This is a genomic window from Rhizobacter sp. P2_D12, from assembly GCF_056404395.1.
Genome location: NZ_JBFUEB010000022.1, coordinates 1 through 55,722, shown reverse-complemented (window position 1 = coordinate 55,722; position 55,722 = coordinate 1). Strand labels below are relative to the sequence as shown.

Annotated in this window: 53 protein-coding genes (1 of these 53 only partly in view); 24 read left to right on the top strand and 29 right to left on the bottom strand. The window is 69.0% G+C overall.

Translation table 11 applies throughout. The features are described 5' to 3' along the window. Positions 1 to 190, bottom strand: the 5' portion of a protein-coding gene (locus tag AC1DYN_RS10135; RefSeq protein ID WP_477959006.1) for a hypothetical protein. 167 nt of this gene lie to the left of the window's left edge; the window shows 190 of its 357 coding nt (coding positions 1-190); its start codon is at positions 188 to 190; its stop codon lies beyond the left edge, outside the window. Between the two features lie 141 nt (positions 191 to 331). On the opposite strand from AC1DYN_RS10135, the gene AC1DYN_RS10130 reads away from it, so the two are divergent. Next, positions 332 to 538 (top strand): hypothetical protein, encoded by a 207-nt coding sequence (locus tag AC1DYN_RS10130; RefSeq protein WP_477959005.1) that lies wholly within the window; start codon positions 332 to 334, stop codon positions 536 to 538. Positions 539 to 559: 21 nt separating this feature from the next. Here AC1DYN_RS10130 and AC1DYN_RS10125 read toward each other — a convergent pair whose 3' ends face one another. The 7 genes from AC1DYN_RS10125 to urtA are packed head-to-tail and all read right to left on the bottom strand — an operon-like array spanning position 560 to position 6,930. Further along, a complete protein-coding gene (locus tag AC1DYN_RS10125; protein ID WP_477959004.1) occupies positions 560 to 877 on the bottom strand; it encodes an FmdB family zinc ribbon protein in 318 nt (105 codons plus the stop codon). A gap of 13 nt (positions 878 to 890) precedes the next feature. After that, positions 891 to 2,123: a formamidase gene (gene fmdA, locus AC1DYN_RS10120; protein WP_477959003.1), complete on the bottom strand. Its 1,233-nt coding sequence runs from the start codon at positions 2,121 to 2,123 to the stop codon at positions 891 to 893. A 17-nt stretch (positions 2,124 to 2,140) separates the two neighbouring features. After that, on the bottom strand, positions 2,141 to 2,830 hold the full coding sequence (urtE, locus tag AC1DYN_RS10115) for an urea ABC transporter ATP-binding subunit UrtE (RefSeq protein WP_477959002.1): 690 nt from the start codon (positions 2,828 to 2,830) through the stop codon (positions 2,141 to 2,143). A 9-nt stretch (positions 2,831 to 2,839) separates the two neighbouring features. Beyond that, positions 2,840 to 3,583: an urea ABC transporter ATP-binding protein UrtD gene (gene urtD, locus AC1DYN_RS10110; protein WP_477959001.1), complete on the bottom strand. Its 744-nt coding sequence runs from the start codon at positions 3,581 to 3,583 to the stop codon at positions 2,840 to 2,842. Then, positions 3,580 to 4,707, bottom strand: a complete 1,128-nt coding sequence (gene urtC / locus AC1DYN_RS10105; RefSeq protein WP_477959000.1) for an urea ABC transporter permease subunit UrtC — start codon at positions 4,705 to 4,707, stop codon at positions 3,580 to 3,582. Before urtC ends, urtD begins: the two co-directional genes overlap by 4 nt. Positions 4,708 to 4,735: 28 nt before the next feature. Further along, complete coding sequence (urtB, locus tag AC1DYN_RS10100) at positions 4,736 to 5,650, bottom strand: urea ABC transporter permease subunit UrtB (protein ID WP_477958999.1); 915 nt, start codon at positions 5,648 to 5,650, stop codon at positions 4,736 to 4,738. Between the two features lie 29 nt (positions 5,651 to 5,679). After that, positions 5,680 to 6,930 carry an urea ABC transporter substrate-binding protein gene (gene urtA / locus AC1DYN_RS10095; RefSeq protein WP_477958998.1) on the bottom strand — a complete coding sequence of 417 codons (1,251 nt, stop codon included), beginning with the start codon at positions 6,928 to 6,930 and terminating at the stop codon, positions 5,680 to 5,682. Between the two features lie 231 nt (positions 6,931 to 7,161). On the opposite strand from urtA, the gene AC1DYN_RS10090 reads away from it, so the two are divergent. From AC1DYN_RS10090 to AC1DYN_RS10080, 3 genes are read left to right on the top strand one after another with little or no spacing between them, the layout of a single operon-like run. Then, positions 7,162 to 10,551, top strand: a complete 3,390-nt coding sequence (locus AC1DYN_RS10090) for a hybrid sensor histidine kinase/response regulator (protein ID WP_477958997.1) — start codon at positions 7,162 to 7,164, stop codon at positions 10,549 to 10,551. Further along, entirely contained in the window at positions 10,548 to 11,423 is an 876-nt protein-coding gene (locus AC1DYN_RS10085) for a response regulator (protein WP_477958996.1), read from the top strand. Before AC1DYN_RS10090 ends, AC1DYN_RS10085 begins: the two co-directional genes overlap by 4 nt. A 16-nt stretch (positions 11,424 to 11,439) precedes the next feature. Then, on the top strand, positions 11,440 to 11,817 hold the full coding sequence (locus AC1DYN_RS10080) for a translation initiation factor Sui1 (protein ID WP_477958995.1): 378 nt from the start codon (positions 11,440 to 11,442) through the stop codon (positions 11,815 to 11,817). Positions 11,818 to 11,841: 24 nt separating this feature from the next. Here the strand turns inward: AC1DYN_RS10080 and AC1DYN_RS10075 are convergent, their stop codons facing one another. Then, on the bottom strand, positions 11,842 to 12,255 hold the full coding sequence (locus AC1DYN_RS10075) for a hypothetical protein (protein ID WP_477958994.1): 414 nt from the start codon (positions 12,253 to 12,255) through the stop codon (positions 11,842 to 11,844). A 160-nt stretch (positions 12,256 to 12,415) separates the two neighbouring features. Between AC1DYN_RS10075 and AC1DYN_RS10070 the strand changes: the two genes are divergently transcribed. From AC1DYN_RS10070 to AC1DYN_RS10060, 3 genes are read left to right on the top strand one after another with little or no spacing between them, the layout of a single operon-like run. Continuing rightward, a complete protein-coding gene (locus AC1DYN_RS10070) occupies positions 12,416 to 15,652 on the top strand; it encodes an efflux RND transporter permease subunit (RefSeq protein ID WP_477958993.1) in 3,237 nt (1,078 codons plus the stop codon). Between the two features lie 4 nt (positions 15,653 to 15,656). Then, positions 15,657 to 16,883, top strand: coding sequence for an efflux RND transporter periplasmic adaptor subunit (locus AC1DYN_RS10065; RefSeq protein WP_477958992.1), 1,227 nt, complete (start codon positions 15,657 to 15,659; stop codon positions 16,881 to 16,883). Further along, positions 16,880 to 18,319, top strand: a complete 1,440-nt coding sequence (locus AC1DYN_RS10060) for an efflux transporter outer membrane subunit (RefSeq protein WP_477958991.1) — start codon at positions 16,880 to 16,882, stop codon at positions 18,317 to 18,319. The genes AC1DYN_RS10065 and AC1DYN_RS10060 overlap by 4 nt, the downstream gene beginning before the upstream one ends. Before the next feature lie 12 nt (positions 18,320 to 18,331). Here AC1DYN_RS10060 and AC1DYN_RS10055 read toward each other — a convergent pair whose 3' ends face one another. Next, complete coding sequence (locus AC1DYN_RS10055; RefSeq protein WP_477958990.1) at positions 18,332 to 18,583, bottom strand: hypothetical protein; 252 nt, start codon at positions 18,581 to 18,583, stop codon at positions 18,332 to 18,334. Between the two features lie 92 nt (positions 18,584 to 18,675). Between AC1DYN_RS10055 and AC1DYN_RS10050 the strand changes: the two genes are divergently transcribed. Further along, on the top strand, positions 18,676 to 19,452 hold the full coding sequence (locus AC1DYN_RS10050; protein WP_477958989.1) for an AraC family transcriptional regulator: 777 nt from the start codon (positions 18,676 to 18,678) through the stop codon (positions 19,450 to 19,452). 13 nt (positions 19,453 to 19,465) lie between these two features. Here the strand turns inward: AC1DYN_RS10050 and AC1DYN_RS10045 are convergent, their stop codons facing one another. Beyond that, on the bottom strand, positions 19,466 to 21,508 hold the full coding sequence (locus AC1DYN_RS10045) for a LamG-like jellyroll fold domain-containing protein (protein WP_477958988.1): 2,043 nt from the start codon (positions 21,506 to 21,508) through the stop codon (positions 19,466 to 19,468). A 107-nt stretch (positions 21,509 to 21,615) separates the two neighbouring features. Between AC1DYN_RS10045 and AC1DYN_RS10040 the strand changes: the two genes are divergently transcribed. Continuing rightward, on the top strand, positions 21,616 to 23,283 hold the full coding sequence (locus AC1DYN_RS10040) for an S-layer protein (protein WP_477958987.1): 1,668 nt from the start codon (positions 21,616 to 21,618) through the stop codon (positions 23,281 to 23,283). Between the two features lie 19 nt (positions 23,284 to 23,302). Here the strand turns inward: AC1DYN_RS10040 and AC1DYN_RS10035 are convergent, their stop codons facing one another. Next, positions 23,303 to 24,184, bottom strand: a complete 882-nt coding sequence (locus tag AC1DYN_RS10035; RefSeq protein WP_477958986.1) for an Fpg/Nei family DNA glycosylase — start codon at positions 24,182 to 24,184, stop codon at positions 23,303 to 23,305. A 128-nt stretch (positions 24,185 to 24,312) separates the two neighbouring features. Between AC1DYN_RS10035 and AC1DYN_RS10030 the strand changes: the two genes are divergently transcribed. From AC1DYN_RS10030 to ubiA, 4 genes are all read left to right on the top strand, one after another. Beyond that, positions 24,313 to 25,941 (top strand): peptide chain release factor 3, encoded by a 1,629-nt coding sequence (locus AC1DYN_RS10030; RefSeq protein ID WP_477958985.1) that lies wholly within the window; start codon positions 24,313 to 24,315, stop codon positions 25,939 to 25,941. 122 nt (positions 25,942 to 26,063) lie between these two features. Then, positions 26,064 to 26,516, top strand: a complete 453-nt coding sequence (locus tag AC1DYN_RS10025; protein ID WP_477958984.1) for a DUF2214 family protein — start codon at positions 26,064 to 26,066, stop codon at positions 26,514 to 26,516. Positions 26,517 to 26,701: 185 nt separating this feature from the next. Next, entirely contained in the window at positions 26,702 to 28,054 is a 1,353-nt protein-coding gene (locus AC1DYN_RS10020; RefSeq protein WP_477958983.1) for a reverse transcriptase family protein, read from the top strand. After that, positions 28,051 to 28,905 (top strand): 4-hydroxybenzoate octaprenyltransferase, encoded by an 855-nt coding sequence (gene ubiA, locus AC1DYN_RS10015; protein WP_477958982.1) that lies wholly within the window; start codon positions 28,051 to 28,053, stop codon positions 28,903 to 28,905. The genes AC1DYN_RS10020 and ubiA overlap by 4 nt, the downstream gene beginning before the upstream one ends. Before the next feature lie 6 nt (positions 28,906 to 28,911). Here ubiA and AC1DYN_RS10010 read toward each other — a convergent pair whose 3' ends face one another. From AC1DYN_RS10010 to AC1DYN_RS10000, 3 genes are all read right to left on the bottom strand, one after another. After that, positions 28,912 to 30,183 carry a Glu/Leu/Phe/Val family dehydrogenase gene (locus tag AC1DYN_RS10010; protein ID WP_477958981.1) on the bottom strand — a complete coding sequence of 424 codons (1,272 nt, stop codon included), beginning with the start codon at positions 30,181 to 30,183 and terminating at the stop codon, positions 28,912 to 28,914. Positions 30,184 to 30,359: 176 nt separating this feature from the next. Then, on the bottom strand, positions 30,360 to 31,166 hold the full coding sequence (proC, locus tag AC1DYN_RS10005) for a pyrroline-5-carboxylate reductase (protein ID WP_477958980.1): 807 nt from the start codon (positions 31,164 to 31,166) through the stop codon (positions 30,360 to 30,362). Positions 31,167 to 31,175: 9 nt separating this feature from the next. Continuing rightward, positions 31,176 to 32,015 (bottom strand): LysR family transcriptional regulator, encoded by an 840-nt coding sequence (locus AC1DYN_RS10000; protein ID WP_477958979.1) that lies wholly within the window; start codon positions 32,013 to 32,015, stop codon positions 31,176 to 31,178. Positions 32,016 to 32,111: 96 nt separating this feature from the next. On the opposite strand from AC1DYN_RS10000, the gene AC1DYN_RS09995 reads away from it, so the two are divergent. Then, a complete protein-coding gene (locus tag AC1DYN_RS09995) occupies positions 32,112 to 32,507 on the top strand; it encodes a tautomerase family protein (protein WP_477958978.1) in 396 nt (131 codons plus the stop codon). Positions 32,508 to 32,573: 66 nt separating this feature from the next. On the opposite strand, the gene AC1DYN_RS09990 is transcribed toward AC1DYN_RS09995, so the two are convergent. Further along, on the bottom strand, positions 32,574 to 32,870 hold the full coding sequence (locus AC1DYN_RS09990) for a hypothetical protein (RefSeq protein ID WP_477958977.1): 297 nt from the start codon (positions 32,868 to 32,870) through the stop codon (positions 32,574 to 32,576). Here AC1DYN_RS09990 and AC1DYN_RS09985 point away from each other — a divergent pair. Further along, the gene (locus tag AC1DYN_RS09985) at positions 32,869 to 34,191 is read left to right on the top strand and encodes a hypothetical protein (protein ID WP_477958976.1); all 1,323 of its coding nucleotides are present in this window, start codon (positions 32,869 to 32,871) and stop codon (positions 34,189 to 34,191) included. The two genes, AC1DYN_RS09990 and AC1DYN_RS09985, sit on opposite strands and share 2 nt — an antisense overlap. Positions 34,192 to 34,195: 4 nt before the next feature. Here the strand turns inward: AC1DYN_RS09985 and AC1DYN_RS09980 are convergent, their stop codons facing one another. Then, on the bottom strand, positions 34,196 to 35,734 hold the full coding sequence (locus tag AC1DYN_RS09980) for a methyl-accepting chemotaxis protein (RefSeq protein ID WP_477958975.1): 1,539 nt from the start codon (positions 35,732 to 35,734) through the stop codon (positions 34,196 to 34,198). Positions 35,735 to 35,801: 67 nt separating this feature from the next. Continuing rightward, positions 35,802 to 38,792 carry an L-glutamate gamma-semialdehyde dehydrogenase gene (locus tag AC1DYN_RS09975; protein WP_477958974.1) on the bottom strand — a complete coding sequence of 997 codons (2,991 nt, stop codon included), beginning with the start codon at positions 38,790 to 38,792 and terminating at the stop codon, positions 35,802 to 35,804. 92 nt (positions 38,793 to 38,884) lie between these two features. On the opposite strand from AC1DYN_RS09975, the gene AC1DYN_RS09970 reads away from it, so the two are divergent. Further along, entirely contained in the window at positions 38,885 to 39,367 is a 483-nt protein-coding gene (locus AC1DYN_RS09970; RefSeq protein ID WP_047510853.1) for an Lrp/AsnC ligand binding domain-containing protein, read from the top strand. A gap of 28 nt (positions 39,368 to 39,395) precedes the next feature. On the opposite strand, the gene AC1DYN_RS09965 is transcribed toward AC1DYN_RS09970, so the two are convergent. Further along, positions 39,396 to 40,082, bottom strand: a complete 687-nt coding sequence (locus AC1DYN_RS09965; RefSeq protein ID WP_477958973.1) for a YggS family pyridoxal phosphate-dependent enzyme — start codon at positions 40,080 to 40,082, stop codon at positions 39,396 to 39,398. A gap of 102 nt (positions 40,083 to 40,184) precedes the next feature. Here AC1DYN_RS09965 and AC1DYN_RS09960 point away from each other — a divergent pair, with 102 nt between their 5' ends. The 4 genes from AC1DYN_RS09960 to AC1DYN_RS09945 are packed head-to-tail and all read left to right on the top strand — an operon-like array spanning position 40,185 to position 43,977. Continuing rightward, positions 40,185 to 41,228, top strand: coding sequence for a type IV pilus twitching motility protein PilT (locus AC1DYN_RS09960; protein ID WP_477958972.1), 1,044 nt, complete (start codon positions 40,185 to 40,187; stop codon positions 41,226 to 41,228). A 22-nt stretch (positions 41,229 to 41,250) separates the two neighbouring features. Then, positions 41,251 to 41,904 carry a cyclic nucleotide-binding domain-containing protein gene (locus AC1DYN_RS09955; RefSeq protein WP_477958971.1) on the top strand — a complete coding sequence of 218 codons (654 nt, stop codon included), beginning with the start codon at positions 41,251 to 41,253 and terminating at the stop codon, positions 41,902 to 41,904. 26 nt (positions 41,905 to 41,930) lie between these two features. Further along, a complete protein-coding gene (locus AC1DYN_RS09950) occupies positions 41,931 to 43,067 on the top strand; it encodes a PilT/PilU family type 4a pilus ATPase (protein ID WP_477958970.1) in 1,137 nt (378 codons plus the stop codon). 16 nt (positions 43,068 to 43,083) lie between these two features. Further along, on the top strand, positions 43,084 to 43,977 hold the full coding sequence (locus AC1DYN_RS09945; RefSeq protein WP_477958969.1) for an NAD(P)-dependent oxidoreductase: 894 nt from the start codon (positions 43,084 to 43,086) through the stop codon (positions 43,975 to 43,977). Positions 43,978 to 44,004: 27 nt separating this feature from the next. On the opposite strand, the gene AC1DYN_RS09940 is transcribed toward AC1DYN_RS09945, so the two are convergent. From AC1DYN_RS09940 to AC1DYN_RS09930, 3 genes are read right to left on the bottom strand one after another with little or no spacing between them, the layout of a single operon-like run. Continuing rightward, positions 44,005 to 44,673: a BON domain-containing protein gene (locus AC1DYN_RS09940; RefSeq protein ID WP_477958968.1), complete on the bottom strand. Its 669-nt coding sequence runs from the start codon at positions 44,671 to 44,673 to the stop codon at positions 44,005 to 44,007. Further along, a complete protein-coding gene (locus AC1DYN_RS09935) occupies positions 44,673 to 45,269 on the bottom strand; it encodes a phosphoheptose isomerase (protein WP_477959023.1) in 597 nt (198 codons plus the stop codon). The genes AC1DYN_RS09940 and AC1DYN_RS09935 overlap by 1 nt, the downstream gene beginning before the upstream one ends. 58 nt (positions 45,270 to 45,327) lie before the next feature. Continuing rightward, on the bottom strand, positions 45,328 to 45,699 hold the full coding sequence (locus AC1DYN_RS09930) for a YraN family protein (protein WP_477958967.1): 372 nt from the start codon (positions 45,697 to 45,699) through the stop codon (positions 45,328 to 45,330). A 1-nt stretch (position 45,700) separates the two neighbouring features. Between AC1DYN_RS09930 and rsmI the strand changes: the two genes are divergently transcribed. After that, the gene (gene rsmI / locus AC1DYN_RS09925; RefSeq protein WP_477958966.1) at positions 45,701 to 46,603 is read left to right on the top strand and encodes a 16S rRNA (cytidine(1402)-2'-O)-methyltransferase; all 903 of its coding nucleotides are present in this window, start codon (positions 45,701 to 45,703) and stop codon (positions 46,601 to 46,603) included. Between the two features lie 28 nt (positions 46,604 to 46,631). Here rsmI and AC1DYN_RS09920 read toward each other — a convergent pair whose 3' ends face one another. After that, positions 46,632 to 47,552 (bottom strand): hypothetical protein, encoded by a 921-nt coding sequence (locus AC1DYN_RS09920; protein ID WP_477958965.1) that lies wholly within the window; start codon positions 47,550 to 47,552, stop codon positions 46,632 to 46,634. Positions 47,553 to 47,730: 178 nt separating this feature from the next. Between AC1DYN_RS09920 and tldD the strand changes: the two genes are divergently transcribed. Next, positions 47,731 to 49,206: a metalloprotease TldD gene (tldD, locus tag AC1DYN_RS09915; RefSeq protein WP_477958964.1), complete on the top strand. Its 1,476-nt coding sequence runs from the start codon at positions 47,731 to 47,733 to the stop codon at positions 49,204 to 49,206. Positions 49,207 to 49,212: 6 nt separating this feature from the next. Here the strand turns inward: tldD and AC1DYN_RS09910 are convergent, their stop codons facing one another. Both AC1DYN_RS09910 and AC1DYN_RS09905 read right to left on the bottom strand, forming a co-directional pair. Next, a complete protein-coding gene (locus AC1DYN_RS09910; RefSeq protein WP_477958963.1) occupies positions 49,213 to 49,806 on the bottom strand; it encodes a hypothetical protein in 594 nt (197 codons plus the stop codon). Between the two features lie 382 nt (positions 49,807 to 50,188). Further along, the gene (locus AC1DYN_RS09905) at positions 50,189 to 50,974 is read right to left on the bottom strand and encodes a fumarylacetoacetate hydrolase family protein (RefSeq protein ID WP_477958962.1); all 786 of its coding nucleotides are present in this window, start codon (positions 50,972 to 50,974) and stop codon (positions 50,189 to 50,191) included. Between the two features lie 317 nt (positions 50,975 to 51,291). Here AC1DYN_RS09905 and AC1DYN_RS09900 point away from each other — a divergent pair, with 317 nt between their 5' ends. Both AC1DYN_RS09900 and AC1DYN_RS09895 read left to right on the top strand, forming a co-directional pair. Continuing rightward, the gene (locus AC1DYN_RS09900; RefSeq protein WP_477958961.1) at positions 51,292 to 52,410 is read left to right on the top strand and encodes a 3-deoxy-7-phosphoheptulonate synthase; all 1,119 of its coding nucleotides are present in this window, start codon (positions 51,292 to 51,294) and stop codon (positions 52,408 to 52,410) included. Positions 52,411 to 52,544: 134 nt separating this feature from the next. Next, positions 52,545 to 52,829: an EF-hand domain-containing protein gene (locus tag AC1DYN_RS09895; protein ID WP_477958960.1), complete on the top strand. Its 285-nt coding sequence runs from the start codon at positions 52,545 to 52,547 to the stop codon at positions 52,827 to 52,829. Here the strand turns inward: AC1DYN_RS09895 and AC1DYN_RS09890 are convergent, their stop codons facing one another. The 4 genes from AC1DYN_RS09890 to AC1DYN_RS09875 all read right to left on the bottom strand — a co-directional run. Beyond that, complete coding sequence (locus AC1DYN_RS09890) at positions 52,830 to 53,405, bottom strand: cob(I)yrinic acid a,c-diamide adenosyltransferase (protein ID WP_477958959.1); 576 nt, start codon at positions 53,403 to 53,405, stop codon at positions 52,830 to 52,832. It lies immediately after the preceding gene. A 17-nt stretch (positions 53,406 to 53,422) separates the two neighbouring features. Further along, positions 53,423 to 53,965, bottom strand: coding sequence for a DUF805 domain-containing protein (locus tag AC1DYN_RS09885; protein WP_477958958.1), 543 nt, complete (start codon positions 53,963 to 53,965; stop codon positions 53,423 to 53,425). Positions 53,966 to 54,074: 109 nt separating this feature from the next. Then, a complete protein-coding gene (locus AC1DYN_RS09880) occupies positions 54,075 to 55,427 on the bottom strand; it encodes a DUF58 domain-containing protein (protein ID WP_477958957.1) in 1,353 nt (450 codons plus the stop codon). Between the two features lie 26 nt (positions 55,428 to 55,453). Beyond that, positions 55,454 to 55,722 (bottom strand): AAA family ATPase (locus AC1DYN_RS09875; RefSeq protein WP_477958956.1); only part of this gene is annotated, 269 nt, incomplete at its 5' end.

Here is a 55,722-nt window from a genome sequence, read left to right as displayed (position 1 = left end):
GGGCGCCGTTGACCAGCACGCGCATGCCGTGGAAGGCCTCGCCGCCGCTGCGGTGCGCCACGCTGAAGCTGCAGAAGATCTCGAAGCGGCGCTCGCGGCTCGCATGCGGCGGGATGTCGAGCTGGGCAACGTCGCCGTCGCCGGCGTCTTCGGCCCAGTGTTCGGCGGCAGGGCGGGACGGATCTGACAAGAAAGGCTTCATCGGCGGCGAAATGCGCAAAAGTGGGGATGCTAGCCATCCAGCAAAGTCGCGCCAAATGCCTGAGAATCGGCCCCACGGTGTCGCGGGATGCGGCACCGTCCGATCGACCTCATCCACGGGAGCAGCGACATGGGCACCAGATTCGCACGCACCGCCTTCGCGCTCGTGAGCATCATGGCCATTGCGGGGGCGGCGTTCCGCATCTCGACGGCGCCGGAGCGCATCCGCGACAGGCACCAGACCGCGCGCGCGGTGTGCCTGCAGAACGGCGGCGAGTGGGTGCAGATCGACAACAACGACGTGTGTCGCAAGACCGAGGTCGCCAAACAGATGTAGCCCGGATGCCCATCCGGGAATTCAATGGCTGATCATCCAGGGCCGCTTGCCGGCGAATGACCGCGGCGCCTTCGGGGTGTCGCCGCGCGTGCCGCAACACCCGCAACCGGCCGGATGCCGGTAGCGCGCCGATTCCTTCGGTTCGTGCTGCGCCCGCTCGTTGGTCGCCAGCGCCAGCCGGCGTGCCTCGGGCATGTCCGCCAGCCGCGGCGCCGCCAGCCAGGCCCGGGGCGAAGGCGCCGCGCAACGCGGGCAGCCCGCCGGAACATCCCGCTCGGCCATGCGCCGCAGCGCATCGAACGGGCCGCACTGCGCGCAGTGGTAGTCGTAGGTCGGCATGGCGTCCCCGGGCTCAGGCGAGATCCGGCGACATCGGGATGTCCGGCCCGCCGTGGATGTATTTCAAGGGCCCGCTGGCGGTCGGCCGGATGTCGAAATCGAAGATCTGCGTCGGCAGCCACAGCGTCGCGCACGAGTTCGGGATGTCGACCACGCCGCTGATGTGCCCCTGCACCGGCGCCGTGCCCAGGATCGAGTACGCCTGCGCCTTGGTGTAGCCGAACTTCGTCAGGTACTCGATCGCGTTCAGGCAGGCCTGCCGGTACGCCACGTTGACGTCCAGGTAGTGCTGCCTGCCGGCCTCGTCGACCGAGATCCCTTCGAAGATCAGGTAGTCGTTGTAGTGGGGCGTGATCGGGCTGGGCCGGAAGATCGGGTTCCTGACGCCGTACATCGCCATCCCGCCCTTGATCACCTCGACCTTCATGTGCACCCAGCCGGCCATCTCGATCGCGCCGCAGAAGGTGATTTCGCCATCGCCCTGGCTGAAGTGCAGGTCGCCCACCGACAGGCCCGCCCCCTTCACGTACACGGGGAAGTAGATCTTCGAGCCGCGCGACAGGTCCTTGATGTCGCAGTTGCCGCCGTGCTCGCGCGGCGGCACCGTGCGGGCACCCTCGGCCGCCGCCTTGACGCGCGCGTCGCCGCCCAGCCGGCCCATGTGGGCGGTGGCGGCAAACGGCGGGTTGGCCAGCGGCGGCACGCGATCGGGTTCGGTCGCGATCAGGCCGACCTCGCGCTCGTTCCACTTCTCCAGCAGCGACGGGTCCGGCAGGCAGCCGATCAGCCCGGGGTGGATCAGGCCGGCGTAGTTAACGCCCGGCACGTGGCGCGATTTCGTGAACATCCCCTGGATGTCCCAGATCGACTTCTGCGCCAGCGGGAAGTGGTCGGTCAGGAAGCCGCCGCCGTTCTTCTTCGAGAAGAAGCCGTTGAAGCCCCACAGGCTGTCCGGCTTGGCGCCGATGTCCAGCAGGTCGACCACCAGCAGGTCGCCCGGCTCGGCGCCGTGCACGCCGACAGGGCCCGACAGGAAGTGCACGATCGACAGGTCGATGTCGCGCACGTCGTCGGCGCTGTCGTTGTTCTGGATGAAGCCGCCGGTCCAGTCGTAGGTCTCGAGCACGAAGTCGTCGCCCGGCTTGACCCAGCAGGCCATCGGGATGTCCGGGTGCCAGCGGTTGTGGATGTTCTCGTTCTCGTACGGGGATTGCTTCAGGTCGACCTTGATCAGGGTTTCGGGCATGGTGGGGCTCCAGGGGCTCAGACGGACAGGAACTGCTTGATGCGGGCCACGTCGGTGGCCTCGCGGGGGCTTTCGTGCACCAGGCGCCCGCCTTCGATGACGAACAGCCGGTCGGCCACGTCCATCGCGAAGCTCAGCACCTGCTCGGACACGACGATCGTGATCTCGCGCCGCTTGCGGATCTCGTTCAGCGCACGCGCGATGTCCTTGATGATCGACGGCTGGATGCCCTCGGTCGGCTCGTCCAGCAGCAGCACCTTGGGGTCGGTCACCAGTGCACGCGCGATCGCCAGCTGCTGCTGCTGGCCGCCCGACAGGTTGCCGCCCTTGCGCGAGCGCATGTCGAACAGCACCGGGAAGAGGGCATAGATCTCGTCGGGAATGCGCCGGCTGGCGGCGTTCTCGAGGCCGGTGCGGATGTTCTCCTCGACCGTCAGCGCCGGGAAGATCATGCGGCCCTGCGGCACGTAGGCCAGTCCCTTGCGCACGCGTCGGAAGCTCTCGTCCTTCGTGACGTCCTGCCCGTCGACCGAGATCGCGCCCGACCTGGCCGGCAGCACGCCCATCAGGCTCTTGAACAGCGTGGTCTTGCCCATGCCGTTGCGGCCCATGATGGCGACGGTCTCGTTCTTCTTCGCGCTGAAGTCGATGCCGTGCAGGGCCTCGCTCTGGCCGTAGGCGACGTGCAGGTGGGTGACGGTGAGCATCGTGGTTCCTCAGTGACCGAGGTAGACGTCGATCACGCGCGGGTCGGCCTGCACCTGCTCCATCGAGCCCTCGGCGAGGATCTTCCCCTGGTGCATCACCGTCACCTTGTGGGCGATCTGCTTGACGAAGTCCATGTCGTGCTCGATGACGATCATCGAGCGGCCCTTGCAGATGCGCTGCAGCAGCTCGGCCGTCAGCTCGCGCTCGCGCACGCTCATGCCGGCGATCGGTTCGTCCAGCATCAGCAGCTCCGGGTCCTGCATCAGCAGCATGCCGATCTCCAGCCACTGCTTCTGGCCGTGCGACAGCAGCCCGGCCTCGGTCTCCAGCTGGTCGGCCAGGCCGATCTCCACCGCCACCGACTCCACCGCATCGCGCACCCCGGCGTCGCGCTTGAAGGCCAGCGCGCCGAAGACGCCGCGCCCGCGCGGGAACGAGACCTCCAGGTTCTGGAACACGCTCAGGTTCTCGTAGATCGACGGCGTCTGGAACTTGCGGCCGATGCCCGAGCGCACGATCTGGTATTCGGGCAGCCGGCTCATCTCGACGTTCTTGAACTTGATGCTGCCGGCACTGGCCCGCGTCTTGCCGCAGACCAGGTCGAGCAGCGTGGTCTTGCCGGCGCCGTTCGGGCCGATGATCACGCGCAGCTCGTTCTTGTCGACGTAGAGCGTCAGCGCGTCGATCGCCTTGAAGCCGTCGAACGAGACGGTCAGGTCCTCGACCGCCAGCACGAAATCGGTGTTGCTCATGACGCCCTCCAGGCCGCTGCAGTCTGCGGACCCTGGCTGCGCCTGCCCCTGCGCGCCGCCCACCAGGGCTTCAGCCTGTTCGCATACAACCCGGCCAGCCCTTCGGGGAAGGCCAGCACGACGCCGAGGAACATCGCCGCCATCAGGAACAGCCACAGGTCCGGGAAGCTTTCCGAGAAGTAGGTCTTGCCGAAGTTGACGAGCAGCGCGCCATACACCGCGCCGACCAGCGACATGCGCCCCCCCACCGCCGCGAAGATCACCATCTCGATGCTCGGCACGATGCCCACCAGGGACGGCGACATGAAGCCCACCTGCAGCGTGAACAGCGCCCCGCCGATGGCCGACAGCAGCGCGGCCAGGCAGAACGCGAAGACGCGGAACATCGCGACGTCGTAGCCGGAGAAGCGCACCCGGTCCTCCTTGTCGCGCATCGCCAGCAGCAGCGTGCCCAGCTTGCTCTTCTGGATCCAGGTGCACAGCACGATCGCGCCCAGCAGCAGCGCCACCGTCAGGAAGTACAGGATGTACTTGGCGCTGTTGGTGCGCGTGTCCCAGCCGAGCAGCGTCTTCAGGTCGGTCATGCCGTTGACGCCGCCGGTGTAGCCCTGCTGGCCGATGATCAGCACGGTGAGGATCAGCGCCACCGCCTGCGTGATGATCGCGAAGTACACGCCGCCGACACGCCGCTTGAACATCGCGAAGCCGATCACGAAGGCGAGCAGCGTCGGCAGCACCAGGATCGCGAGCAGCGCCCACGGGAAATGCCGGAACGGCTCCCACCACAGCGGCAGCGCGGTGATCTGGTTCCAGTCCATGAAGTCGGGAATGCCGGGGGTCGACTGGATCTTCGTCGTGACCGGGTCGCTGGCCTCGAGCTTCAGGAACATCGCCATGCCGTAGCCACCGAGCCCGAAGAACACGCCCTGGCCGAGGCTCAGCACGCCGCCGTAGCCCCACAGCATGACCAGGCCCAGCGCGACGAAGGCGTAGCTCAGGTACTTGCCGACCAGGTTGAGCCGGAACAGGTCGAAGGCCAGCGGGAACACCACCGCCAGCACCACCGCCAGCAGCAGCACGCTGCCCATGCCGCTGCGGTCCAGCCACTGCTTGATGCCGTTCATCGGATTGCCCTGTTGGAGGAGGAAGACATCAACGCCGCACCTTGGCCGCGAACAGCCCCTGGGGCCGCAGCATCAGGATCAGCACGATCAGCGACAGCGTCAGCACCTTGGCCATCGAGCCGGTGATGAAGAACTCGGCGATCGACTGCGTCTGCGCGATGCCGAAGGCCGAGACCACGGTGCCGAGCAGGCTGGCCGCGCCGCCGAAGGTGACGACCAGGAACGCGTCGACGATGTACAGCGAACCGCTGGTCGGGCCGGTGGAGCCGATGGTGGTGAAGGCCGCGCCCGCGACGCCGGCGATGCCGCAGCCGATCGCGAAGGTGAGCCGGTCGGTCTGGCGCGTGTTGATGCCGGTGGCGTTCGCCATCACGCGGTTGGCCACCGTGGCGCGCACGCGCAGGCCCCATCGCGAGCGGTACAGCGCCAGCAGCACGCCGCCGGTGACCACCAGGGTCAGGGCCATCACGAACAGGCCGTTGATCGGGATGTCGAGCCCCGCGGACGGTGCCCACGAGCCCATCAGCCAGTCGGGCAGCGTCGGGCTCACTTCCTTGGCGCCGAAGGCCGAGCGGAAGATCTGCTGCATGCCCAGCGACAGGCCCCAGGTGGCGAGCAGCGTGTCGAGCGGGCGGCGGTACAGGTGGCGGATGAACAGCCACTCGACCGCCCAGCCCGCGGCGAACGCGAAACCGAAGGCCGCGACGATCGCGACCGGAAAGTAGACGGCCACGAACTTCGGCGCATAGCTCTCGGCCAGGTGCGAGAACAGGTAGATCGTGTAGGCGCCGATCGTCATGAACTCGCCGTGCGCCATGTTGATGACGCCCATCTGCCCGAAGATGATCGCCAGGCCCAGGCCCATCAGCAGCAGCACGGAGAACAGGCTCAGGCCGGCGAAGCCCTGCATCAGGCCGATGTTCAGCATTTCCGAAAGACTCATGGCGTGCTCCGTGCTGCCCGGGGTTCAGGTCACTGATAGCCCTTGGGGAACGGATTCGGCTCGATCAGCCCCGGCGACTCCGCGACCACCTTGAACTGCCCGTCCGCCTGCGCCATGCCGATGCGCGTCTTGCTCCACAGGTGGTGGTTGTCGTGCACCTTCACGTAGCCCTCGGGCGCGGTCTTCAGCTCGATGCCGGCCGATGCCGCGGCGATCCGGTCGACGTCGAAGCTGCCGGCCTTCTCGACCGCCGCCTTCCACAGCCACGGGCCGAGGTAGCCCGCCTGCGTCACGTCGCCGATCACCGAGGTGGGGCCGTACTTGGCGCGGAAGGCCGACACGAAGGCCTTGTTGTTGGCGTTGTCCAGCGACTGGAAATACTTCATCGACGCGTAGAAGCCGGCCATGTTCTCGCCGCCGATGCCCAGCACCTCGTCCTCGGTGACCGAGATCGTCAGCAGGAACTGCTTGTCGGCGGTGACGCCGGCCGCCTTCAGCTGCTTGTAGAACGCGACGTTCGAGCCGCCGACCACCGCGACGAAGATGCAGTCGGGCTTGGCGACCTTGATCTTGTTGATCAGCGAGTTGAAGTTGGTGTGGCCCAGCGGGTAGTACTCCTCGCCCACCACCTTGCTGCCGGGCAGGTGCCCCTCGATGTGCTTGCGCCCGATCTTCATCGAGGTGCGCGGCCAGATGTAGTCGGAGCCGACCAGGAAGTAGGTCTTCGCCTTCTTCTCCTTGGCGGCCCAGTCGAGGCCCCACAGGATCTGCTGCGTCGCCTCCTGCCCGGTGTAGATGACGTTCTTGCTCTGCTCCAGCCCTTCGTAGAAGGTCGGGTAATAGAGCATGCCGTTCTCCTTCTCGAAGATCGGCAGCACCGCCTTGCGCGAGGCCGAGGTCCAGCAGCCGAACACGCAGGCGACGCGGTCGTTCACCAGCAGCTTCTTCGACTTCTCGGCGAAGGTCGGCCAGTCGGACGCGCCGTCCTCCTTGATGACCTTGATCTTGCGGCCCAGCACGCCGCCCATCGCGTTGATCTGGTCGATCGCGAGCTGCTCGGCCTGGATCGAGCCGGTCTCCGAGATCGCCATCGTGCCGGTGCCCGAATGCAGCTGTCCGACCGTCACCTCGGTGTCGGTGACCGCCAGCTTCGTCGTGTTGACCTTGGCGGTCGGGAACGCCTGTGCCAGCGCCAGGGCAGGCAGGCCCGCCAGCGGCAGCGCGGCCGCACCTTGCAGCAGGCGGCGCCGTTGGATCGAATCGGGAAGATCGTGGGACATCGTGTTCTCCGAACGGGTTGAGGGCATCGTGATGCCGCACGGCACCAAGCCTGTGCAGTGCCGCGTGGTTCACGCTGGTGCCCACTGTCCGGCCACGAGCGCGCCGGGCGAATACGTCAATCGACGTAGCGCCGCGAGCGCGCCGCGCGGCGACACTCGCGCGGCACGAGCAGGAGCGGGAGCGCTTCTTGCAAGCAGGAGCCGGCACTGCCGTCGTTGTCGGAGAAGCCGGTGTCCGTGGCCACGCAAAAGATCTTCCGCATCCGCCGGGACTACAACACCTGGGTCGGCAACGAGACGCTCGAGGACTACGCGCTGCGCTACACGCCGCGCAGCTTCCGCAAGTGGAGCGAGTTCCGCGTCGCCAACACCGCATTCGGCGCCACCTCGTTCCTCGCCCTCGAGGCCATCGGCGGCTCGATCGCGATCGGCTACGGCTTCTCGAACGCGCTGTGGGCCATCCTCGTCGTCGGCCTGATCACCTTCCTGACCGGCCTGCCGATCAGCTACTACGCCGCCAAGTACGGCGTCGACATGGACCTGCTGACGCGCGGTGCCGGCTTCGGCTACCTGGGCTCGACGCTGACCTCGCTGGTCTACGCGAGCTTCACCTTCATCTTCCTCGCGCTCGAGGCCGCGATCCTGGCGCTCGCGCTGCAGATGTACTTCGACTGGCCGCTGTCGCTGTGCTACCTGCTGTCGTCGCTGGGCATCGTGCCGCTGGTGATGCACGGCATCACGCTGATCTCGCGGCTGCAGCTGTGGACGCAGCCGCTGTGGCTGGTGCTGCTGGTCTGCCCCTACGCCTTCGTGCTGGCGAAGAACCCGCAGGTGTTCGCCGACTTCACCGGGCTGGTCGGCCGCGCCTCGGGCAGCAACGGCTTCAGCTGGCTGATGTTCGGCACCGCGGCCACGGTGGCGTTCTCGCTGGTGGTGCAGATCGGCGAGCAGGTCGACTACCTGCGCTTCCTGCCGGAGAAAACGGCCGCCAACCGGCGCCGCTGGTGGACGGCGGTGCTGGTGGCCGGACCCGGCTGGATCGTGCCGGGGATGGTGAAGATGCTGGGCGGCGCCTTCCTCGCCTTCCTGGCGCTGCAGCACCAGATCCCGACCGAGAAGGCGGTCGAGCCCACGCAGATGTACCTGGCCGGCTTCGGCTACGTGTTCGACAACCCGGCCTGGGTGCTGGCAGCCACCACCTTGTTCGTGCTGGTGTCGCAGCTGAAGATCAACCTGACGAACGCCTATGCCGGCTCGCTGGCCTGGTCCAACTTCTTCGCACGGCTCACGCACAGCCACCCGGGCCGCGTGGTCTGGCTGGTGTTCAACGTGCTGATCGCGGTGCTGCTGATGACGCTGGGCGTGTTCGAGGCACTGGAGCGGGTGCTCGGGCTGTACAGCAACGTCGCGATCGCGTGGGTGGGCGCGCTCGTCGCCGACCTGGTGATCAACAAGCCGCTCGGCTGGAGCCCGCGCCACATCGAGTTCAAGCGCGCCCACCTGTACGACATCAACCCGGTCGGCCTGGGCGCGATGCTGAGCGCCGCGGTGCTGGCGATCGTCGCCTATGCCGGCGCGCTGGGGGCGGCGGCGCAGGCCTTCGCGCCCTTCATCGCGCTGGTGACGGCGATGCTGGTCTCGCCGCTGCTGGCGTGGGCGACACGCGGCCGCTACTACCTGGCGCGCCGCGACACGGCGGGTTGGCTGCCGGGCCAGAGCGTCGCCTGCGCGGTCTGCGACAACGCGTTCGAGTCCGAGGACATGGCGCACTGCCCGGCCTACGGCGCGCCGATCTGCTCGCTGTGCTGCACGCTGGAGTCGCGCTGCCACGACCGCTGCAAGACCGACTCGCGCGCGGCCGAGCAGGTGAGCGCGGTGCTGGCCGCGGTGCTGCCGGCGGCGCTGGCCTCGCGCGTGAACTTCCGCGTCGCGCACTACCTGGTGGTGGCGGCCTCGCTGGTCGGCCTGCTGGCGGTGATCCTGGGCGTCGTCTACGACCAGGAGGGCGTGCTGCACTCGGCCGACCAATGGGCGCTGAAGGCGCCGTTCCTGAAGGTGTTCGCGCTGCTGTCGCTGAGCGCCGCGGTGGGGGCCTGGTGGGTGGTGCTGGGCAGCGAGAGCCGGCACATGGCGCAGGACGAGTCGAACCGCCAGAACCAGCTGCTGACGCGCGAGATCGAGGCGCACCGCCGCACCGATGCCGCACTGCAGGCCGCGAAGGACCTGGCCGAGGCGGCCAACCAGGCCAAGACGCGCTACGTGGCCGGCATGACGCACGAGCTGCGCACGCCGCTCAACAGCATCCTCGGCTATGCGCAGATCCTGCTGAAGGACGAGCAGGTGCAGGGCGTGCGGCGCGCGTCGGTCGACACCATCCACCGCAGCGGCGAGCACCTGCACGGCCTGGTCGACGGGCTGCTCGACCTGGCGCGCATCGAGGCCGGGCGGCTGCGGCTGGACATGGCGCCGCTGCCGATGCACGAGTTCCTGGACGACCTGGTGCGCATGGTGGCGCCGCAGGCGGAAGCCAAAGGGCTCGTCTTCACCCTGCAGACCAGCGGACGCGTGCCGGACCACGTGAATGCCGACGCGAAGCGGCTGCGCCAGATCCTGATCAACCTGCTGAGCAACGCGGTGCGCTTCACCGAGCGCGGCAGCGTGACGCTGCGGCTGGACTACCGGCTGGAGCTGGCGCGCTTCGAGGTGGTCGACACCGGCATCGGCATCGCGGCGCAGGACCAGGAACGCATTTTCCTGCCGTTCGAGCGCGGCCCGGCCGGGCGCCGCACCGGCGAGCCGGGCACCGGGCTGGGCCTGACGATCACGCACTTGCTGACGCAGCTGATGGGCGGCGAGCTGACGGTGAAGAGCACGCCCGGCGAGGGCAGTTGCTTCACCGCGCGGCTGTACCTGCGCGAGATCAGCGCGCCGGTGGTGGCGCGGCGCACCCACCGGCCGGTGACCGGCTACCTGGGCCCGCGGCGCAGCCTGCTGGTGGTGGACGACCAGCCGACGCAGCGGCAGATGCTGGCCGGGCTGCTGATGCCGCTGGGGTTCCGCATCCGCGAGGCGGCCAGCGGGCGCGAGTGCCTGGAAAGCGTGATCGAGGATTGTCCCGACGCGGTGCTGCTGGATGTGTCGATGGACGACATGGACGGCTGGCAGACCGCGCGCCAGATCCGCGCCGCGGGCCTACCGCACGTGCCGATCCTGATGGTGTCGGCGAATGCCTTCGAGAACCAGGCCGACAAGCTGGCCGCGGCCGGCTGCCAGGGCTTCGTCGACAAGCCGGTGATCGAGTCGGAGCTGCTCGACATGCTGCAGCGGCACCTGCAGATCGAATGGCTGGCCGAGCTGGCGCTGCCGAACTGGGCGCTGGCGGGCGGCGGTGCGGGGAGCGCGACCGCGCTGCCGGGCGAGCTGGTGGGCCGCTTGATCCGGCTGGCGCGGCTGGGTCACCGGCAGGGGTTGCAGGCGGCGCTCGACGACGCGCTGCGCCGCCACCCGTCGGGGCGGGCCGAGCTGCAGGCGCTGCAGGGGCTGGTGGAGCGCTTCGAACTCGATGCGCTGCTGGACCGGCTGACGCAGGCGCTGCCGGACCCGTCGGCGGAGGCCGTGTGAGCACGGCCCCGGTGGTGCTGGTGGTGGACGACGCGCCGCAGTCGCTGGGGGTGCTGTGCACGTCGCTGGAGGCCGAGGGCTATACGGTGCTGGTGGCCCGCGACGGCGAATCGGCGCTGGCGCGGCTGGACCTGGCGACGCCGGACGCGATCCTGCTGGACGCGTTGATGCCGGGCCTGTCGGGCTTCGAGACCTGCCGCCGCATCAAGCAGGACCCGGCGCTGTCGCACATCCCGGTGATCTTCATGACCGGCCTGTCGGAGACGCCGCACATCGTGGAAGGCTTCGACAGCGGCGGCGTCGACTACGTGGTCAAGCCGGTGCGGGCGCAGGAGGTGCTGGCGCGGCTGGCCACGCACGTGCGCAATGCGCGCGCGGTGCGGCTGGCACGCCAGGCCATCGACGTCGGCGGGCATGGCGTGCTGCTGCTGGATGGGCAAGGCCGCGTGGCCTGGCAGTCGCCGCAGGCGGCGGCGTGGCTCCGGGAGTTCCTGGGGGGCGAGGCGGTGCCGGCCGCCTGGGGGGCGGACGAGGCCACGCCGCATCGCCGCGCCGGCCGCGACGGCCGCGTGCTGTCGGTGCGCCACGTCGGCGCGGTCGGGCTGGGCGAGCGGATGCTGCTGCTGCGCGTGGATGCGCCCGCAGCGGGCGGCGGCGAAGCGGCGCCGTCGCGCCTCGGCACCGCGTCGCTGACGCCGCGCGAGACCGAGGTGCTGTCGTGGATCGCGAAGGGCAAGACCAACCGCGATGTCGGCGACATCCTCGGCATGAGCCCGCGCACGGTGAACAAGCACCTGGAGCACGTGTTCGAGAAGCTGGGGGTCGAGACACGCGCCGCGGCGGCGGCGCTGGCCAGCCGGGAGCTGGGCTGAAGGGCACAATTCGCGCATGAAAAAACAGCTCGGCAACGGCCTGTCCAGCCTGTCATCCCTGGTGTATTCGACTGACGCGGGGCGCATGTGCCCGGATTGCCGGCAACCCGTCGCGCAGTGCGCGTGCAAGGCGCGCCAGGCCATGCCGACCGGCGACGGCATCGTGCGCGTGTCGCGCGAGACCAAGGGGCGCAAGGGCAAGGGCGTGACGCTGATCAAGGGGCTGGCACTGGACGAAGCGGGGCTCGCGCAGTTGGCGCGGGAGCTGAAAGCGGCTTGCGGCGTCGGCGGCACCGTGAAGGACGGGGTCATCGAGCTGCAGGGCGATCACGCGGACCTGGTCGTCGAGCGGCTCAAACGGGGCGGCCACAGCGTCAAGCGCGCCGGCGGGTGACGCCGACCCGGATTGGCATCCGGGCTACGGATCCGCGTCCAGCAGGTACTTGCGGCGCAGCGGCGCCGTCATGCTGAAACGTGCCGCCGACACGGTCGCGACGAAGCAGGCCTCGCCGGCCCGGCGCGGGTTGTCGATCGCCGCGACATACACCAGCGCCCCGCCGCGCTGGCGCCACAGCACCACCCGCGAGACCGGCAGGCCGTCGCGCTCGAGCACCGGGTAGAGGCTGCGCATCTCGGCGACCACCGCGCGCCGGTCGCCGTCGTCCAGCGTGGCACTCAGGTCGTCGCGCCCGAAGTGGATCCAGTCGGCACTGACGCAGCTCGGCAGGCCGTCGACATTGCCGGGCGGCACCGGCGGCTTCTCCGCTGCCTGCACGGCCACCATCGCCAATGCCCACGGCAACCCCGTCCATTTCCGATGCGTGCGCTCCATCGCCGCTCCCCGCGGCCGCCCAGGCCGCGCCGGCAGCTTACGCCCGGCTCGCCGCCACGCCGCCGAGAGGGTGTTCGCCCCACCCCGGACGTCGAACCAGCAACACGCCGGCAACGTTAATTTGCCTATCATCCAAATTCCGCAACGGAGGTCTCGATCGATGTCCATGGTCCAGCTGGCGCTCCGTCGCCCCTACACGTTCATCGTGATGGCCCTGCTGATCGTGCTGGCCACGCCGTTCGCGCTGCGCAACATGGCGACCGACATCTTCCCGGAGATCAACATCCCGGTGATCAGCATCATCTGGAACTACGGCGGGCTGTCGGCCCAGGAGATGGGTCAGCGCATCTCGGCACAAAGCGAGCGCGGGCTCACCACCACCGTCAGCGACATCGAGCACATCGAATCGCAGTCGCTCGCCGGCATCGCCGTCATCAAGGTCTTCTTCCAGCCCACCGCCAACATCCAGACCGCCATCGCCCAGGTGGTGGCGTCGATGCAGACCCAGGTGCGCCAGCTGCCGCCGGGCATCACGCCGCCGCTGGTCATCAAGTACTCGGCCTCCAGCATCCCGGTGGTGCAGCTCGCGCTGTCCAGCCCCACGCTGCCGGAGCAGGCGGTGTTCGATGCCGCCGTCAACCAGCTGCGCCCGCAGCTGATCACCATCCCCGGCGTCGCCGTGCCCTTCCCGTACGGCGGCAAGAACCGCGTGATCTCGGTCGACCTCGACACCGCCGCGCTGCAGGCACGCGGGCTGTCGCCGGCCGACGTGGTCAATGCGGTGAACCTGCAGAACCTGATCCTGCCGTCGGGCACCGCCAAGTTCGGCGGCACCGAATACACCATCAAGATGAACGGCTCGCCCGACGCCATCGACGGCCTCAATGACCTGCCGGTGCGCACCGCCGTCAGCGGCAACAGCAGCGCCACCACCTACCTGCGCGACGTCGCCTTCGTGCGCGACGGCTTCCAGCCGCAGACCAACATCGTGCGCCAGGACGGTGCGCGCGGTGTGCTGCTGTCGATCCTGAAGAACGGCGGCGCGTCGACGCTGGACATCGTCGACAACCTGCGCGCGCTGCTGCCGCGCGCATCGCAGACGCTGCCGGCCGACGTGAAGGTGACGCCGCTGTTCGACCAGTCGGTGTTCGTCAAGGCAGCCGTCAAGGGCGTGATCGCCGAGGCGGTGATCGCCGCGCTGCTGACGGCCGCGATGGTGCTGCTGTTCCTCGGCAACTGGCGCAGCACGCTGATCATCGCGGCCACCATCCCGCTGTCCATCCTGGCCTCCATCCTGGTGCTGCAGATGCTGGGCGAGACGCTGAACCTGATGACGCTGGGGGGCCTGGCGCTGTCGGTGGGCATCCTGGTCGACCAGGCCATCGTGACGATCGAGAACATCGAGCGCCACCTGCACCTGGGCACGCCGCTGCTCGAGGCGATCGAGGTCGGCGCCGGCGAGATCGGCGTGCCGGCCTTCGTCTCCACGCTGTGCATCTGCATCGTGTTCGTGCCGATGTTCTTCCTGTCGGGCGTCGCGCGCTTCCTGTTCGTGCCGATGGCCGAGGCGGTGGTGTTCGCGATGGTCGCTTCCTACCTGCTGTCGCGCACGCTGGTGCCGACGCTGGTGATGCTGCTGATGGCCAAGGCGCACGGCCCGGCCGCCGCCGGTGCACAGGCGAACACCAGGCCGAACGGCCTGCAGCGCGTCTACCTGGCTTTCGACCGCCAGTTCGAGCGCGTGCGCCGCGTCTACACGCTGACGCTGTCGGCGCTGCTGGCGCGGCGACTGCACTTCGTGCTGCTGTTCTCGGGCTTCTGCGTGCTGTCGTGCGCGCTGATCCCGTTCCTCGGGCGCGACTTCTTCCCGAGCGTCGACTCGGGCCAGATCCGGCTGCACCTGCGCGCACCCACCGGCACGCGCATCGAGGAGACCGCGCGCCTGGCCGACGAGGTCGAGGCGGCGATCCGCGAGCTGATCCCGGCCGACCAGCTGGAGACCATCCTCGACAACCTGGGCGTGCCCAACAGCGGCATCAACCTGTCGTACAGCAACGCCGGCACCATCGGCACGCTGGACGGCGAGCTGCAGCTGTCGCTGAAGGAGGGCCACCGGCCCACCGACGAGTTCGTCAGCCTGCTGCGGGCCGAGCTGCCCAGGCGCTTCCCCGGCATCGAGTTCTTCTTCCAGCCGGCCGACATCGTCACGCAGATCCTGAACTTCGGCCTGCCGGCCGCGATCGACGTGCAGTTCACCGGCAACAACCTGGCCGGCAACGCGGCACTGGCGGCCGAGCTGACGCGCAAGATCCGGCAGATCCCCGGCGCGGTCGACGCGCACGTGCACCAGCGCAACGACCTGCCGGCGCTGAACCTCACCATGGACCGCTCGCGGCTGCAGCAGATGGGGCTGACCGCGTCGAACGTCGGGCAGAACGTGCTGATCTCGCTGTCGGGCAGTTCGCAGACGGCGCCGGCCTTCTGGCTGAACCCGCAGAACGGCGTGGTCTACAACATCGCGGTGCAGACGCCGCAGTACAAGGTGGACTCGCTGGACGCGCTGCTGAACATGCCGGTCGGCGCCGCCGGCGCGACCAATGCCGGCGGCACGCAGCTGCTCGGCAACCTGGTCGAATCGGCGCCCGGGCGGCAGCTGGCGGTGGCCTCGCGCTACAACATCCTGCCGGCGATCGACGTCTACGTCAGCGTGCAGGGCACCGACCTGGCCAGTGTCGCCAACAAGGTGCAGGCGCTGGTCGACGAGGTGCGGCCCAGGCTGCCGCGCGGCAGCCAGGTGGTGCTGCGCGGCCAGGTGCAGACGATGCAGTCGTCGTTCATCGGGCTGGGCGTGGGCCTGGCGATGGCGATCGTGCTGGTGTACCTGCTGATCGTCGTCAACTTCCAGAGCTGGATCGATGCGCTGATCATCATCGCCGCGCTGCCGGCGGCGCTGGCCGGCATCGCGTGGATGCTGTTCATCACCGGCACCACGCTCAGCGTGCCGGCCCTCACCGGCGCCATCATGACGATGGGCGTGGCCACCGCGAACAGCATCCTGCTGGTGTCGTTCGCACGGCAGCGCCAGCAGGACGGCGTGCCGGCGCTGTCGGCCGCACTGGAGGCCGGCGCCACGCGCATCCGCCCGGTGCTGATGACGGCGCTCGCGATGATCATCGGCATGATCCCGATGGCGCTGGGCCTCGGCGAAGGCGCCGAGCAGAACGCGCCGCTGGGCCGCGCGGTGATCGGCGGCCTGCTGTTCGCCACCGTGTCCACCCTCTTCTTCGTGCCGGTGGTGTTTGCCGGCGTGCACCGCCGGCTCGCGCAACGGCACGAACGCCGGCAGGCCCGCGCCGCCGCCGCGCTGCCGTCCGCCGCGATCCCCCAGGAGACCTGACCCCATGACCGAGCAGCGCCACGCGGCACTGGGCATCCACGCCGCCGACCCGAACCACCCCGACGCCGACGCGCTCCACCTGGCCGACCCGCTGGAGCGCCACGCCATCGCGCGCCGCGCCCGCTGGCTGGTCATCGCCGTGCTGGTGCTGCTGGCGCTGGGTGCCGGGCGCACCGTGATCAGCCGCATCGGCAGCGCGAAGGCGCTCGAGGCAGGCACCACCGAGCGCGCGAAGCAGTACGTGAAGACGGCGCTGCCGAAGACCGGCGACGCCGGCCAGACGCTCGCGCTGCCGGGCACGCTGCAGGGCTTCGTGCAATCGCCGATCGCATCGCGCGCGGCCGGCTACCTGCGCCGCTGGACCAAGGACATCGGCAGCCGCGTCGAGAAGGGCGAGGTGCTGGCCGAGATCGAATCGCCCGAACTGGACCAGCAGCTGTCGCAGGCGGTGGCGGCACGCGAGCAAGCGGCGTCGAGCCTCGAACTCGCGAAGAGCACCGTCGAGCGCTGGGAGAGCCTGCGCAAGAAGGACGTGGTCTCGCAGCAGGACCTGGACGAGCGCCGCAGCAGCGCCGCGCAGTCGCGCGCCAACCTGGCGGCGGCCGAGGCCAACGTGCAGCGGCTGCGCCAGCTCGAGGGCTTCAAGCGCGTCGTCGCGCCGTTCGCCGGCGTGATCACGCGGCGCTACGTGGACGTCGGCGACCTGATCGACATGAGCGGCAAGCCGCTGTTCACGCTGTCGCAGACCGACCCGCTGCGCGTGTACGTCAACGTGCCGCAGTCGTATGCCCAGCTGGTGAAGCCGGGGCAGGCGGTGGTGGTGACGCAGGGCGAGCTGCGCGGCCAGAGCTTCAAGGGCACGGTGGCGCGCACCGCGGCGTCGATCGACACCGGCACGCGCACGATGCAGGTCGAGATCGCGCTGCCGAACCCGCAGGGCACGCTGCTGCCCGGCGCCTACGTGCAGGTGTCGCTGCCGCTGGCGGCCAGCCAGGCGATGCTGGTGCCGACCAATGCGCTGCTGTTCCGCGCCGAGGGCACGCGCGTCGCGCTGGTCGACGGCAACGGCCGCGTCACGCTGAAGACGGTGACGCTGGGCCGCAACTACGGCGAGACCGTCGAGGTGATCGATGGCCTGGGCGCAGCGCAGCGGCTGGTGCTGAACCCGTCGGATTCGCTGGCCGATGGCGACCAGGTGGCGGTGGCGCCGCCGGCCAAGGGGGCGCTGTGAGGCTGGCGCGTCTGGCGGGGGCCGCAGGCGCGGCCGCGCTGCTGCTGTCGGCCTGCGCGGCCGGGCCCGACTACCAGCCGCCGAAGCTCGACCTGCCGGTCAGCTGGACGCTGGACGCGCCGTGGCGCGAGGCAACGCCGGACGATGCCTCGGCCAAGGGCCCGTGGTGGCAGCGCTATGGCGACCCGCAGCTCGATGCGCTGCAGCAGCAGGTGCTGGCCGGCAGCCCGACGCTCGCCGCCGCCAGCGCGCGGCTGGCGCAGGCCCGCGCGGTGGTGGCCGCCGGCTCGTCGGCGCAGCTGCCGCAGCTGACGCTGGGCACCCGCGATGCGCGCCAGCGCATCTCGGCCAACCGGCCGCTCAGCAGCTACAACTCCAGCAACTTCTCGACCATCCAGAACGACTTCACGCTGTCGCTCGCCGCCAGCTACGAGGTCGACCTGGCGGGGCGGGTGCAGCGCAGCGTCGAAGGTGCGCGTGCCTCGGCCGAACAGTCGGCGGCCGACCTGGAGAACACGCGGCTGCTGCTGACGGCCGAGCTGGCGGTCGACTACTTCAGCCTGCGCGCACTGGACACCGAGCTGGACGTGCTGTCGCGCTCGATCGCGCTGCAGCGGCGCTCGCTCGAACTCGTCACCGCGCGCCATGACCTGGGCGCGGCGTCGGGGCTGGACGTGGCGCAGCAGCAGGCGCTGCTGGACACCACGCTGACGCAGGTGGACGTGCTGCGCCGCCAGCGTGCGCAGTTCGAGCATGCGATCGCGACGCTGACCGGCACGCCGGCACCGTTGTTCTCGCTGGCACCGCGGATGCAGGTGTTCGAGCCGCCGGCGATCCCGCTGGGCGTGCCGTCGGACGTGCTGCAGCGCCGGCCCGACGTGGCCGCGGCCGAGCGCGCGATGGCGGCGGCGAATGCGCAGATCGGCGTGGCCAGCGCCGCCTTCTACCCGAGCGTGATGCTCGGGCCGTCGGTGGGCTACGAGAGCCGCGACCTCGCCACGCTGTTCAACGCGCCGAGCCTGCTGTGGTCGATCGGCGTGTCGGCCGCGCAGTCGGTGTTCGACGGCGGGCGGGCGCGGGCGAATGTCGATTTCGCGAAGGCGGGCTACGACGTGACGGTGGCGAACTACCGGCGCGTGGTGCTGACGGCGATGCAGGAGGTGGAAGACGGCATCACCGGGCTGGCCGCGCTGGACCGCGCGACGACCCAGGCGCAGACGGCCGTGGCCTCGGCGCGGCGCGTGCTGGACATGGCGACCGGGCGCTACGAAGGCGGCGCGTCGACCTACTTCGACGTGATCACCGCGCAGCAGGCGCTGCTGGCCAGCGAGCGGCAGGCGGCGCAGCTGCTGGGGCAGCGGCAGCTGGGTTCGGTGTTCCTGGTGAAGGCGCTGGGTGGGGACTGGCAGCGCGGGGCGCGGGCGGCGGAGCGCTGACCGCCCGGCCGATCACCGCGCTGCGAGCCACGCCCGCAAGCCCGCATCGCGCACCTCGAGCACGTCGAACAGCCGCACCGCACGCAAGGACGGCAAGGCTTCGGCCATGTGCGCTTCGGCGGTCGCGCGGTCCGCCGCGATCGACGCCGGATCGCTCCACACGGTCGCATTGGCGAGGAAGGCTGCGATCGTTCCCTTGCGGATCGCGACACCATTGAAATCGCCTTGGTTGGCATCGTCAGGCAGTACGTCGTCGGCTCGCATGTCGATCTCCATGAAGTGGGGGTGAGGCGATTCTGGACAACCGGTTCTGGCCGCGCTACGGTGTCGAAGTCATTCAATACCGCATTGCAGCCATGGCCACGCCCTTGTTCGTCTCATCGCTGCTGGATTCGGCCGACGGCCCGTGGCTGCTCGCCACCGAGGTGGAAGGGGCCGACCCGCGCGTCACCACCAGCCACGCCCATGCGCGCGGCCAGTTGTTCGGCGCGACACGCGGCCTGCTGTCGGTGGGGACGCGGCACGGGCAGTGGGTCGTCCCTGCGATCCACGCGGTGTGGATCCCGCCGCACCACCCGCATTCATTGCGCTCGCACGGGCCCTTCGCCGGCTGGAGCGCCTACCTCGCCGAGCCGTTCTGCGCCGGCCTGCCCGACGAGCCCTGCACGATGCGCGGCTCGGGCCTGCTGCGCGAGGCGGTACACCGCGCCGCCGGGTGGCGCGGCACAACGCCGCTGGACGATGCCCAGCTGCGCATCGCCGGCGTGATCCGCGACGAGATCCTCGGCCTGCCGCGCGAGTCCTTCGGGTTGCCGCTGCCGCAGGACAAGCGCCTCAAACGCATCGCCCGCGCGCTCGGCGACCACCCGGCCGACACGCGCTCGCTCGACGCGTGGGCCGCCTGGGCCGGCATCGCGCCGCGCACGCTGACGCGTCGCTTCGTCGCCGAGACCGGCTTCGCGTTCAGCGCCTGGCGCCAGCGCGCGCGGCTGATGCGCGCGCTCGAGCTGCTCGCGGCCGGCACACCGGTGACCACCGTCGCGCTCGAGCTCGGCTACGACAACCTCAGCGCCTTCATCGCGATGTTCAAGCGCCAGTTCGGCGTGACGCCGGGCCGGTACTTCGGCGCCTGAACCAGCCGAACGTTCAGCCGCGCCGCGCCGTCAGCCACTTGCCGGAAGGCAGGGCTTCGGCCACCACGCGCACCTCACCGATGTTGCCGAAGAAGCCATCTGCACGGTCGCCGTCCCAGGAGCCGGCCCCGACCACCCACGGCGAGCTGGCGGACAGCGTGGCCAGGCCGGGCACGTTGCTGGTGTTGCGCAGCACCGGCGCGCCTTCGACGTACATCACGGTGTCGTGCGTCGTCGGGTCGTTGACGATCGCGATGTGCACCCAGGTGCCGGCGATGATCTCGCCCGACCAGCTGGCATCGCCTTCGCGCGCGCCGGCGACGTCGGGCACCACCTCCCACTGCACCTCCCGCAGGCTCGAGATGGCGAACAGCATCGGCGGCGATTCCGGGTCGCCGCCGTCGAAGCCGGCCAGGCCGCCGCGCTTGCCGTCGCGCGTCATGATGTTCATCCACGCGTGCTTGGCCTTGTCCCAGCCCTTGTCGATCTTGATGAAGGCCTCGATGGTGTAGCCGGTCGCGGCGAAGGTGAGCGCATTGATGGCCGCCGTGGCGTCGGTCATGAAGTAGCTCATGCGCGGCGTGTTCTTGTCGGTGTTCAGGAACGCCACCGAACCCGGCGCCGCCGACAGGCGGTGGTGGTCGCTGCTCCACACGATGTCGCTCGCCTGCGCACCGACGATCACGCTGGCATTCAGCGCGTCGCGCTTCAGCGGGTTGGCACCGGTGACGTCGGCGATCTGGGTGCCAGGCGCCACCGCCGCACCCTCGGTGCCGCCGAAGAAGCGCCAGTGCGCCACGGTGGAGGCCACCTTGGGATAGTCCTCGCTGTCCTTGGCCGGCTGCTGCACGGGCGCCGCGGGCTCGTTGTAGCCCTTCAGCACCAGCGCCTTGGCCTGCTCGACCAGCGACGACGCCACCGTGGCCGGGCCAGCGCCGAAAGCCGGGTTGAAACGGGCGAAGCGCTTCGCGAAATCCATGTTGATGCTGAACGTGTGGTTGCTCTCGGTYAGCACCGCCTGGTCGAAGGCATTCAAGGTGTCCGCCGGCTTCATCGGCACCCAGGGCGAGAACGACAGCACCTTGATCAGCTTGTTCGTCAGGTCGAACTCATACAGCCGCATCAGGCCGTTGCCGCCCTGGTAGGCCATCTGGTAATCCACCACCATCTCCTCGACCGCGTTGCCGAAGTCGTTGGTCTTGGTGAGGTGGGCGCCGCCATGGTGGTGGCCGTTGAGCGTCATGAAGATCTGGTCGTTGTCGCGGATCAGCTTCTCCCACAGCATCTTGCCGTAGCCGGTCTCCAGCGGGCTCACCGCGTCCGGCGCGATGTTCAGCAGCTGGTGGTTGACCAGGATGACGGGCAGCGTCGGGTGGCTGGCGATCACGCCGCGTGCCCAGGCGATGCCGGCGTCCGAGATGCGCCACGACAGCGACAGCACCAGGAACTGCTGTCCTTGCGCGGTGAAGACGTGGTACTCGTGGAAGCCGGTGCTGTCGCGCCCGCCGAAGGTGGACTGGCGCTGGGCGCGCTTGGCGCCGAACCATTGCAGGTAGGGCTCGTTGGCCAGAACGCGCTGCGTGTCGGTGCCGGTGGTGGGGCTGGCGTCGTAGTCGACGTCGTTCACCACGTCGTGGTTGCCCGCCAGGATCGAGTAGGGCAGCTTGGCCACTTCCAGCACCTGCATGGCGGTGTCGGCCACCTTCCACTGCTCGGGCTTGCCGACCTGGTCCACCACGTCGCCCAGGTGGATCAGGAACGGGATGTTGAGCCGTTGCGCGTTGTCGGCCACCCACTTGGTCTGCGCGAAATACGGTTCGCTGCCGTAGTGACGCTCGTACTGGCTGCTTTCGGTGGACGTGGCGTAGCGCGAATAGAACTGGGTGTCGGGCAACACCGCCAGCGCAAAGCTGGAGATCTGGCCGGACGCGGCCGCGTCGTCGCCTCCGCCGCCGCCGCCACAGGCACTCAGCAGGCCGCCCGCGGCCACCGTGGAAGCGGATGCGAGGCTCAGCTTGAGCAGGTTGCGGCGCTGGATCGATTGGAACTGCTTCATCAACTTCTCGTATCTGGAATTTGGATGAAACCCACTCTATTTATGCAATGTTGTGATGGCGTGACAGATCGCGATGGTCATCGCAACATCATGCGGCGCTCACGGACATGTCATCTGGCGTTCCTACGATCCATCTCTTTTTGCGAAGGAACTCCACCGTGCGCGTGTCTCACCGAGCCCTGCTTCTGTCCTTGCTGTCGGGAAGCATCTTCTTGATCCACGCCTGCGGCGGCGACAGCGATGGCAACAACGCCGCCGCCGGCGATTCGCCCGGCAAATGGACGGCCGGCGACCTGCACGTGCACACCGTGCAATCGGACGACTCGCGCACGACGCAGACGCTGGACTTCGTGCTCGGCAAGGCCTTCACCACCTACAAGCTCGACTGGATGGCGCTGACCAACCACCTGCGTTCGTCCAAGTACGACAACGACGGCAAACTGCTGGCCGCGCCGGTTCCGTACGCCTACGGCATGGCCTCGTACGAGATCCCGCGCGTCAAGGCGCTGCAGGCCGGCGGAACCCATGCCGACAAGCTGATCTTCTCGGGTTTCGAATGGGACATGCCCACCCACGACCACCTGGGCGTGGCGCTGTTCGAAGGCAGCCCGACGCTGGAACCGTCGACGCGCGGCGCGAAGGAGTTCCAGTACGCGTTCACGACGCTGGCCGAGTCGGCGTTCGACCCCGCCGACGTGGCCGTCTGGAAGACGAAGTACCCGCAGCGCTTCAACACCACGGCGTCCGATGCACTGCAGGCCCTCTCGTGGCTGAAGGCCAACTACCCGTCGACGAGCTTCGCGACCCTCAACCACCCGTCGCGCAACCCCGGCAAGTACACGATCACCGACCTGCGCCAGATGAACGACCTGGCGCCGGACATCCTGTTCATGATCGAAGGCATGGTCGGCAACCAGATGGAGCCCGACCGCGGCGGGTACACCTCGGCCTACGTGCCCGAGAACGCGGCGAACCGCACCTACGGCGGCACCGATGCCATCGTGGCCCAGGTCGGCGGCATGTGGGATGCCTTGCTCGGCGAAGGCCGGCGCATCTGGAACATCGCCGACTCCGACTCGCACTTCGAGATCGACGCCGCCAGCAACAGCAGCGGCTACTACCCGGGCGAGTACGCGAAGAACCGTGTCTGGATCGCCGAGGGCCAGGCGGGTGTCGGCGGGCTGAAGAAGAGCCTGCGCGACGGCCGCATGTTCGGCGTGTTCGGCGACCTGATCGATGCGCTGGACTTCCGCGTGAGCGGGTCGTCGGGCAACGGGTTCATGGGGCAGGAGATCCGCGTGCCCGCCGGCGAGCGCGTCACCGTCACGATCCGCTTCAAGAGCCCGGCGCTGAACAACTACCAGAAGCCGGTGGACAGCGGCACGCCCGGCAACATGAAGCCCGTCGTCGATCACGTCGACCTGATCGTCGGCGACGTGACCGGCAAGGCGCTGCCGGACACGCCCGCCTACGGTGTCGCGACCAATGCCTCGACCCGCGTGCTGCGGCGCCTGACCGCGGCCGACTGGAAGGTCGATGCCGACGGCTACTACGCGGTCAGCGTTCCGGTCGAGGTGAAGAAGAACCAGTACCTGCGCCTGCGCGGCACCAACCTGGGCACGGACGTGGCGGGGCTGACCGCCAATGGCGAGCCGCTGGCCGACCAGAAGACCACCGGCGCGGACAACACGGCCCGCGTCAACGCCATCAACGACCGCAACTACGGCAGCCTGTGGTTCTATTCGAACCCGGTGTTCGTGTCGGTCGCGCAGTAAGACCCGGCAGCAGCAGGGCTCAGGGCAGCTCGTCGACGTTCTTCGGCCAGCTCGCCTTCAGCAGCCGCGACAGCGCGCGGTCGGCCAGCAGCTTGCCGCCGGTCTGGCAGCGCGCGCAGTAGTTGGTCTCGTTGTCGGCATGCACGATGCGTTGCACCGGCGTGCCGCACACCGGGCAGGGCATGTTGTAGCGGCCGTGCACCGCCATCTGCGGATGGAAGGCGGTGACCTTGTCCGGCCAGTCGCCGGCCTCGCCACGCAGCCGCTCGGTCCACTCGGCCAGCACCTCGCGCGTCGCGTCGAACAGGCGCGCCACCTGCTCCGGCTGCATCGCCTTCGACAGCAGGATCGGCGACAGTCGCGCGCGGTGCAGGATCTCGTCGGAGTACGCGTTGCCGATGCCGCTGAACAGCCTCGGATCGGTCAGCTGGCGCTTCAGCGTGTGGTTCTCGCGCAGCAATCGCTCGCTGAACGCGGCCAGGTCGGCCTGCATCACGTCGATGCCGCCCGGGTCCATCGCCTGCAGCGCCTCGCGGTCGGCCAGCAGGTGCAGCGAGGCGCGCCGCTTGCTGCCGGCTTCGGTCAGCACCAGCGTGCCGCTGTCGAACTCGAACACCGCGAGCGCGATCTTGCCGGGCGGCTTGGCGCTGGGCAGCAGCCAGCGCAGGCGGCCGGCGATCATCAGGTGGATCACGAGGAAGAAGCCGTTGTCGAGTGCCAGCACCACGCGCTTGCCCAGGCGCTCGACGCCGGTCACGCGGCGGCCTTCGGCCTCGGCCAGCGGCGGCAGCGCGGTGCGCAGCAGGAACGGGTTCAGCACCTTCACGCGCTGCAGCACGTGGCCCTGCACCTTGTCGGCAAGGCGCTCGATGTAGACGGCGATGTCGGGCAACTCCGGCATGGGGCGCAGTGTGCCAGCCTCGGTGGACCGCGGCGGGACGCCATCTCGAAAGCCACTGTTTCAGCCAGCCGCGATAATCACGGTTTTCCACGCGACGGCGCGTTCTTCTGCGCCGCTCCCCCGACCCCATGTCCTCCGAGCTGACCCCGCAGGTGCGCCGCCGTCGCACCTTCGCCATCATTTCCCACCCCGACGCCGGCAAGACCACGCTGACGGAAAAGCTGCTGCTGTTTTCCGGCGCGATCCAGATCGCCGGCTCGGTGAAGGCGCGCAAGGCCTCGCGCCATGCCACGTCCGACTGGATGGAGATCGAGAAGCAGCGCGGCATCTCGGTCGCCAGCTCGGTGATGCAGATGGAATACCGCGACTGCGTGATCAACCTGCTCGACACGCCGGGCCACCAGGACTTCTCCGAAGACACCTACCGCGTGCTGACCGCGGTCGACGCGGCGCTGATGGTGATCGACGCGGCCAACGGCGTCGAGCCGCAGACGCGCCGGCTGCTGCAGGTCTGCCGCGCGCGCAACACGCCCATCCTCACCTTCGTCAACAAGATGGACCGCGAGGTACAGGAGCCGCTGGTGCTGATGGACGAGATCGAGCGCGAGCTCGGCATGGGCGTCGTGCCGTTCACGTGGCCGGTCGGCATGGGCAAGCAGTTCCACGGCGTGATGGACCTGCGCGAGGAGCAGATGCGGGTCTTCAGCCCGGGCGAAGACCGCCACCACAACGACGACGAGATCCTCGCCGGGCTCGAGAACCCGGCCTACGCCGAACGCTTCGGCATGCAGTACGAGCAGGCGCACGGCGAGATCGAGCTGGTGCGCGAAGCCGCACCGGCCTTCGACAAGGCCGCCTTCCTGGCCGGCCACCAGACGCCGATGTTCTTCGGCTCGGCGGTCAACAACTTCGGCGTGCGCGAGGTGCTCGATGCGCTGGTCGACCTGGCGCCCGCGCCCGGCCCGCGCCAGGCCACGCAGCGCCTGGTCGAGCCGGACGAGAAGAAGTTCACCGGCGTGGTCTTCAAGATCCAGGCCAACATGGACCCGGCGCACCGCGACCGCATCGCCTTCGTGCGCGTGGCCAGCGGCCACTTCGAGCGCGGCATGCGGTTGAAGGTCGGCCGCTCGGGCAAGGAGCTGCGACCCAACACCGTCGTCAGCTTCCTGTCGCAGCGGCGCGAGCTGCTGGACGAGGCCTTCGCCGGCGACATCATCGGCATCCCCAACCACGGCGTGCTGCAGCTGGGCGACACGCTGACCGAAGGCGAGAACCTGCTGTACACCGGCCTGCCGTTCTTCGCACCCGAGATGTTCCGCAGCGTCGAGGTGGCCGACCCGTTGCGCACCAAGCAGCTGAAGGCCGGCCTGCAGCAGTTGGGCGAAGAGGGCGCGATCCAGGTGTTCCGCCCGGTCGCCGGCTCGGTTCTGCTGCTGGGCGCGGTCGGCCAGCTGCAGTTCGAGGTCGTCGCGCACCGGCTCGAACACGAGTACGGCGTGAAGGCACGCATCCAGCCGAGCCGCTTCCAGGTGGCGCGCTGGGTCACCTGCGACGAGGCCGACGGCGGCGAGCGCGAACTCAAGCGCTTCATCGACGCCAACGACCACCGCGTCGCCTACGACGCGGTCGATGCGCCGACGGTGCTGGTCGAGTACGCACCGGAGCTGCGCGCGATCGAGGCCAACTGGCCGAAGATCAAGTTCCACGCGCTGCGCGAGCATGCCGGGCTGGTGTTCCAGAAGAAGCTCGAAGGCTGAACATTTCGCGGCGCGGGGCCGGCATCCCGCGCCGGCCCGCTGCCGTTCGTCGCCCGACCCCTTGCGCGATGCCGGCCGGCCCGGCACATTGCGGGCCATTCCAACGGATGCCGGAGACCCGCATGCTCGCCAAGTCGCTGATCGCCTCCCTGCACTTCATCGCCGCGTTCGGCATCGCCGCCACGCTGTTCTTCGAGTGGTTCACCTTCAGCCGCATGCCGACGCACGCCGAGGCCCGGCGGCTGGCGCTGGCCGACCGCTGGTACGGCATCTTCGCGGCCGTGCTGCTGGTGGTCGGGTTCACGCGCGCGGCGCACTTCGAGAAGGGCTGGTCGTTCTATGCGCACAGCCCGTTCTTCCACGTCAAGCTGACGCTGTTCGTGCTGGTCGGCCTGCTGTCGATCTACCCGACGATCCGCTTCATCCGCTGGAGTCCCGAGTTGAAGGCCGGCCGCGCACCGGTGGTCAGCGAGCTGGAATTCACGCGCATCTCGCGGCTGCTGTCGGTGCAGATGGTGCTGCTGGTGCTGATCCTGCTGGCGGCCTCGCTGATGGCCAACGGCGTCGGCCTCTAGCCTCTAGAATCCGCGCGCGGCCACACACGCCGAGCAAGCACGGGTCGCAGTCCCGGACCCGGCTGTGGGGCACCCCCACGGCAACGATTCGACTTTGGCACTCGCGGTGCAAGCGGGCGTGCGCTGACGCGCACGACTGCTTACCACGAGACCGGCAGGTCGGCGTCCCTGTGCCGCACCTCGACATGCACAGCTCGCGCTCACGTCACCTCGATGCCCTCGCCCTGGCGCGGGCGCTCTGGGCCGGCCCGCAGGCGGCCAGTTCAATGCAGGCACGCGCCGCGCAGGCGCTGGGTTGCTCGCCGCAATGGCTGGCACGACTGATCGGCGAACTGCCCCGCGTGTCCGAGACGACCTGGCAGCACCAGGAGGTCGACGACCTGGCGGCACGGATCGAAAAGACGCGCGCCTTCTCCATTGCATTGCGCACGTCCGAAGTGCCTTTCGTGCGCCGCTGGATCCTGCGCGCGTCGCGCATGCACCCGCCGCCGCTCGGCCTCGATGACCTGGCACTGCCGCCGTTGCCACACAGCGCCGCCATCGCCGATTGGCTGGGCATCACGCCGGACGACCTCGACTGGTTCACCCACGATCGCCGCCACCAGGTGCCGCTGCACGCCCAGCACTACGGCTTCACGCTGCAGCCCAAGCGCAGCGGCGGCGGCCGGCTGATCGAATCGCCGCGCAGCCGGCTCAAGGCCTTGCAGGGCCGCGTGCTGCACGGGCTGCTCGACCGGGTGCCGGTGCACGAGGCCTGCCACGGCTTCGTCGGCGGCCGCTCGGTGCTGACGCATGCCCGCCTGCATGCCGGCCAGCCGGTGCTGCTGCATTTCGACCTGAAGAACTTCTTCGGCAGCATCCTCGCGTCGCAGGTGGCCGCCGTGTTCCACACGCTCGGCTACCCGGGCGGCGTCGCGCGCCAGCTTGCCGCGCTGTGCACCGTCCGCACACCCGGGCCGGTGATCGAACGCCTGCGCGACGACGGCTGGGTCGACTGGCAGGATGCTCGCGCGCTGCGCCGCGCCCACCTGCCGCAGGGAGCGCCCAGCTCGCCGATGCTGGCCAACCTGTGCGCCTTCCAGCTCGACCTGCGGCTCGACGGCCTGGCGCATGTGCTCGGCGCCACCTACTCGCGCTACGCCGACGACCTGGTGCTGTCGGGCCCGCAATCCCTGCGCGGCTCGTTCGAACGCATCGCCGCCTGGGTCGGCCGCATCGCGCTGGAAGAGGGCTATGCGCTGAACCACCGCAAGACGCGGCTCGCGACGCAGGCCGCGGCGCAGCGCGTCTGCGGTGTCGTCGTCAACCGGCACCCCAACCTGCAGCGCCGCGAGTTCGATCGCCTGCGCGCCGTGCTGCACCAGTGCGCGCTGCACGGCCCGGCCTCGCAGAACCGCGACGGCCATGCCGACTTCCGTGCCCACCTGTGGGGGCGCGTGCAATGGGCCGCGCAGCTGAATGCCGCCAAGGCCGAACGCCTGCACGCGTTGTGGGCCCGCATCGGGTGGGACGCGGCCCCGCCTAGACTCGTGGGATGAATTCGCGCCTGTCGCTCTACCTGAACCTGATCCGCTGGGATCGCCCCGCCGGCAGCTACCTGCTGCTGTGGCCTTCGCTGTCGGCCCTGTGGATGGCGGCCGGCGGCTTTCCCGGCTGGCACCTGCTGGCCGTCTTCACGCTCGGCACCTTCCTGATGCGCAGCGCCGGCTGCGCGGTCAACGACGTCGCCGACCGCGATTTCGACAAGCACGTCAAGCGCACCGCGCAGCGCCCGGTCACCAGCGGCGCGGTCAGCGTGAAGGAGGCCTTGCTGCTCGGCGCGGCGCTGGCGCTGGCCGCGTTCGGGCTGGTGCTGACGACCAATGCCGCGACCATCGCGTGGAGCTTCGCGGCGCTCGCGGTGAGCATCTTCTACCCGTTCACCAAGCGCTTCTTCTCGATGCCGCAGGCGGTGCTGGGCGTGGCCTTCAGCTTCGGCATCCCGATGGCCTTCGCCGCGGTGCGCGGCGAGGTGCCGGCGCTGGCCTGGTGGCTGCTGCTGGGCAACCTGTGCTGGGTGATCGCCTACGACACCGAGTACGCGATGGTCGACCGCGACGACGACCTGAAGATCGGCATCCAGACGTCGGCCATCACGCTCGGGCGCTTCGACGTCATCGGCGTGATGGCGTTCTATGCGTTGTTCATCGCGACCTGGGCCGCGCTGGGTGTGCAGCAGGGGCTGCGCTGGCCGTTCTACGCCGGCCTGGCGGTGGCCGCCGGCATCGCCGGCTGGCACTGGACGCTGATCCGCACGCGCAGCCGCGACGGCTGCTTCCGCGCATTTCGGCTCAACCACTGGCTGGGCTTCGCGGTCTTCGCCGGCGTGGTGCTCAACCAGTGGCTGTAGCCACGATCAGGGATACAAGCCGCGCTCTTCGCGCGCGATCAGGATGCGTTCACAAGCCACCGCAAAGGTCGCCGTGCGCAGCGTGATCTTGTGCTTCTCCGACGTGTCCCAGATGTGGCGCAGCGCGTCGACCATGATCTTGTCGAGCCGCACGTTGATCTCGTCCTCGCTCCAGAAGAAGCTGCTGAAGTCCTGCACCCACTCGAAGTAGCTGACCGTCACGCCGCCGGCGTTGCAGATCACGTCGGGCACGACCAGGATGCCGCGGTCGTGCATCACGTCGTCAGCATCCGGCAGCGTCGGGCCGTTCGCCCCTTCGAGCACCAGCTTGGCCTTCAACCGGTTGGCACGCGCCGCGGTGATCTGCCCTTCGAGGGCGGCCGGGATCAGGATGTCGCAGTCGACGTCCCAGAAGGCCTCGTTGTCGACGCGCTCGGCGTCCTTGTAGTTGGCGATGCCGCCATCGCGCTTCAACACCGCCATCGTGTCGGCCATGTCGAAGCCGTTCGGGTTGACGAGGGTGCCGGTGTGGTCCTGCACCGCCACCAGCTTGGCCCCGGCCTGCACGAACAGCTCGGCGGCCGAGCTGCCGACGTTGCCCATGCCCTGCACCGCGATGCGTGCGCCGTCCAGGTTCATGCCGATGCGGCGTGCTGCCTCGCGCCCGGTCACGAACACGCCGCGGCCGGTGGCCTTCACGCGGCCCAGCGAGCCGCCCAGGTGGATCGGCTTGCCGGTCACGACGCCGGTGGCGGTGGAGCCGGTGTTCATCGAGTACGTGTCCATCATCCAGGCCATGATCTGGCCGTTGGTGTTCACGTCGGGCGCCGGGATGTCGCGCTGCGGGCCGATGATGATGCCGATCTCGCTGGTGTAGCGGCGCGTCATGCGCTCGAGCTCCTTGTGCGACAGCAGCTTCGGGTCGACCCGGATGCCGCCCTTGGCGCCGCCGTACGGCAGGCCGACGCCGGCGCACTTGATCGTCATCCACGCGCTCAGCGCCATCACCTCTTCGAGCGTGACATCGGGGTGGTAGCGCACGCCGCCCTTGCCCGGCCCGCGCGACAGGTTGTGCTGCACGCGGTAGCCCTCGAAGTGCCGCACCGTGCCGTTGTCGAGTTCGATCGGCACGTCGACGATCAGCGCGCGCTTCGGGCGCTTCAGCGTCTCGCCCCACTTCGCCAGCGAGCCGAGGTACGGCAGCACGCGGTCGACTTGGGACAGGTAGGTTTGCCAGGGGCTGTCAGCACTCTGGGTGACATAGGACAGGTTGCTCATGCGGTTCTCCGTGGGGAAGGTCTCATGCCCGGGCGTCGCGCGAACTCGTGGCCCACGCCGCCGGCATGGAGCGCGACTGTAGGCCCGCCACGACTGAATTTCTCACCGAAGCTCATGCCTCCTTTGCATGATGTCTTTCCGGCATCACATATCCCACCTGCATCCAGCCGATTTCCTCAGCCGAACTCATCGCCCAGTTCGCGCGCGCGGCGGTGCGCGGCCTTCACCGCCGAGACGATCGCATCGTGCACGCCGCTGCGTTCCAGCGAGGTCAGCCCGGCATGCGTGGTACCGCCCTTGGACGTGACGCGCTCGCGCAGCAGCGACGGCGGCTCGGCCGATTGCAGCGCCAGCGCCGCGGCGCCGGAGAAGGTGGCCAGTGCGAGCTCGCGGCCCTGCGCGGCGCTCAGGCCCAGGTCTTGCGCCGCCTTCATCATCGCCTCGACGAAATAGAAGACATAGGCCGGGCCGGAGCCGGACAGCGCGGTCACCGTGTCCAGGTCTTCCTCGCGTTCGACCCACAGCGTGCGGCCGGTGGGGGCGAGCAGCTGTTCGACCTGCTGGCATTCGGCGGCGGTGACCGCGGGCCGCGCAAACAGGCCGGCAATGCCTTCGCCGATCAGCGCCGGCGTGTTCGGCATCGAGCGCACGACCCGTTCGGTGCCCAGCGCGCGCGCCATGTCGCCGCTGCGGATGCCGGCCATCACGCTGAACTGCAGCGCCGCCGCGACGTGCGGCGCGCAGGCCGCGGCCGCTTCCTTGAAGTTCTGCGGCTTGATCGCCCAGGCGACGATCGCGGCGCGCTGCATCACCGAGCCGGGGGCTTCGAGCGTGATCACGCCCAGGTCGCGCTGCAGTCGCGAGCGCTGCTCGGCGTTCGGCTCGAGGACCAGGATGTCGGCCGGTGCGCGCCCGCTTTTCAGCAGGCCGCCGATGACGGCGCTGGCCATGTTGCCGCCGCCGATGAATGCAATGGTGCTCATGCGGCGAGTTTAGGCCGCCCAGCGCCGCAGCAAGCGTTCGGTGTCCTGTAACGCAGGCCGCGCGAGCACGTGGAACGACAAGCGCCCCGGCGACGGCCAGCCGCGCGGGTCGCGCCGGGTCAGCACGTCCAGGTCGGCCGGGATGGCCGACTGGTTCAGGCAGCCGATGCCCCAGCCGGCGCGCATCGCCGCCACCGCGCCATGGCTGCCGGTGCAGCTGAGCTGCAGGTGGTGCGGCCGCGCCGACCGCGCGAGCGAAGCCAGCGCCATCGCGCGCACCGGGCAGTCGGGGCCCAGCAGCACCAGCGGCGCCGGCGCATTCGCCGGCGGCTGCCAGCCGGGCGCCGCCACCCACGACAGCGGCTCGCGGCGCAGCAGCCGCGCGCCCGGCAGCGCCTTGTCGCTGGTGACCACCGCCAGGTCCATCGCGTCGTCGGCCCACAGTTGCTGCAGTGCAGCGGAACTGGCCCACAGCAGCTCGAAGCGCGCCTGCGGCTGGGCGTCGCGCAGCAGCGCCAGCAGCTCGGCCAGGCGCGCCGGCAGGAAGTATTCGCTCAGCCCGATGCGCCACACCGCCGCCTGCACCGCCGGCTGCACCGCGGCGCGCGCCTCGTCCTGCAGCTCGAGCAGGCGGCGCGCATGCGGCAGGAAGCGCTCGCCCTCGGCCGTCAGCATCAGCGCCCGCGTGCTGCGCTGCACCAGCCGCGCGCCGACGCTCGCCTCCAGCTGCTGCAGGTGGGTGCTGACGGCCGACTGCGTGCGGTTGACGCGGCCGGCGGCACGCGTCACCGAGCCGGCCTGCACGATCGCGATGAAGCTGCGCAGCCACAGCGGGTCGATGTCATTCATCAGAGTTTTCGGTCAATGGAATCGGATCAAACTGTTTCACAGATGGATGCTGCGTGCCTACAGTGGACTTGTCAACCAACCACCGAGGAATCCACCATGCCCTACCTGCACATCCAGATCTCCGGCGACGCCGATGCCGCCCTCGCCTCGAACGTCGCGCGCAGCGCCACCGAGCTGACCGCCCGGCTGCTCGGCAAGGACCCGTCGCTGACGGCCGTCGTGGTCGACTTCATCGCGCCTGCGCACTGGTTCATCGGCGGCAAGGCGCTGGCGGCCGGCGGCCCGCGCAGCTACCACTGGATGGTCAGCATCACCGACGAGACCAACACCAAGCGCGAGAAGGCCGCCTACCTGGAGGCCGTCCACCAGGCGATGGGCGAGCTGCTGGGCGGCGTGGCGGAGCACTCCTACGTGCACGTCGCCGACCTGCGCGCCGCCGCCTACGGCTATGCGGGGCGCACGCAGGAAGACCGTTACCAGCATGCGACTTGAGGGCGCATGGATTCGGCAGCGCGGCCAAGCCTTCGCGCTGCCATCCATGCCGGCCGGCGCTTGACTTCAGCCTGACATGCCACGGTCACATCCGACGACCGCCCAACGATTCAGGAGGATTTCCATGCCCGCCGTCACAGCGACGACCCCCAACCGGCCCAGCAGCGCCCAGAGCGTGCGGAACGAAACCGTCCGACCGCCCACCCCGACGACATCCACGCCGACGCCCGCGCTGCTGTCCGAGAACCCGAGCTTCCCGCCGGTCCGTCGCAGCAGCACGAGTTCGTCCTCCTCCAGCTCGCGGCCTCGCAGCAACGCACCGTCGATCCGCTCCCAGCATGGCGAGACCTCGCCGGGGGTCATGCCGATGAACGATCTGTCGCAAACCCCGCCGCTGTTCAACGCGCCGCAGCACCACGCACCGCAGGACCTGACCCCGAACGTCCCCGACGACCACCTGTCCACGGCCTCGTCGGAGAGCGATCACGCCCAGCCGGGTCCGCTGGAGGGGCCGCTGGCCGGGAAGCCAAGCTTCCGCGCCGTCAATCCGTTCTTCTTCAGCAAGATCAACAAGGGCAAGCTGACCGCCCGGTTGCCGCCCGACATCGAGGGCTGCGTCGCGCACATGCTGAACTCGATGCGCACCACCGAGAACGGCGCCGACGTCGCCCAGCTGAAGGCGCTGGCGCAGACCCAGGCGCAGGTGCTGCGCGACCACCACATCACGACGCGCGAGCAGTTCGTCGACCTGCTGGCCAGCGTGCAATGGCGCGACCAGGGCACGGCCGTGCTGCACGGCATGGCCAGCGCGAACGGCTTCAACGTCGGCTCAGCCATCGTCGACTTCAAGGTCGGCGACCAGGTGCTCGAAGGCATGCTGGCCGCGCTCGGCAAGGACACGCCGGCCGCGTGGTCCGGGCTGGCCACGGGCGCGGCGCTGGGCCTGATGCTGTCGATCCTGGACGCCGGCTCGGGCGCCGCCGCGGCCAAGACTTTCGAGAACGCCTACTTCACCCGCCCGCCGGAAGACAAGCTGCCGGCACCGCTGCAGGGCGCCAACCCGCACAGCAAGAAAAGCTTCGCCACGGACCTGACCATCGCCGCCGGCGCCAGCTACGGCGGGCTGCGCAACACCGCTCGCGTGATCAACGCCGCGGCGGCCGGCACCCACGGCACGCCCGACCAGCGCATCCTGGGCGACAACATGCTCGACGTGGTGGGCGGCTCGACGCTGGGCGGCGGCGGCATGCGCGCGATCCGCAACAGCCTGGAGATCGGCGACGGGCGCGCCGGCTTCCAGCACTTCCTGGCGCGCTCCGACCTGGCCGAGTGCCTGGATCACCTGAACAAGCCGGCCCACCAGCAGATCGCCAGCGCGCTGACCAATGTCCCGCTGTATGCCAAGAACGTGGCCACGACGCTGCCGCAGGCCCTGCAGGACGTGCTGGCCAGCAAGCTCGGCTGGACTTCGCACGCCATCCTGACCCCCGGCTTCGGCGCCTTGTTCTCGATGCTGGTCGGCATGCCGGAGGCTCTCGTGAATCACGGCCATTCGAAGCAGAACGCCGCGCTGTACACGCAGCTCGCCAAGTTCGCCGGCCTGCAGGCGCTGTACCACCTGTGGGGCGGCGCGCTCGGCGCGGTCGCCATGCCGTCGGCCCAGGCCGACCCGTCGCAGGCCTGAGTCCTCAGGCGGCGAGGCGGAACACCGCGACCGCCCCGGCCAGGTGCTGTGCCTGCAGCTTCAGGCTTTCGGCCGCCGCCGCCGATTCCTCGACCAGGGCCGCGTTCTGCTGCGTCATGCCGTCGATGCGGTCGACCGCCACGTTGACCTCGCCGATGCCCTGCGCCTGCTGGTGCGCCGCACCGCTGATCCGGCCGATCAGCGCGGTGACGCCGCCCACCTGGGCCACGATGTCGGCCATCGTCGTGCCGGCCTCGCGCGCCAGGCGGCTGCCGGCATCGATGCGCTCGCTGCTCGCCGCGATCAGGCCCTTGATCTCGCGCGCCGCCTCGGCACTGCGGTGGGCGAGAGCGCGCACCTCGCCGGCCACCACCGAGAAGCCGCGGCCGTGCTCGCCCGAACGCGCGGCCTCGACGGCGGCGTTCAGCGCCAGGATGTTGGTCTGGAATGCGATGCCGTCGATGACGCCGACGATGGCGGCGATGCGCTGGCTGGCATCGGCGATGCCGTCCATGGTCTGCACCACCTGCGCGACCACCTCGCCGCCGCGGCCGGCGGCCGACACCGTCAGCGCGGCGGCCCGGTCGGCCTGCTGCGCGTGGTCGGCGCTGCTGCGCACGTGGGCGTCGATCTCGTGCATCGCCGACGCCGTCTGCTGCAGGCTGCCGGCCTGCTGCTCGGTGCGCTCCGACAGGTCAGCATTGCCCTGCGCGATCTGCGCGCTGGCGATGGCGATGCCGTCGACGCCGTCGCGCACCTCGTCGACCACGCGGCGCAGCCCCTGCTGCATCGCGTCCAGCGCCTGCAGCACCTGCACCGCCTCGTCGCGCCCCTGCACCACGATGCGGCCGGCGAGGTCGCCGGTGGCGATTCGCCCGGCCGCCTCGCAGGCCTGTTGCAGCGGCCGCGCGACATCGCGCTGCAGCCGGCGCCACACCAGCAGGAAGAGCCCGGTGCCGGCGAGCACCGAGCCGGCCAGCACCGCGAGGTTGCCGTGCAGGCCGGCGGCCTCGACCGTGTCGAACGCCGCGATGTTCTCCTCGGCGACGGCGGCCGAACGCTGCACCGTGACGTCGACCGCGCGCCGATGGGCTTCGTAGATCAAGTGCACCGCGGCCAGCGCCTCGCGCGCCGCGTCGGCCTGCCCGTCAACCAGCGGCTGCAGCACCTTCGTGCGGCCGGCCTCGAAGAAGCGCTGCGCCGTCGCATGCTGCTCGCCCAGCAGTTCGCGCTCCAGCCCGAACGGCGGGTGCGCGGTCCAGTAGCCGACGCGGTCCCGGTACTCGGCCGCCAGCTTGTCGAAGGCGCGCATCGCGTCGGGCGGTGCCAGCGTGCCTTCCAGCGCGCGCGACAGCGTCAGCCGCGCCTCGATCAGGTACATCGGCGGCGGCAGGATGTCGGCCGTCACGTCCTTCGCGACGAACACCTTGCGCGCCTGCTGCTGCATCTGCTGCCCGCTCCACCACGCGGACGCCGCCAGCGCCCCCATCGCGCACAGGCACACGGCCAACAGGCACAACAGGACGGACTTGATCGACTTCATCGGGACACCTCATGGGCTGGTCTCCCTGATTTCGACGACCGCACCCGGACGCTTGACCCGAGGTTTGTCAACCATTGACAACGCCGGCCAGCAGCGCGGCATTGCCGCCGGCGGCCGCCGTGTTGATGGTCAGCGTCTGTTCGGCGCAGAAGCGGTACAGGTAGTGCGGGCCACCGGCCTTGGGCCCGGTGCCGCTGAGGCCTTCACCGCCGAAGGGCTGCACGCCCACCACCGCGCCGATCATGTTGCGGTTGACGTAGACGTTGCCGATGCGCGCCGCATACGCCAGGCGCAGCGCACGGCTGTCGATGCGCGTCTGGATGCCCAGCGTCAGGCCGAAGCCGAGCGCATTGACCTGCGCGATCACGTCGCCCGGATCGCCGCCCCAGCGCACCACGTGCAGCACCGGGCCGAAGATCTCCTGCTGCACGTCGGCCACGCGCGGCAGCTCGAAGGCCACCGGCGCCACCAGTCGGGGGAAGGCGGCCGCGAGCGGCGCCTCGCCGATCAGCGTGGCGCTGCCGCGCAACCGCTCGACGTGGCCGCGGATGCCGGCGAAGGCCTCGTCGTCGATCACCGGGCCGACGTCGGTGGCCAGCAGCGCCGGGTCGTCGACGCGCAGCTCGGCGAGTGCGCCGCGGATCATCTCGATCACGCCGTCGGCCACGCTCTCGTGCACGCACAGCAGGCGCAGCGCCGAGCAGCGCTGGCCGGCGGAGCGGAACGCGCTCTGCACCACCGCGTCGACCACCTGCTCGGGCAGCGCGGTGCTGTCGACCAGCATCGCGTTGATGCCGCCGGTCTCGGCGATCAGCGGCACGATGGGTCCATCCTTGGCGGCCAGCGTGCGGTTGATGATCTTCGCGACCGCGGTCGAGCCGGTGAAGCAGACGCCGGCGCTGCGCGCATCGGCCACCAGCGCGGCGCCGACGGTCTCGCCCGGGCCGTGCAGCATCGCGAGCGCATCGCGCGGCACGCCGGCCTCGTGCAGCAAGGCCACCATGCGCTGCGCGACCGCCGGCGTCTGCTCGGCCGGCTTGGCCGCCACCGCGTTGCCCGCCACCAGTGCCGCGACCACCTGGCCGGCGAAGATCGCGAGCGGGAAGTTCCACGGGCTGATGCAGACGAAGACGCCGCGGCCGTGCAGCTGCAGCTCGTTGTGCTCGCCGGTCGGGCCGGGCAGGGTCTGTGTCGCCAGGCGCAGCTCGGCCTGGTCGGCGTAGTAGCGGCAGAAGTCGACCGCCTCGCGCACCTCGGCCACGCAGTCGCCGAGCGTCTTGTGGGCTTCCTTCACCAGCAGGCCGCAGAACTCGGGCAGCCGCGCCTCCAGTGCATCGCCGGCCCGGCGCAGGATCGCGGCACGCTCGGCCAGCGGCGTCGCGTTCCAGCGGTTGAAGCCGGCCTGCAGGCGCGCCATCGCCTCGCCCACGTCGGCCACCGTGGCCTCGCGCACCGACTCGACCGTGGTGGCCGCGACGGCCGCGTCCAGCGGCGCCCGCTCGGCCAGGCAGGCCAGGTCGACGCCGCGCGAGTTGATGCGGCTGCCTTCGCCGTACAGCGCCCGCGGCATCGGCTGGCCGGGGGCCGCGGCCGGCACGAGCGGCGAGGCCAGCAGCGTGTCGACCGGCACGTCGTCGTCGGACAGCTGGTGCACGAAGGACGAGTTGGCGCCGTTCTCCAGCAGGCGTCGCACCAGGTAGGCCAGCAGGTCGCGGTGTTCGCCGACCGGCGCGTAGACGCGCACCGGGATGGCGGCGTCGCGCATCACCTCGCGGTAGACGCCCTCGCCCATGCCGTGCAGGCGCTGCATCTCGAACGCCGCGCCGGCACGCCGCGCCATCTGCACGATGGCCGCGATGGTGCCGGCGTTGTGCGTCGCGAACTGCGGGTAGATGACCTCGGCATGGCCGATCAGCGCGCGCGCGCAGGCCAGGTACGAGATGTCGGTGTGGTGCTTGTGGGTGAACACCGGGTAGCCGGCGAGGCCCAGCTCCTGCGCACGCTTGATCTCGCCATCCCAGTAGGCGCCCTTGACCAGCCGCACCATGAACTTCAGCCCGTGCCGGCGGGCGATGCGCGCGACCTCGTCGACCACCTGCGGCGCGCGCGTCTGGTAGGCCTGCACCGCGAGGCCGAAGCCGCGCCATTGCGGGTACGCGCCGGCGATGCGGGCGGCCAGCGCGTCCAGCACGTCGAGCGACAGCTCCAGCCGGTCGCTTTCTTCGGCGTCGATCGTCAGGTTGATGTTGGCCGGCGCGGCCAGCTCGATCAGTTGCCACACCCGCGGCAGCAGCTCGGCACCGACGCGCTCGCGCTGCGCGTCTTCATAGCGCGAGAACAGTGCGCTCAGCTTGATCGAGATGCCGTCGGCCGACTCGGGGCCGGCCGCCACCCGGCCGCCGGCGATCGCCTCGATGGCCCGGGCGTAAGACGCCAGGTAGCGGCGCGCATCGGCCTCGGTGCGCGCGCCTTCGCCCAGCATGTCGTAGCTGAAGCGCAGGCCGGCCAGTTGCTTGCGCGCCGACGCGGCCTCGTCCATCGCCTCGCCGATGTCGCGGCCCAGCACGAACTGCCGGCCGAGCAACTGGATCGCCCGCACGGTGGCGGCCACCACGGTCTGCGCGCCCAGCCGCTTGAACAGGCCGGCCTCGGCATCGGCGTCGGGCAGGAATTTCTTGGACAGCGAGATCGCGCTGGCCGACAGGCTGGCCAGCATCTTGTGCGGCCCACCCGACGAGGCGTCGAACTCGGCCTTGCCGAGCTGGTCGGCGGTCAGCGCGATCGCGGTCTCGGCGTCGGGCACGCGCAACAGCGCCTCGGCCAGCCGCATCAGCGCCAGGCCCTCGGCGCTGGAGATCGGGTACTCGCGCAGCAGCGATTCCATCGCCCAGAACGGCGCCGGCTTGTCGCGCACCGCCTGCACCCAGGGACGCGCCGCCTGCACCACGGCCGGCCAATCCAGCGCCTGCGCGAGGGGTGGCGTCAGGCTTGCTAACAGCTCCAGTTCAGGGCGGTACGGGTAGGGCAGGCGGGCCGAGGCCGGCGGCAGAAACATCATGCGGTGTCACCATTGGTGTTAGTTCTACTAGCGTATCTGCCAGTTACATGAATTAATCGCCAACAAAAAGCCGGTTCTCCAATTCATTCACCATGAAAAGCAACCACAGCCTGCCCGCCACGCTGGACAAGATCGACGCCCGCATCCTGGGCGCGCTGCAGCAGGACGGGCGCATCTCGAACCTGAAGCTCGCCGAGACGGTGCACTTGTCGCCGACGGCGGTGCTCGAGCGCGTGAAGCGGCTGACGCGCGACGGCTTCATCCTCGGCTACGAAGCGCGATTGAACCCCGACAAGCTCGGCGCGGGAATGATGGTCTTCATCGAGGTGGTGCTCGACCGGACCACGCCGGACGTGATGAAGGCCTTCAAGGCGGCGGTGCAGGTGCGCCCGGAGATCCTGGAATGCCACCTGGTGGCGGGCGGCTTCGACTACCTGATCAAGACGCGGGTGGCGGACATGGGCTCGTACCGCGAGCTGATCGGCTCGGTGATCTGGAGCCTGCCGGGGGTGCGGGAGACGCACACGTACGCAGTGATGGAAGAGGTGAAGAACACGACGGCCTTGCCGATCTGACGGCGGACAACCCGGATTGGCATCCGTGCTACCGGGCGCCGAAGATCGCGCTGCCGACGCGCACCATCGTCGAGCCTTCGGCGATCGCCGCATCCAGGTCGGCAGACATGCCCATCGACAGCGTGTCGAGCGCCAGGCCCCCGGCGTTCAAGGCGTCCAGCAGCTGCCGCAACGCCCGGTGCGGCGCCCGTTGCGCCTCGAAGTCGCCCGCCGGCTCCGGGATCGCCATCAGCCCGCGCAGCCTGACCCGCGGCAGTCGGGTCACCGCCCCGGCAACCGCCGCCACCTCGTCCGGCGCCAACCCGCTCTTGCTCGCCTCGCCGCTGATGTTGACCTGCAGGCACAGCTGCAACGGCGCCAGGTGGGCCGGCCGCTGCTCCGACAGCCGCTGCGCGATCTTCAGCCGGTCGACCGAGTGCACCCAGTCGAACTCCTCGGCGACGATGCGCGTCTTGTTGCTCTGCAGCGGCCCGATCAGGTGCCACTCGACCTGCGCGCGCAGGTCTGCCAGCGCGGCGATCTTGTCGACGCCCTCTTGCACGTAGTTCTCGCCGAAGCGCCGTTCGCCGGCCGCGAAAGCCTCGCGCACCGCCTCCGGCCCGAAAGTTTTGGTAACACTCAGCAGCGTGACGCTTTGCACGGGCCGTTGTGCGCTCGCACAGGCCCGCGCGATGCGCTGGTGCACTTGTTGTATGTTCGCAGCAATCATCGCCATAATTCCCGGAGCCTATCCCAACGGACAGCCGGGAACCCCAAGGGACAGGCCGCGCCGCGAACTGCCGACAAGCGGCCACTCACAACTCCTTACCAGCACCCCATGGACATCACCCAACTGCTTGCGTTCTCGGTCAAGAACAAGGCCTCCGACCTTCACCTGTCGGCCGGCCTGCCGCCGATGATCCGCGTGCACGGCGATGTGCGCCGCATCAATGTCGACCCGCTCGAGCACAAGCAGGTACACGACATGGTGTACGACATCATGAACGACTCGCAGCGCAAGAACTACGAAGAGACGCTGGAGTGCGACTTCTCGTTCGAGATCCAGGGCCTGGCGCGCTTTCGCGTCAACGCCTTCAACCAGAACCGCGGCGCGGGCGCGGTGTTCCGGACCATTCCGTCGAAGATCCTGACGCTGGAGCAGCTGAACACGCCCAAGGTGTTCGCCGAACTCGCGCTGAAGCCGCGCGGCCTGGTGCTCGTCACCGGCCCGACCGGCTCGGGCAAGTCCACCACGCTGGCGGCGATGGTGAACCACCTGAACGAAAACGAGTACGGCCACGTGCTGACGGTCGAAGACCCGATCGAGTTCGTGCACGAGTCGAAGAAGTGCCTGGTCAACCAGCGCGAGGTCGGCCCGCACACGCTGAGCTTCGCGAATGCGCTGCGCTCGGCGCTGCGCGAAGACCCGGACTGCATCCTGGTGGGCGAAATGCGCGACCTGGAAACCATCCGCCTGGCGCTGACCGCCGCCGAAACCGGCCACCTGGTCTTCGGCACGCTGCACACCAGCTCGGCCGCCAAGACCATCGACCGCGTGGTCGACGTGTTCCCGGCCGCCGAGAAGGAAATGGTGCGTTCGATGCTGTCCGAATCGCTGATCGGCGTGATCTCGCAGACGCTGTGCAAGCTGAAGGACGGCAGCGGCCGCGTCGCGGCGCACGAGATCATGCTGGGCACCGCCGCCATCCGCAACCTGATCCGCGAGAACAAGATCGCGCAGATGTATTCGTCGATCCAGACCGGCAACACCGTCGGCATGCAGACGCTGGACCAGAACCTGTCCGACCTGGTGCGCCGCAACATCGTTTCGCCCGCCGAAGCGCGCGCCAAGGCGAAGTTCCCCGAGAACTTCCCCGGCTGATCCGGCCCCGCGAAAGCGTCGCTTGAAGAAGCTCTTTGATCGCCTGAAGCGCGGCGGCGATGCGACCCCGCCGGTCGCCGCCGAGGACGCGAGCGTCACCGATTCGGGTTTCTTCTCCACCCAGTTCCTCGACCGCGGCGACGATCCGCAGCCGCTGGCCACCTGGGCGGCGCGGGCCGTCACCGTGGGCGCGACGACGGTGGAGCGCAAGCAGGCCGAGCCGCTGTTCGCCAAGCTGTGGGGTGCCGACCGCTACGTGGCGGCGCTGAGCCCCGACGAGCTGCTGCGCATGAGCCAATACCTGCATTTCGTGCAGGTGGCGGCCAACAAGGAAGTGATCGGCCAAGACGAGCAGGGCGACTACATGCTGATCGTGCTGGACGGCACGCTGGCGGTCGACCGCGTGCAACCCTGGGGCGGCCGCGCCCGGCTGGCCGAGGCCCGCGCGGGCGACATGCTGGGCGAGATGTCGCTGCTGGACGCGGGCGCCCGCTTCTCCGCCTGCACCACGCTGACGCCGTGTACCCTGGCGGTGGTGGATGCACAGCGATTGGATGAGATGATCATGTTCGAGCCGCGGCTCGGCCTGGCCTTGCTGGCCTCGCTGTCGCGGCGTTTGTCTTTGCGTTTGCGGCAGGTCAGCGCCCGGCTGAGTGCCTTGTTGTCCAGCACTTGAACGGCCGACCGCCCCGAGGAAGCATCATGGAAAGAGACCAGGCATCGAAATTCGTCAACGACCTGCTGCGCCTGATGGTGTCGCGCAACGGGTCCGACTTGTTCCTCACCGCGGACTTCCCGCCGGCCATCAAGGTCGACGGCAAGGTGACCAAGGTGTCGCCGCAGCCGCTGACGGGCCAGCACACGCTGGCGCTGACACGCTCGGTGATGAACGACAAGCAGGCCGCCGAGTTCGAGCGCACCAAGGAGTGCAATTTCGCGATCTCGCCGCAGGGCATCGGCCGCTTCCGGGTCAATGCCTTCGTGCAGCAGGGACATGTCGGGCTGGTGCTGCGGACGATTCCGCAGACGCTGCCGACCATCGACAGCCTGAACCTGCCGCAGGTGCTGAAGGACGTCACGATGACCAAGCGCGGGCTGGTGATCTTCGTCGGCGCCACCGGCTCGGGCAAGAGCACCTCGCTGGCGGCGATGGTCGACTTCCGCAACGAGAACTCGTACGGCCACATCATCACCATCGAAGACCCGGTGGAGTTCGTGCACCCGCACAAGAACTGCATCGTCACGCAGCGGGAAGTGGGCATCGACACCGAGGGCTGGGGCCAGGCGCTGAAGAACACGCTGCGCCAGGCGCCCGACGTGATCCTGATGGGCGAAATCCGCGACCGCGAGACCATGGAGCACGCGGTGGCCTTCGCCGAGACCGGCCACCTGTGCATGGCGACGCTGCACGCGAACAGCGCCAACCAGGCGCTCGACCGGATCATCAACTTCTTCCCCGAAGAGCGGCGCGCGCAGCTGCTGATGGACTTGTCGCTGAACCTGAAATCGCTGGTGTCRCAGCGCCTGCTGCCGCGCCAGGAAGGGCGCGGGCGGATCGCGGCGGTCGAGATCATGCTGAACACGCCGCTGATCTCTGAGCTGATCTTCAAGGGCGAGGTGGCCGAGATCAAGGAGATCATGAAGAAGTCGCGCGAGCTGGGCATGCAGACCTTCGACCAGAGCCTGTTCGACCTGTATGAGAACCACCTGGTGACTTACGAAGACGCGCTGCGCAACGCCGATTCGGTGAACGACCTGCGGCTGCAGATCAAGCTGAACAGCACCCGGGCGCGCAGCTCGGACCTCGCCGCCGGCACCGAGCACCTGACGATTGTTTGAAGCAGCAGCCATCCGCATGAGCACCAAGACGTACGAGGCCATCGCGCCGCAGACCGTGGCCTTCCTGGGGCTGGGCGTGATGGGGTATCCGATGGCCGGGCACCTGGCGCGCGCGGGACACCGCGTGACGGTCTACAACCGCACGGCGGCCAAGGCGGCGCAGTGGACCAAGGAGTACGGCGGCAGCAGTGCGCCGACGCCGAAGGCCGCCGCGGCCGGCGCCGACATCGTGTTCGCCTGCGTCGGCAACGACGACGACCTGCGCTCGGTGACCACCGGCGCCGACGGTGCGTTCGCCGGCATGAAGCGCGGCGCGATCTTCGTCGACCACACCACCGCATCGGCCGAGGTGGCGCGCGAACTGAGCGCCGCGGCGCAGCCGCTGGGCCTGCAGTTCATCGACGCGCCGGTCTCGGGCGGCAACCTGGGCGCCATCAACGGCGCGCTGACGGTGATGTGCGGCGGCGATGCGGCTGCGTTCGGCAAGGCCCAGCCGGTGGCGATGGCCTTCGCGAAGGCGATGACGCTGCTCGGCGAGAGTGGCGCCGGCCAGCTGGCCAAGATGGTCAACCAGATCTGCATCGCCGGCCTGGTGCAAGGCCTGGCCGAGGCGATCGCCTTCGGGCAGAAGGCCGGGCTGGACATGACGGCCGTGCTCGGCGTGATCGGCAAGGGCGCCGCGCAGAGCTGGCAGATGGACAACCGCGGGCCGACGATGATCGCCGGCAAGTTCGACTTCGGCTTCGCGGTCGACTGGATGCGCAAGGACCTGGGCCTGGTGCTCGACGAGGCCAAGCGCAACGGCGCGCGGCTGCCGGTGACGGCGCTGGTCGACCAGTTCTATGCCGACGTGCAGGCCGGTGGCGGCAAGCGCTGGGATACCTCCAGCCTGATCACGCGGCTGAAGTAGGCCCCACCCGGAGGCCGATCGGGTCCGTCAAGGCCTGGCGGGTGCCGAGGCGGCCGATGCGTTGGGCACCGGTCGCAGGTTGGCCAGTTCGGCCTCGGTGACGATCTCGAACACCCGCACCACCTTCTGCACGCCGCTGATGCTGCGCGTGAGTTCGGTCGCGCGGTCGGCCTCGCGCTCGGTGACGATGCCCATCAGGTAGACGGTGCCGCGCTCGGTCGTGACCTTGAAGGCGTTGGCCTGCAGGTCGCGGGCGTCGATCAGCGTCGCCTTGACCTTGCTGGTGACCAGCGCGTCGCCGCTCGGGCTGCGGCTGAAGGTGGCGGAGCCGACCACGCCGATCTCGTTGACGATGCTGCGGACGTTCTCGAGCTTGGCCACGGCCTGTTCGGCATTCGCCTTCTCGGCATCGCTCTGCACCTCGCCGGTCAGCAGCACCATGCGGTTGTAGCTGACGACGCCGACCTTGGAGCGCTGCGGGTCGATGGCGTCGCGCAGGCGGCCGGCGGCCTTCAGCTCGATCGCCTGGTCTTCGAGCTGGGCGCCGGAGGTGCGGCGGTCGGTGGCGACGAGCGCGCCGCCGACCGCGGCGCCGCCGAGGAACAGCACGGCGCAGCCCGACAGGGCCGAGGCGGCCACCAGGGCGGCCAGCAGCATCGAGAGGCGGGTGGTGAGGGAGCGGGAGCGCAGAGACATCATGTGTTTTCCTGTTCGCCGAGCAGTTGCAGGTCGACCGCATCGCACAGGCAATGCAGCGCGAGGATGTGGACCTCCTGGATGCGTGCGGTGCGTTCGTGCGGCACGCAGATGTGGACGTCGGTCTCGGTGAGTTCGGCCAGCATCTTGCCGCCGCCGCGCCCGGTGAGCGCGATGACGGTCATTTCCTTCGCGTGGGCCGCCTCGACGGCGGCCAGCACGTTGGCGGAGTTGCCGCTGGTGGTGATGGCGATCAGCACGTCGCCGGGGGCGCCGAGGGCCTGCACCTGCTTCGAGAAGATCGCGTTGAAGTCGTAGTCGTTGCCGATCGCCGTGAGGATGGAGGTGTCGGTGGTGAGGGCGAGGGCGGCGAGGCCGGGGCGTTCGCGCTCGAAGCGACCGACGAACTCGGCGGCGAAGTGCTGGGCGTCGCTGGCCGAGCCGCCGTTGCCGCAGGCGAGCACCTTGCCGCCGGCGGTGATGCAGCCGACCACGGCGCTGACGGCATCGGCGATGGGACGGGAGAGGATTTCGGCGGCGGCGTACTTCAGGTCGGCGCTGTCGAAGAATTGTTGCTGGATTCGTTGTTCGAGCATGGGCATGGATGATATGACACGCGTGCACCAGGGTGGTTCCGCCGATGTGATCGCCTGCTCAGCCACAGTCGAAGGCTGCGCGCAGCCAGTCGAGGCGCTCGCCTTCGATGGCCACGACGTCGAAGCGGCAGGGCGGCGGGCTGGCGAAGGCACGCAGGAAATGCTGCGCCGCGAAGATGACACGGCGTTGTTTGGTGACACCGATGCTCGCCGCGGCGCCGCCATGGCTGAGCCGGGCACGGGCGCGCACCTCGACGAAGACCAGGGTGCCGTCGCGGTCACGCAGGATCAGGTCGACTTCACCCCCGCGCGAGCGCGGTCCGGCGGCGACCCGATAATTGCGCCGCACCAGCACGAGGCCGTGGCGCAGCAGGTGCGCGAGGGCGCGTGCCTCGCCGTCGTCTCCCACCTCCTTCGTTGTCTGCCCCATCGTGACCCTGGACTCATCGTTGTTGTTGAAGGCCGCCGAGGCCGCCGCGGGTGCGCAGCAGTACCCCGCCGGGGCGCTCTACGTCGTCGCGACGCCGATCGGCAACCTGGCGGACATCACGCTGCGGGCGATCCACGTGCTGTCGCTGGTGGACGCGGTGGCCTGCGAGGACACGCGGCACAGCGCGCAGCTGATGCGGCACCTGGGGCTGGACAAGCCGTTGATGGCGGTGCACGAGCACAACGAGCGCGAGGCGGCGCAGGCGGTGCTGGCGCGGCTGGCGCGCGGCGAGCGGGTGGCGTACGTGAGCGACGCGGGGACACCGGCGGTGAGCGATCCGGGGGCGGTGCTGGTCGCTGCGACGCAGGCGGCGGGGTATCGGACGGTGCCGGTGCCGGGGGTGAGCAGTGCGTTGGCGGCGTTGAGTGTAGCGGGGGATGCGCAAGGTGCGGGATTCGAGTTCATCGGGTTCATTCCGCCCAAAGGCAGCGAGCGGGCACAGGCCCTGCAGGCGATTGCGAAACGCGCGAGTGCACAGGTGTTGTTCGAAGCACCGCATCGCATCGAGAAGTTGGTCAAGGGCCTGGCTGATACGTGCGGGGACCGGCTCGTCACGCTCTGCCGCGAACTGACCAAGCAGTTCGAGAGCATCGTGACCTTGCCGGCCGTGCGGCTGCCGGCGTGGATGGACGAGGACGAGCACCGCCAGCGCGGTGAATTCGTCCTCGTCGTGCACGCTCAGCCCGCCCAGCACGACGAGTCAGCGGCGCAGGCCGAGGCGACGCTCAAGATCCTGCTCTCCGAACTGCCGTTGACACAGGCTGTTTCATTGGCTGCAAGCATCACCGGCACCGCTCGCAATGCGCTCTATGCACGAGCGTTGTCGATGCGAGCGACCGATTGAAACGTGAAAACACAGGCTGCAGAGGAGTTCACGTCTTGTCTGTCTGCACTCTCCGATGCTGGTTGATATCGCGAGAAGGCCGCCCAGAGTGCTGAGGCGCCTCCCCAAGTACATCCCAATCAGCATCCGCAGGAAACATTGCCTCGGGGTCCTTCTCGATGAGCATGTTGAGCTTCTCAATCGTTCCGGCTATGACCAGCCGCTCACTCCTCAACGTCTTGAGCTCCCTTTCGAGCTGAGCAATACGCCTTGTACAAGCGGCGTAGTCTTCCTTCGATTGAATCCTCGCTGCATGTAGTTCGTGCACGTCGGCCGACGCGATTGTTTGAGACACCTTCTTGAGGGCGTTCGTATTTGCCTTATGCCGACGGAGCTTCTCCACATCCTGTAGATAAGCCTCCATCATGCGCCCTCCCTTTCTGGGTGACACACGAGTCATCACTGGCAAGGATTCCCGCTGACCCCGGGTCTTCTCTGGAATATTCATCCGGAGGGACCCCTTCGGCGGAGACTGCCTTGCAAGTCTCGGACTGGATACTTTGAGGGCATCCTCTGGCGAGCGAGTCCGCGAGTCGTTTGAAAGGTGTTCGTCGTGGCTTCGCGGCGAAGATGCAGCGGAGCCACACCCCCTTTTCTTCTCATCGCGAGTGGCCTTTGATTCTTCAACCGGTTCGGCAAACTCGTTCCGTTTCGGCTTCAACTTCTCCCAAGCGGCTGACGCTTCTTCCGTCAGGCGCAGGGGCTCGCTCTTGCGTGCATTTCTTCTTAGGTGCCCTCCATGTTTTTGATGTGGCACGTCACGCGTCTTCTTGACATTCGACCGCGCCTTGTCTCGTTCATTGTTCGCTTTCGTCGAAAGTGCCTTTGCTTTATTTTCTGTCGTCGGCTCAGGTGGGATCGGTGTGTTTCGCAGATCGATCTTTTCTCTCGATGGCTTTTTTTTAATCACGGAGGTCTCCTGGCAAACATGCCCAGTGGCGGGTTGCAGACCGACAATGCGGCCTTGCTTTGAGTAACAACCGTACAGTCACGGTTCCTTGACTCCTGCCCTGCCCGGCAAGCCCTTCGCTCGACCGGCCATTCGCCCCGCTCCTAGAATGCCCCATCACCCCACAGGAGCCGCCGCCATGATCTCGCGCGAACCCACCATCGAACGCCTGGCCGTCGCCCGCTCCCTGCTGCTCGACCCCTTCGGCCTGACCGATGCCACGCTGGCCAAGGCGCTGCAGGCCATCGCCACGCACCGCATCGACGACGCCGACCTCTACTTCCAGTACACCCGCAGCGAAGGCTGGAGCCTCGAAGAGGGCATCGTGAAGAGCGGCAGCTTCGGCATCGACCAGGGCGTCGGCGTGCGAGCGGTGGCCGGCGAGAAGACCGCCTTCGCCTACTCCGACGACATCTCCGAAGCCGCGCTGCTCGATGCCGCCGCCACCGTGCGCACCATCGCCGCGGCCGGCCAGAGCCGCAGCGTCAAGGTCAACACGAAGCCGCAGATCGCCGGCAGCCGCGTGCTCTACGCCCCGATGGACCCGATCGCCACGCTCGACAGCACGCAGAAGGTCGCGTTGCTCGAACGGGTCGAGAAGCTCGCCCGCGCCAAGGACCCGCGCATCAAGCAGGTGATGGCCGGCATCGCCGCCGAATACGACGTGGTGCTGGTGGCCCGCGCCGACGGCACGATGGCTGCCGACGTGCGCCCGCTGGTGCGGCTGTCCGTCACCGTGATCGCGGAGCAGACCATCGAGGGCGAAGTGCGCCGCGAAGTCGGCTCAGGCGGCGGCGGCGGACGCTTCGGCCTCGGCTATTTCCACGACAGCATGATCGAGAGCTACGTCAACGACGCCGTCAAGGCCGCGCTGACCAACCTCGAATCACGCCCGGCCAAGGCCGGCGAGATGAGCGTGGTGCTCGGCCCGGGCTGGCCCGGCGTGCTGCTGCACGAGGCCATCGGCCACGGGCTCGAAGGCGACTTCAACCGCAAGGGCTCCAGTGCCTTCAGTGGGCGCATCGGCCAGCGCGTGGCCGCCAAGGGCGTCACCGTGCTCGACGACGGCACGCTGCCGGACCGCCGAGGCTCGCTGAACGTCGACGACGAAGGCAATGCCACGCAGCGCAACGTGCTGATCGAGGACGGCATCCTGAAGGGCTACATCCAGGACTCGATGAACGCGCGCCTGATGGGCGTCGCGCCCACCGGCAACGGCCGCCGCGAAAGCTATGCCGCGGTGCCGATGCCGCGCATGACCAACACCTACATGCTGGGCGGCGACAAGACCAAGGAAGAGATCATCGCCGGGCTCAAGCGCGGTCTGTACGCCACCAACTTCGGCGGCGGCCAGGTCGACATCACCAGCGGCAAGTTCGTGTTCTCGGCCTCCGAGGCCTTCTGGGTCGAGAACGGCAAGATCCAGTACCCGGTGAAGGGCGCCACCATCATCGGCAACGGGCCCGATGCGCTGACGCGCGTCAGCATGATCGGCAACGACATGAAACTCGACACCGGGGTCGGCGTGTGCGGCAAGGAAGGGCAGAGCGTGCCGGTGGGGGTGGGGCAGCCCACGCTGCGCATCGACAAGATGACGGTGGGCGGAACGGCCTGAATCTGGTCAAAGCGGCGGCGGAGGCTGCCTGTCAGCGACGCGTGGTTTGGGGGACAACGGTTTGTCGGGTGGCAGGCCGCAGCCTGACCGAGGCACACCCAGCGCGTCGGCCACCTTCATCGCCTCCTGTTCACACTCGCGCCATTCTTGCTTCAGTGCGTCTCGCTTTCTAAGCAGCTGGGCGAGGGTCTCATGCGTGACAGTCAGTCCTTTGACTTGCATTTCCTTAGTTTTCGGACTGAAGAACTCTCCGACAAGCGTATGCCTTTTTTTGTGCTGTCTTCGCGACCCTGATGATTCCACAGGTCGGCCAAGCGTCCGAATCGAGCCGCCCGTCTTCTTCGAAATCACTGTTGATTCAGGCGCCCGAGTCGTACTCGCAGGCACCCTGGGGCTCGTTTGGCACGGACTGGTTGTCGTCAGAGCGCTCACGATCGCCTTGAGTTCGAGCACCCTTTCCTTATGTATCGCGTCCGGATTTTCTTGCAGGCGCCGGAGTTCCTCCATGTAGCGCTCGATCTTCGCCTTCAGCTTTGCATCCAACTCCTGCTGCCGCTCCGGAGTTATCGCGAATGCCTCGTCGACGGCTTGAGAACGCATCGGTTCTGCCGCAGAATTGACCGCTGTCCCACGTCTGGGCGACAAAGTAATTCCTGATCTCACCAGCGTTTGACGTGCCAAATCCTGGGGCTGGGGCTGGGGCTGCCGCCATGTTTCCGACGAGGGCGGTTCTGCGGGAACGACCTTGCATTTCTCCGCCGCTACGAGCCGGGTCGGTGACGGTGACCTGCGGCTGCCGCGATGGACTGATTCACTCATGCTTGACTCACGTAGTTTCGGGTTGAACGCCAGCGCTCGCAATGGCTCGGCGGCTTGCCCGATCGCATTGCTTGCGGCGTCGCACCATGAGTAGCGTTGTATTGCAATTCGTTCCAAGCTCTCAGTGAGCGTGGCGGAGTGCTTCACTGTCCCTCTCGCAATCTCATGCCACCACCCGCACACTCAACACCGGCAACCCCGCAATCTCCCCCTGCATCACATCCCCCGGCACCACCGGCCCCACGTTCTCCGGCGTGCCGCTGAAGATGATGTCCCCGGGCTTCAGCTCGTTCGCCTGAGACAGCTTGCTGATCTGCTCGGCCACGCTCCAGATCATCTGCTTCAGGTCGGCGTTCTGCTTCAGCTGGCCGTTCACCTTCAGCGTGATCGTGCCCTGCGTGAAATGCCCCACCTGCGCCACGCGGTGGATCGGCCCGATCGGCGCCGAGCGGTCGAAGCTCTTGCCGATCTCCCACGGCTTCTTCTCGTCGCCCATCGCGCGCTGCAGGTCGCGCCGCGTCATGTCCAACCCGATCGCGTAGCCGTAGACCAGGTCCAGCGCCTGCTCCGGCGTCACGTTGCGCCCGCCGCGATGCAGCGCCGCCACCAGCTCGATCTCGTAGTGGTAGTTCTTCGTCAGCGGCGGGTACGGGTGGTCGGCCGTGCTGCCGGGCGCCACGTACTGCACCGCGTCGCTCGGCTTCTGGAAGAAGAACGGCGGCTCGCGGTTCGGGTCCGAACCCATCTCGCGCGCATGCGCCGCGTAGTTGCGCCCGATGCAGTAGATGCGCCGCACCGGGAACAGCTCAGCGCTGCCCACCACCGGCAGCGTCGGCTGCGGCACGTCGAAGGCCGTCTTCGCCGCCGCGGCCCGCGTGTCGGTCGCACAGCCGGCCACAGCGCCCAGGCCCATCGCCGCGCCGGTGGAAAGCAGGTTTCTTCGGTCCATCTTGTCTCCTCGTGGTGAAACCGCCATTGGCCCGCGCGACGTGAGCGATGTCAATTTCCCCGCACCGTGAAACACCTGTGCGCAAAAACGGGCTTGACGGACCGTCATCAGGCCGTGCTACATTCGCGGCCATGCGTTTCGTTCCGTCCTACTTCTTTGCCTACTTTTGGTTCTCGCACCGCCCGGCGGAGGAGAGGTCAGCGCGTAGGCTGTAAGACACAAACGCAAAGAACTCACCAAACCGCCGGGGTCCTCCCCGGCGGTTTTTTTTTGCCCCAGAGTTTCCGATTCACGTCACGTCCGAGGAGATCACGCCCATGAACGCCCAGTCCGCCAGCGCCACGGAGGGTTGGTATGCACCCGTCGACAAGACAGGCCAGACCGACGACGAAAGGATCCAGGACGTGACCCCGCTGCCCCCTCCCGAACACCTGGTGCGCTTCTTCCCGATCCGCGGTACCGCCGCCGAAGCGCTGATCGCCGACACCCGCCAGCGCATCAAGAACATCGTCGCCGGCCGCAACGACCGCCTGCTCGTCGTGATGGGCCCGTGCTCCATCCACGACCCCGCCGCCGCCGTCGACTACGCCCGCAAGCTGCGCATCCAGCGCGAGAAGTACGCCGGCACGCTCGAGATCGTGATGCGCGTGTACTTCGAGAAGCCGCGCACCACCGTCGGCTGGAAGGGCCTGATCAACGACCCCTACCTCGACGAAAGCTACCGCATCGACGAAGGCCTGCGCATCGCGCGCCAGCTGCTGACCGAGATCAACAAGCTGGGCATGCCGGCCGGCAGCGAGTTCCTCGACGTGATCTCGCCGCAGTACATCGGCGACCTGATCTCGTGGGGCGCGATCGGCGCCCGCACCACCGAAAGCCAGGTGCACCGCGAACTCGCCTCCGGCCTGTCGGCGCCGATCGGTTTCAAGAACGGCACCGACGGCAACATCCGCATCGCCACCGACGCGATCCAGGCCGCGGCCCGCGCCCACCACTTCCTGTCGGTGCACAAGAACGGCCAGGTCGCGATCGTCGAGACGCGCGGCAACCCCGATTGCCACGTGATCCTGCGCGGCGGCAAGACGCCCAACTACGACGCCGCCAGCGTCGAGGCCGCCTGCAAGGACCTCGCCGCCGCCAAGCTGAACCCGTCGCTGATGGTCGACTGCTCGCACGCCAACAGCAGCAAGCAGCATGAACGCCAGATCGACGTCGCACGCGACATCGCCGGCCAGCTCGCCGGCGGCAGCCGCCGCATCTTCGGCGTGATGGTCGAAAGCCACCTGACGGCCGGGGCGCAGAAGTTCAGCGCCGGCAAGGACGACCCCGCCAAGCTGGCCTATGGCCAGAGCATCACCGACGCCTGCATCGGCTGGGACGATTCGCTGACTGTCCTGGACATCCTGCACCACGCCGTCAAGGCGCGCCGAGGCTGACGCCAAGCCGATGCGTTCGCGGGTGTAAGTGCGGTCACATCGGTGTTGCGCGGGTAAGTCCGGGCAAGAAGGCTGGCCGGTCGGCGGTGGACGGGGTGCAATGCACGTTCGATCCACTCGCCCCGAGGTCCGCCATGAACACGTCGCTTCGCATCCGCAGCAGCCTGATCGCGCTGACGCTGGGCGGCGTCGCGCTGGTGGCCTCCGCCCTCACGCCGGCGGCCGAACCCTCGGCCAAGGACAAGGCCGCGATGGAGGCGGTGTTCACCAAGTTCGACACCAACGGCGACGGCAAGCTGTCGCGCGAGGAAGCCGAACGCCTGCCGGCCATCGCGGCGATGTTCGACAAGCTCGATGCCGACCACGACGGGCAGCTCACGCTGGCCGAGTTCGCGAACGGCTACTACGCCGCGCCCTGATCAATCGGTATCGCGCGCCAGCCGCTCGCTGCGCCAGTACACGTCGTCGCCGCCCAGCCCGTCGAGGTTGGCACGGTTCAGCACGCGCGCCAGCACGAACAGCAGGTCGCTGAGGCGGTTCAGGTACTGCCGCGGCTCGGCGCGCACCGTCTCGTGCGCCGCCAGCGCCACCACCGCACGCTCGGCACGTCGCGCCACCGTGCGGCCCACGTGCGCGATCGCCGCGCTGCGCGTGCCGGCCGGCAGGATGAACTCCTTCAGGCGCGGCAGCGCGGCGTTGTGCTGCGCCAGCGCTTCATCCAGGCGCAGCACCGCATCGCCCTTCAGCAGCTCGTAGCCCGGGATCGACAGCTCGCCCCCCAGGTTGAACAGCTCGTGCTGGATCACGACCAGCAGCTCGCGCACATCGCCCGGCAGCGGCTCGGCCAGCAGCACGCCGAGCGTCGAGTTCAGCTCGTCGACGTCGCCCATGGCCTGCACGCGCAGGTGGTCCTTCGGCACCCGCGTGCCGTCGCCGAGGCCGGTGGTGCCGTCGTCGCCGGTGCGGGTCGCGATCTGCGTGAGTCGGTTGGCCATGGGTCAGCGGTCGAGGGTCAGGGTTGCGTCTGCATCTGCGCGGCCTTGGCGCGCACGGTGTACTGCTGGTAGGCCGGCAGCGCGATGGCGGCGAGGATGCCGATCAGGAAGATCGCCGGGAAGATCCACGCCAGGATCTTGACGGCGCGGGTGTTCGGCGGCGGCGGCGCGCCATATTCGTTCGCGCCCGGCGTGCCGGCCTTGAAGAACCAGATCAGCGCAACGAACGGGATGAGCGTCAGCAACGCCGCCCAGCCGGACCAGCCCATGTCGTGCGTGCGCTGGATCAGCATCAGGATCRCCCAGATCGTATAGGCGATGCCCGCGATGATCATCACGGCACCGACCAGCATCGTCGAGTGCGCCACCGCGCCGATGGCACCGGCGACGCCGGCGAGCACCACGAACAGCAGGTAGCTGGCGACGATGTACGCCAGGTAGCGCACGCGGCCGATGCGGCCCTTGGCCGACCACAGGTTGATGTCCTGGAACTCGGTCGCCTCGCGGTCGACGTCGGCGACGGCCGCGCGCGGCGGCAGGTACGGATTGGCAGTGGCCATGCGGGAATCCCTCCTCGGGGGTTGAACGTGGTGTTGTGTTGCCGCGATGCGGCGCGGCCATCGTAGCCCAGCGCCCGGGCGCCGAACAGTCCTCCCGTTGGGGGTACCCCTAGAGCAGCCGTGCCCGCTTCACCGCGTGATAGCGGTTCACCAGCGCCACCGGCAGCTGCTGCGGCTCCACGTCCACCGACAACGCATCGGTGCCCGTCACGCGCCGGAAGGCATCGCGCCGCGCCTGCTCGAACCAGTGCGCGCCGGCCACGTCGACCGCGCGCTCCGGCATGCCCAGCGGCTGCGCCGCCAGCTCGCGCAGCACGCGCTCGCGCAGGCTGGCCACCAGCACCAGGTGGCGTGTGCGCAGCAGCTTCAGCGCCGGCGTCAGCTCGGCCGCATCCTCGTCGCGGAAGTTGGTCAGCACGATCACCAGCGCCCGCTTGCGCTGCGCCTTCATCACGTCGCGCGCCGCCTCCAGGTAGTCGGAGTGGCCGTTGCCCGGCTGGATGTCGTACAGCCGCGCCATCAGCGCGTTCAGCGTCGCCGCGCCCTTGCGCGGCGCGAAGCGGCGCTGCTGGCCGGGCTCGTGGCCGAAGGTCATCGCGCCGACCTCGTCGCCCTCTTTCAGCGCCACGTGCGTCAGCAGCATCAGCGCATTCAGGGCCTGGTCGAAGTGCCCGCCATCGGCGCTCGCCACGCCCTCGTCGGCCCGCATGCGGCGTCCGCAGTCGAGCAGGAACAGCACGCACTGGTCGCGCTCGTCCTGGAACTGCCGCACGATGGGCCGGCTGTGGCGCAGCGTGGCCTTCCAGTCGATGTGGCGGATCGGGTCGCCGCTCTGGTAATCGGCCAGCTGCTTGAAGTCGGTGCCCTCGCCGCGCTGCGCATAGGTCTTGATGCCGATCTGCGACAGGCGCCGGTCGCCGGCCAGCCACGCGTAGCGCGCCACCGCGGCGAAGTTCGGGTACACGTGCAGCGACTGCGGTTCGCCCAGCGTGCGCAGCACTTCGAACGCGCCGCCCAGCGTGCGCAGCCGCAGCTGCGTGCCGCCGAAGCGCACCGGCCCGCGCCGGCGCGGCGTCACGCGGTAGCGCAGCTCGACGCGGCGGCGCGGCGGCACGCGCAGCGCCAGCGGCAGCCGGTCAAAGTCGAGCGTGCCGTCGAGTTCGTCGAACACCGTGCCGCGCCAGCGCACCGTGCCGGCGTTGACGATGTTCAGCACCAGCTCGCGCGCCACGCCGATCGCCAGCGCCTGCGGCAGCCGGCGCTCCAGGCGCAGCGGCATGCGCCGCCACATCCGCTGCGTGAACCACAAGTCGGCCACGGCCCACGCCAGGGCCGCGATCACCACGCCGGCCGCCGCCCAGCCCACCAGAGGGGCCGGCGCGCCGGCGATCAGCRCGGCCGCGCTGGCCAGGGCGGCCACCGCGGCGCCCTGCACCAACGGCCGGCTGGGGATCAGGCGCATGCGCATCACCGGGGCTCAGCCTGCGGTCACAGGCGCGGCGCCGCCACGCTGTCGACCAGCACGGCCAGCAGCTCGCCGAGTTCGCGCCCTTCGAGCTGCGCGTCCGGCGCCAGCATCACGCGGTGGCGCAGCGCCGGCAGCGCATGCTGCTTCACGTCGTCGGGCGTCACGAAATCGCGCGACTGCATCATCGCGGTGGCGCGCGCCGCGCGCACCAGCGCGATCGCACCGCGCGGCCCGGCGCCGGCCGACAGGCCCGGCCACACCCGGGTGGTGCGCGCCAGCCGCACCGCGT

Bases quoted from the DNA above. Each gene is read 5' to 3' on its own strand.
- AC1DYN_RS10130 (WP_477959005.1), top strand. From the start codon at position 332: ATGGGCACCAGATTCGCACGCACCGCCTTCGCGCTCGTGAGCATCATG.
- AC1DYN_RS10125 (WP_477959004.1), bottom strand. From the start codon at position 877: ATGCCGACCTACGACTACCACTGCGCGCAGTGCGGCCCGTTCGATGCG.
- fmdA (WP_477959003.1), bottom strand. From the start codon at position 2,123: ATGCCCGAAACCCTGATCAAGGTCGACCTGAAGCAATCCCCGTACGAG.
- urtE (WP_477959002.1), bottom strand. From the start codon at position 2,830: ATGCTCACCGTCACCCACCTGCACGTCGCCTACGGCCAGAGCGAGGCC.
- urtD (WP_477959001.1), bottom strand. From the start codon at position 3,583: ATGAGCAACACCGATTTCGTGCTGGCGGTCGAGGACCTGACCGTCTCG.
- urtC (WP_477959000.1), bottom strand. From the start codon at position 4,707: ATGAACGGCATCAAGCAGTGGCTGGACCGCAGCGGCATGGGCAGCGTG.
- urtB (WP_477958999.1), bottom strand. From the start codon at position 5,650: ATGAGTCTTTCGGAAATGCTGAACATCGGCCTGATGCAGGGCTTCGCC.
- urtA (WP_477958998.1), bottom strand. From the start codon at position 6,930: ATGTCCCACGATCTTCCCGATTCGATCCAACGGCGCCGCCTGCTGCAA.
- AC1DYN_RS10080 (WP_477958995.1), top strand. From the start codon at position 11,440: ATGAAAAAACAGCTCGGCAACGGCCTGTCCAGCCTGTCATCCCTGGTG.
- AC1DYN_RS10075 (WP_477958994.1), bottom strand. From the start codon at position 12,255: ATGGAGCGCACGCATCGGAAATGGACGGGGTTGCCGTGGGCATTGGCG.
- AC1DYN_RS10070 (WP_477958993.1), top strand. From the start codon at position 12,416: ATGTCCATGGTCCAGCTGGCGCTCCGTCGCCCCTACACGTTCATCGTG.
- AC1DYN_RS10065 (WP_477958992.1), top strand. From the start codon at position 15,657: ATGACCGAGCAGCGCCACGCGGCACTGGGCATCCACGCCGCCGACCCG.
- AC1DYN_RS10055 (WP_477958990.1), bottom strand. From the start codon at position 18,583: ATGCGAGCCGACGACGTACTGCCTGACGATGCCAACCAAGGCGATTTC.
- AC1DYN_RS10050 (WP_477958989.1), top strand. From the start codon at position 18,676: ATGGCCACGCCCTTGTTCGTCTCATCGCTGCTGGATTCGGCCGACGGC.
- AC1DYN_RS10040 (WP_477958987.1), top strand. From the start codon at position 21,616: ATGTCATCTGGCGTTCCTACGATCCATCTCTTTTTGCGAAGGAACTCC.
- AC1DYN_RS10035 (WP_477958986.1), bottom strand. From the start codon at position 24,184: ATGCCGGAGTTGCCCGACATCGCCGTCTACATCGAGCGCCTTGCCGAC.
- AC1DYN_RS10030 (WP_477958985.1), top strand. From the start codon at position 24,313: ATGTCCTCCGAGCTGACCCCGCAGGTGCGCCGCCGTCGCACCTTCGCC.
- AC1DYN_RS10025 (WP_477958984.1), top strand. From the start codon at position 26,064: ATGCTCGCCAAGTCGCTGATCGCCTCCCTGCACTTCATCGCCGCGTTC.
- AC1DYN_RS10020 (WP_477958983.1), top strand. From the start codon at position 26,702: ATGCACAGCTCGCGCTCACGTCACCTCGATGCCCTCGCCCTGGCGCGG.
- ubiA (WP_477958982.1), top strand. From the start codon at position 28,051: ATGAATTCGCGCCTGTCGCTCTACCTGAACCTGATCCGCTGGGATCGC.
- AC1DYN_RS10010 (WP_477958981.1), bottom strand. From the start codon at position 30,183: ATGAGCAACCTGTCCTATGTCACCCAGAGTGCTGACAGCCCCTGGCAA.
- proC (WP_477958980.1), bottom strand. From the start codon at position 31,166: ATGAGCACCATTGCATTCATCGGCGGCGGCAACATGGCCAGCGCCGTC.
- AC1DYN_RS10000 (WP_477958979.1), bottom strand. From the start codon at position 32,015: ATGAATGACATCGACCCGCTGTGGCTGCGCAGCTTCATCGCGATCGTG.
- AC1DYN_RS09995 (WP_477958978.1), top strand. From the start codon at position 32,112: ATGCCCTACCTGCACATCCAGATCTCCGGCGACGCCGATGCCGCCCTC.
- AC1DYN_RS09985 (WP_477958976.1), top strand. From the start codon at position 32,869: ATGCCGATGAACGATCTGTCGCAAACCCCGCCGCTGTTCAACGCGCCG.
- AC1DYN_RS09990 (WP_477958977.1), bottom strand. From the start codon at position 32,870: ATGACCCCCGGCGAGGTCTCGCCATGCTGGGAGCGGATCGACGGTGCG.
- AC1DYN_RS09980 (WP_477958975.1), bottom strand. From the start codon at position 35,734: ATGAAGTCGATCAAGTCCGTCCTGTTGTGCCTGTTGGCCGTGTGCCTG.
- AC1DYN_RS09975 (WP_477958974.1), bottom strand. From the start codon at position 38,792: ATGATGTTTCTGCCGCCGGCCTCGGCCCGCCTGCCCTACCCGTACCGC.
- AC1DYN_RS09970 (WP_047510853.1), top strand. From the start codon at position 38,885: ATGAAAAGCAACCACAGCCTGCCCGCCACGCTGGACAAGATCGACGCC.
- AC1DYN_RS09965 (WP_477958973.1), bottom strand. From the start codon at position 40,082: ATGGCGATGATTGCTGCGAACATACAACAAGTGCACCAGCGCATCGCG.
- AC1DYN_RS09960 (WP_477958972.1), top strand. From the start codon at position 40,185: ATGGACATCACCCAACTGCTTGCGTTCTCGGTCAAGAACAAGGCCTCC.
- AC1DYN_RS09945 (WP_477958969.1), top strand. From the start codon at position 43,084: ATGAGCACCAAGACGTACGAGGCCATCGCGCCGCAGACCGTGGCCTTC.
- AC1DYN_RS09940 (WP_477958968.1), bottom strand. From the start codon at position 44,673: ATGTCTCTGCGCTCCCGCTCCCTCACCACCCGCCTCTCGATGCTGCTG.
- AC1DYN_RS09935 (WP_477959023.1), bottom strand. From the start codon at position 45,269: ATGCTCGAACAACGAATCCAGCAACAATTCTTCGACAGCGCCGACCTG.
- AC1DYN_RS09930 (WP_477958967.1), bottom strand. From the start codon at position 45,699: ATGGGGCAGACAACGAAGGAGGTGGGAGACGACGGCGAGGCACGCGCC.
- tldD (WP_477958964.1), top strand. From the start codon at position 47,731: ATGATCTCGCGCGAACCCACCATCGAACGCCTGGCCGTCGCCCGCTCC.
- AC1DYN_RS09910 (WP_477958963.1), bottom strand. From the start codon at position 49,806: ATGCGTTCTCAAGCCGTCGACGAGGCATTCGCGATAACTCCGGAGCGG.
- AC1DYN_RS09905 (WP_477958962.1), bottom strand. From the start codon at position 50,974: ATGGACCGAAGAAACCTGCTTTCCACCGGCGCGGCGATGGGCCTGGGC.
- AC1DYN_RS09900 (WP_477958961.1), top strand. From the start codon at position 51,292: ATGAACGCCCAGTCCGCCAGCGCCACGGAGGGTTGGTATGCACCCGTC.
- AC1DYN_RS09895 (WP_477958960.1), top strand. From the start codon at position 52,545: ATGAACACGTCGCTTCGCATCCGCAGCAGCCTGATCGCGCTGACGCTG.
- AC1DYN_RS09890 (WP_477958959.1), bottom strand. From the start codon at position 53,405: ATGGCCAACCGACTCACGCAGATCGCGACCCGCACCGGCGACGACGGC.